Raw genomic sequence first — 55635 nt, forward strand, 5'->3', positions numbered from 1 at the left:
GAACAAATCGTCAATGCCTGCCAATTATTGGAGATCCGGGTGCTCGATCATCTGGTTATCGGCCGGGGCGAATGCGTCTCTTTTGCCGAGCGCGGCTGGCTTTAGGAAAAAATTTCGCGATCCTTGAGGGATCTTTAGCTGTTCGGGACTTGAGCACTTACGCTTCAGAGCGTATACTACGCCACCTTTGAGAATCTTGGGTTTGGCGTTAAGAGCCTATCTCAGCAGGTTTCTGACCTGATGTGTGGTTTCTGACCTGATGACGAGAGTCTCCTCAGTATGAAGTTTGCTGAGATGGGCTCTAAAGCCTGACGAGGCGGCCATACCCTATACGAAGCTCGAGCTGATTTGATTTTTGGAGAATAGACATGTCCCGAGTCTGCCAAGTTACTGGCAAGCGCCCGGTGAGCGGTAACAACCGTTCCCACGCAATGAACGCGACCAAACGCCGTTTTCTGCCAAACCTGCACTCACACCGTTTTTGGGTTGAGGCTGAGAAGCGCTTTGTAACTCTGCGTGTATCTGCTAAAGGTATGCGTATTATTGATAAGAAGGGTATTGAGACGGTTCTGGCCGATCTGCGTGCCCGTGGTGAGAAGTATTAAGGAAAGGAACTGAATCATGGCTAAAGGTGTTCGCGAGAAGATCAAGCTGGTTTCTTCTGCTGGTACTGGTCACTTCTATACCACCACGAAGAACAAGCGTACTAAGCCGGAAAAACTGGAACTGAAGAAATTCGATCCAGTTGTCCGTCAGCACGTAGTCTACAAAGAAGCTAAAATTAAGTAATTCTTAGTTTAGTGGATTAAGTAAAACCCGGCTTCGGCCGGGTTTTTTGCTTTTTGCCCTCCATATTTGGCCGTGCGTCAGCCGCTGTTCTGCTGCGGGGATTCACAGAGCCGCCGCCAGGCAGTAATCTGGACGTCGTAGGGCAACCGAATGCGAGAGGAGCGCGCCGTGCCAGAATTACCAGAAGTTGAAACCAGTCGCCGCGGTATTGAACCGTATCTTGTCGGGCACAGCATCCAGTATGCGGTGGTGCGCAATGCGCGTTTACGCTGGCCGGTCTCCGAGCAGATCCTGGCGTTAAGCGATCGGCCGGTGCGCAGCGTCCAGCGTCGCGCCAAATACCTGTTGATTGAACTGGATGCCGGCTGGATTATTGTGCACCTCGGCATGTCCGGCAGCCTGCGCGTGCTGGCGGAAGAGGTCGAAGCCGGCAAGCATGACCACGTCGATCTGGTGATGAGCAACGGTATGATTCTGCGCTATACCGACCCGCGTCGCTTTGGCGCCTGGTTGTGGTGTGAAGACCTGGCAACCAGTAACGTGTTGGCTCACCTGGGGCCGGAACCGCTTGGCGATGCCTTTGACGGCCAATACCTGTTTGATAAGTCACGCAATAAGCGCACGCTGATTAAACCCTGGCTGATGGACAACAAGCTGGTGGTAGGCGTTGGAAATATCTATGCCAGCGAGTCGCTGTTTACCGCCGGGATCCTTCCTGACCGTCCCGCAGGATCTTTGAGTTTGCCAGAGTCCGAACTGCTGGCGAAAACAATCAAGGCCGTGTTGCAGCGCTCGATTGAACAGGGCGGAACCACGCTGCGTGATTTTCTGCAATCGGACGGGAAACCGGGATATTTTGCACAGGAATTACAGGTTTACGGACGCACCGGCGAGCCTTGCCGCGTGTGCGGTACGCCGATTGAGAGCGCGAAGCACGGGCAGCGCAGCACCTTCTTTTGCCGCGGCTGCCAGCATTAAGGATTAGATGGACGCCAGCTTTTCCAGCAGCGCCTTGGTGACGATATCCGGCAGGAACGGAGAGATGTCGCCGCCGTGGCGCGCCACCTCTTTGACCAGCGAAGAGGAGATAAACGACCACTCTTCTGACGGCATCAGGAAGACGCTTTCCAGCTGGGGCATCAGGTGGCGGTTCATATTGGCCAGCTGTAATTCATATTCGAAATCCGATACCGCCCGCAGCCCGCGCACCAGAATATTGGCGTTTTGATGTTCGGCAAAATGCGCCATCAGCTCGCTGAAGCCCAAGACTTCCACGTTATCCAGATGCGCGGTTACCTGCGTCGCCAGTTCGACGCGCTCATCCAGCGTAAACAACGGTTTTTTGCTCGGACTGGCGGCAATGGCCAGAATCACGCGATCGAACATCATTGACGCCCGGGTCACCAGATCCAGGTGGCCGTTGGTCATGGGATCGAAAGTTCCGGGGTAGATGGCTTTACGGGTCATGATTTACTTCTCTGAGTAGTTGCGGCCCAACGCCCACAGTGCGGCGTACTTGTTGAAGGTATATTGCGCGTTAACCACGGCTAACAGCAACCCCTGTTTACCGTCAAGAAAGCCGGCGCGCAGCAGCCAGGTTTTGCAGAAGGCGCCAAGCGTATGGGTGAGTATGGAGAAGTAACCACAGCGTTTGCCGGCGGCGTGGCGCTGGTTGGCCCACTCCTGTGCGTAGTGCAGTTGTTTGCGCTGGAAGGTGAAGAAATCACGGCAGGTTAGGTGCAATAAATCGCCCTGTAACGGTACGATGCGCGCGCCGTGCGTATTGAGCGACTCGTGCACCAGGTCGTCGTTATAGCGGTAGCGTTCACGCGCATACAGACGATTGACGCGGTCCGGATACCAGCCGCTATGGCGCATGAAACGGCCAAGAAACAGATTACGCCGTCCTAGGCTGTAAATCTGGTCGTCATCCGCGGCGTTCAGCACCTGTTCGATGGCGCGGCGCAATTCTGGCGTAACACGTTCGTCGGCATCGATCATCAACACGTAATCGCAGCTGGCGTAGCTTTGCGCGAGCTGGCGCTGTTTGCCGAAGCCTTGCCAGTTACGGTTGATGAAGACTTTGGCGCCAAGGCTTTCGGCAATGGCCGCCGTATCATCCTGGCTGCCGGAGTCCAGTACGATAACCTCATCCGCCCAGCTGACCGACTGCAGACAATCCGGCAGCAGCGCGGCTTCATTTTTGGCGATCATCACGACCGACAGGCTTTTGCGGTTTTCCATCAGTGGCTCCGGGGCGGCAGATAAGGCTCCAGCAGATGCAGCAGGCGTTGCAGCGCGCCTTGGTTCTGATACAGCACTTCAACGGCGTGACGGCCGTAGTAGCGGCGATAATCCTCGTCGGTCAGCAGCGTATCCACTTCTTTAACCAGAGAATCGGTATCGGTGACGGTAATCAACCCTTCAGACTGGGAGAGCTTGCCGCAAATATCCTTAAAGTTAAAGGTATGCGGGCCCATCAGTACCGGAATGGCATGCGCTGCGGCTTCCAGCGGGTTATGCCCGCCACGCTCCACCAGGCTGCCGCCGACGAAGGCCAGATCGGCAATGCCGTACAGCAGCATCAGTTCGCCCATGGTGTCGCCGATCACCACCTGGGTGCTGCTGGAGGGAATTTCGCCGCTGCTGCGGGTGGTGTAGCTGAAGCCGGCCTTTTGCGTTAAATCTTTGGCGGTCTGGAAGCGTTCCGGGTGGCGCGGCACCAGAATCAGCAGCAGGTCGGGATGTTTTTCCAGCAGCTTACGGTGCGCCGCCAGCAAGATGGTCTCTTCCCCTTCATGCGTGCTGGTGGCTATCCATACCGGACGCCGCGGCGCCCATTGGCGGCGCAGCGTAACGGCCCGGGCAGCCAGCTCCGGGGTAACGGAAATATCAAACTTCAGGCTGCCGGTGACGGTTAATTGAGAGCGCTTCAGCCCTAGCTCGATAAAGCGGTCGCCGTCTTCCTGATTCTGCGCGGCGATAAGCGTAATGCGGCGCAGCATATCGCGCATAAAACCGCCGATCTTTTTATAGCCGGCGGCGGAACGGGCAGAAAGGCGCGCATTGGCGATCACCAGCGGGATCTGGCGCTGATGCAGCGCGTTGATCATGTTTGGCCACAGTTCGGTTTCCATGATGATGACCAGCTTCGGGTTAACCTGGTCGAGGAAACGGTGCATGGAACCGGGCAGATCGTAGGGGAGGTAGACGTGATGCACATCTTTGCCGAAGGCGGACTGGACACGCTCTGAACCTGTCGGGGTCATTGTGGTCACAGTAATCGGTAAAGAGGGGTAGCGGTGGCGCAGGGCGCGCACCAAAGGAATGGCGGCGAGCGTTTCGCCGACGGAAACGGAATGCAGCATGATGCCGTCGGGAACCACTTTTCCGGCGCAGAAACCATAGCGTTCGGCCCAGCGCTTGCGGTAGGCCGGCGCTTTGCGGCTGCGCAGCAATAAGCGAAGCCAGATCAGGGGCTGAATGAGGTAGAGGAGTACCTGATATAAACGCAGCAACATTCTATCAATTTCATTTTTATGGGTTATTCGGAATAGTACCATAATCGGCAGGGAAAGGCGCTAATTTGGTGGCTTCGGGCACCAGTTTCAGACAACAGACGGGTGGTTTCGTCGATAGGGTTGATATGAAAAATATTTTAATTATTCGCCGCGATAACATTGGCGATCTTGTTTGCACTCTCCCTTTGATTGAAGGCGTAAAAATTGCATATCCGGACGCAAAGCTCTATTTGCTAATTAACAAAATCAGCCAGGACGTTGTAAAAAATAACCCGCATATTGAAAAGGTTTTTGTCTATAAAAAGGCAAAGCACAAAGCGAAGAATGAAACAACGCTGGGGGTGTATTTCGAGCGCCTGCTGATATTCCTGAAATTGCGGAAGATAAAATTCGATGCGGTGATTCTGGCAAACCCCGTTCCCTGTAAATACAGCCTGCGCCTGGCGAAAATGGCGGGCGCCAAACATATTATCGGCGCCGATCTCGGCTCACCGGAGATAACCCGGCCGTTCAAGCGGGAAGATTTTAACGGTAAGCATCAGGTGGAACATACCTTTAGCTATTTGTCGGCGATCGCTGAACGGCAAATAGCCATTCCACCCGTGCGGGCTTATTTAAGCGCCCAAGAGCAGCAGCAGGCGCAGCAGCGTATACAGGCGCTATTACCGCAAGCGGAACGTATTTATGCGGTGCATATCAGCAGCCGGATGGCCAACCGGCGCTGGCCGCTGGAGCGCTATGCCGAGATTATTCGCCGTTTGACCGATGACCCGCGTAATTCGGTGCTGATATTCTGGTCGCCGCAGGGTACGCTGGCGCCGGATGATATCGGCGACCAGCAGCGCGCTCAGCAACTGCTGGCGCAGTGCGACAGTCAGCGCGTTGCGCTGTACCCGACGGCGTCGGTACGTGAGCTGCTGGCCGCGTTTGAGCGCTGTGACCTGGTGTTGTGCAGCGACGGCGGGCAGATGCATCTGGCGGCGGCGGTAAACAGCACGCAGGTGGTATTCTTCGGCGATACCGACAAGGATTCCTGGCACCCGTGGTCGGGTAAATACGCTATTTTGCAAACGGCATCGGGTGAGTGCGCCGACGTGACGGTCGATGAGGTGTGGGAGAAGATCGGCGCGCTGAGCGCGTAGATTGTTCTTGGCTGCCCGTGAGGCAGCCAGGCGTGCAGGCTACGGACGTTTTATTAACGAGAGATACTTGTCGATAATATGTTCGTAGTCGAATTTTCGATACATATCCGGGACGATCTCGGGGGGATTGTCCCACGCCAACCGTAGCTTTTCCGCAAGGGACTGCGCGTTCATCGCGGACATATAGGGGGCTAACTCACCGGTCATGATTTCAGCCACGCCGCCGGGGCTTTGCGTGCTGACAATCGGGGTATGACAAATCAACGCCTCGATCAGTACCGTCGGCAAACCTTCACTATCGGAACTGAGCGCCACGATTTTTGCTCCGCTGATTGCAGGCAACGGATTTTGCTGGAAGCCGGCAAGAATCACCTTATCCTGTAACTGCAATGCCGCTATTTTTTCCGTGATTGCTTTTGTCACAGACTCTTCACCCTGCCCGATCAGAACCAGTTTGCCCGGCAACTGGGCCAGCGCAAATGCCTCTAATAGCCGATCGTGGCGTTTTACCTGGTGAAAACGTCCTACGTGCAAGACGTAATCTTCACCGGAGAATGGGTTGGCAGCGGCGGCGCGCTGTTTGATTTCTGGAATATGGAAAGGGTTATAGATGGTGATAAGCTGCGTAGGCTTGATACCCACCTGCTGGACCACGTCCTCGCCTACCGCATCGGACACGGTGATGAGCTTGCGATGTTTATAGACATGCTGCATTTTCCGCTGTTTAAGCCAGCGGCTCAGGCCGGTTTTGTTTCCCAGATACGAACGTGAAAACATGCCGTGAATGCAATGCCAGACATTATTTGCGCGCAGAACTTTTGAGCGGACAACGATACGGTCGGTTTTGTGCAGGTTGGAGATAACCAGTTTTGGTTGCCCAACTTTCGCGAAGAGCTCGACGAGCAATGCATCGAGCGAGGCTGCCCGTCTGGAGAGTTCGGTCAGTTTGCGCAATGGGCCGCTTCCGCGGTCCGCATCAACGATATAATTAATGCCCGCAGGGATTTCATAATCGCGCTTATTGCTTAATGACAGCAGGGTGACGTGATAGCCACGCTGCTGAATGCCTTTGGCGAGGGCCAGAGTGACGTTTTCAGCGCCGCCACCCGGTAACCCGTCGATAATAAACAGAATATGTTCTTTCATGATGGCAGTACGCTCTGATATAGCGAAACCAGCTGCTCGGACAGGCGCGCCGGCGTTGCCGGCTTAATGCGCTGTCGGGCCGCTTCACTCATGGATGACCCCAGCGCCTGCCGCGGTAAATCGCGCACTGCGGCGGTTAATGCCGCGACGTCCAGCGCATCACACACAAAACCGTTTTGTCCGGCGGTGATAAACTCCGCACCGCCGCATGTGGTGCTGGTAATCACCGGCAGACCACATGACATGGCTTCCAGAATAACGTTGGGGAATGGGTCATACAGCGTGGGCAGCAGCAGGCCATCGGCGGCCTGATAGAAAGGCAGCGTCTGTTTCTGCACGCCCATAAAGCGGATGCGATCGCTGCAGCCTAACGATTGAGCCAGCGCGCGATAGCGTTTTTCCGCCTTGTCTTTGCCCACCACCAACAGATAACTGTCGGTAGCCGCCACGGCGCGGATCGCCGCCGCAAGGCCTTTGCGCTCGAAACCGGAGCCGACGAAGATCAGACAGTGCGCCTGTTGCGGAATCTGGTATTGCTGGCGCAGTAGCTGCCGTTGTGCATCGTCGGCAGGCAGGAACTTCTGGCTATCGATGGCATTGTAAATCACTCTGATTTTATCTGCGGGAACGCCAAAATCGTCGATGATTTCCTGTTTGATCATTTCTGCGTTGCAGATCACCGCCTTCAGTTCGGGCGCGGCGTACATCGCCCGTTCGGCGCACATCACGTAGCGGTGGTAACGGTTGGAGAACAGCCATTTACGGCGCCACTCCGGCAGCAGGCGCGCACGCTGCAGCAGCCAGCGGCGGTGCACGCCGTCGCCGGCCCGGTAAATATCGCAGCCGGCGATGCGTTCATGACTTTGCACCAGATCGAACCGTTCTTTTTGCCACAGCGCGCGCGCCGCTTCGGCAAAGCCGCGCTCCCGGCTGATGCGCCCGAGTTTGAACGGGTCACACAGGTGAATATGCCAGTTTGGGTTGGCGTCGCCCTGCCATTCGCGGGTGATGACGTTGAGTTCGAGGTCCTGCTGTTCCAACGCCTCTAAAGCACGGGAGACAAAACGCTCAGCCCCGCCGTCCGGGCGGTATTTTTGACGAACAATCGCCAAACGCAATGCGGTCATGAAAGCTGGCTCCGCGCGGCAGTAATCACCGCGTCTGTAGGAATAAGGTTAAGGTAACGCTCATCGGTACCGGTGTTAACCGCGTCCGGATCGGGCAATGGCCCGTAGTCGCCGGCCCAGATAACCTGGCCGATAACCTGCCATGGGCGCCAGAACGTCAGCTTGGACGGGCCAAACAGCGCGATGCAGGGCGTTTTCAGCGCGGCGGCCATATGCATGGGCACGGAGTCTACGCCAATAAACAGCCTGGCGTGATCGATGATTGCCGCCAGTTGCCGCAGGGTGAGCTGTCCTGCCAGCGACACAACGCCCTGTTTGGGGCAGTGTGCCAGAATGTTGTCCACCATTTTACGCTCTTTCTCATCGGGGCCGGAGGTAATGACCACCGTGCGGCCATCGGCCTGCAGAGCGGTGATGACCGCCGCCATTTTCTCTTCGCTCCAGCATTTAAAGAACCAACGCGAGGTGGGCTGCACGACGATATAGTCATGCGGTACATCGTGCTGCTGTAGCAACGCTTCGCCGGCCTGCCGGTCTTGTTCACCATAGCTCATGGTAACCTGCGTATCGCTGAGCGTCAGACCGAGCGGCTGCAGCAAAGAAAGGTTCTGCTCCACCGTATGCAAGGCGTCATGGGCTTCGACGGAGACGAGTTGCGTATGGCAATGCTGCCAGAGAAAACCACGGCGTTTGGGGAAAGCAAAGCCCAAACGGATGCGTGCGCCCGTCAGACGCGTAATCAGCGCGCTGCGCCATTGGTCGGCCAGGTTCACCACCAGATCGTAACGTTGCGCCTGCAACTGGCGGATCAGGCGCCATTCATGGCCCATATGAGCCTTGGCGCCCTGTTTTTTCCACTGGCGGTCAATGGCGAATATCCGTGATATTGCCGGATTGCTGGCTAACATATCCTGCGTTTCCTGGTACAGCAGCACGTCTATCTGCGCCTGCGGGTAGTTAGCTTTCAGCGTATTGATGACCGGCGTGGTCAGCAGCATATCGCCGTGGTGGCGCAGCTTAATAACTAAAATACGCTGTATCGATGTGGCTGGGATCGGTGCTGACGCGTCGTTCATCGTGATTCGCTATATGGGAAACCAGCGAATGATTCTAAATGACCCTCTCGCATGTGGCTACTGTTGCGGATTTTTCTTGTAGAACGTGGAAAAATAGAGCGATAAAAGTGACAAATCCGTTGCGCCGTTGTCCAAACCTGACGGCGAAGTCGTTTGCTCACGGCAGGCAGGCTGCGTAACATATTTGTATATTATTGATATCAGGCGCGATATTTATGACTAAACCGGCATTTCTCATCACGATAGATACTGAAGGCGATAACCTGTGGCAGAACCACGATCGTATTACGACTGACAATACCCGCTTTTTACCTCGCTTTCAGGCGCTGTGTGAGAAATATGCGTTTAAACCGGTTTATCTCACCAACTATGAAATGGCGGTTGATCCGCAATACGTCGAATTTGCCCGTGATGTGATTGCGCGCGACACCGGTGAAGTGGGCATGCATCTGCATGCCTGGAACAGCCCGCCGTTGACGCCGCTGACCGATGACGACTGGCGACATAAGCCTTATCTGATTGAGTATCCGGCCGATCAAATCCGCGCCAAGGTCGACCATATGACCAAGCTGCTGGAAGATGCCTTCCAGACTAAAATGCTGAGCCACCGCGCCGGGCGCTGGGCTTTCAACGAGTATTACGCCGAGCTGCTGCTGGAATATGGCTATCAGGTCGACTGTTCGGTCACACCGCGGATCAACTGGCAGTATTCGCCGGGCAACCCTCAGGGCAACGGCGGCACCGACTATCGGGCGTTTCCGGCGCACGCCTACTTCATCGATCCGCAAAATATTGCGCGGCCGGGTCAGTCCGGCCTGCTCGAAGTGCCGATGAGCATTCAATACAAGCATTCCGGGGCGATGAACGCGATTAAACAGGGCTACGATCGCCTGCGCGGCAAGCGGCGTTCACCGTCGGTGCACTGGCTGCGTCCTAGCGGCAATAATCTGGCGCAGATGAAGCGGGTTGCCGAGCTATCTTTGGCGGAAGGCAATGATTACGTTGAGTTTATGCTGCACTCATCTGAGTTTATGCCCGGCGGCAACCCGACGTTCAAAAATGAGCAGGATATTGAGGCGCTGTATCGTGATTTGGAGCAGTTCTTTAGTTGGATGCACGGCATTGCGGTAGGTAAAACCTTGGCTGAATATTATCAGGGTGTAGTCGGTAAAAAATGAGAGAGAAAAAGAAATTCAAAATTGGGCTGAGCGATTCTCTGCTCGGACTGTTGTTCCGTCAGGCGTTGGCGACACCGGAAAAAAAACGGGCGTTATCGACGACAAACTTTGACAGCATTCTGGTGTATTCAACAACGGCGTTAGGCGATTATATGTTCAACTCGCCAGCATTGCGGGCGATTCGTCAGCGTTACCCGTCTGCAAAGATTACGCTGGTGGTGCATCCGAAGTATAAGGATCTGATAACGACGCGCGATTTTTACGATGACGTATTGTTCTGGACCAACAAAGCCAGCGATATGTTTACATTGGTCAGCCAGGCTAAAAAGCGTAGGCCGCAGCTGGCGATTTTACTGCATTCCCATTTGCCGTATGACGTTGTCAGCGCCGCGATGGCCGGGTGCCAGTATATTGTGCGTGATAACTATGCCAAACCGGTCGGCAAGATGAACCGCTGGCTGACTTACGGCTTGGATGAATTCGATGAGCACGTCATTGCGCGTAAAATGAAGCTGGTTAGCGCGTTGGGATGTGAAACGGATAATGTGGCGATGGCGTTACCCTGTGCCTATGAGAAGCAGCCAAAGGCAGAAGGCGTGATACGCATCGGCTTCCAATTAGGCGCGTCAACGCTTGTTCGCTGCTGGCCGCCGGAATATTACGCTGAACTGGCGCAGCGGCTGATAGCCAGCGATAGCCGCATTGAAATTGTAATGATCGGCTCCGCGCCTGAAAAATGCCTGGCGGAAGCGTTGATGCAGCATGTTGAACCGACGCTGCGGGATAAGATCACCAGTCATGTGGGGAAAACGTCGCTGCCGCAGCTGTTGGGGGTTATCGCCTCGATGGATTTATTGGTGACGGGCGACACTGGGCCATTGCATCTGGCGATTGCCTTGCGGGTGCCGACCTTGAGTCTGTTTGTGACTGAAAATCCCTGTCGCAGCGGGCCTTATCAGGATAAAGGCCGACATGAGTATATTTACTTGCCGCTGGAGGATCCGCGGGTGGTTGATGAGCAGGCCCCGCTGAGAGCGATATCCGTCAGTGAAGTTTTTGAGTACGTTGAGCGCATGCTGACGCATTGAAAAAAGAGCGCTTATTGCGCTCTTTTTTTGTCTTGGGAGCCTCTTTAGGCTTTGTCTTCCTTTACGCCGCAAGAGGAGGGGTTATGCGAAGCTGGCTGCAGGGAAAGGTAGATCGCTAACATCAGCGTCAAGTTGGTGACGAAACGCTGATCGATAAATAATGTATCCACCATACCAATCAGAATTGTTGGTAATATAAGCAACAGTAGCATCGCGTTTGTATACATGTATCTGATGCTGGCCAGAAATACTAACGTGAAAAAGCATAATAATGCGATTATGCCCGCGATACCCTGCAGGGATCCCGCCTCAATAAAATCGTTATGGAGGTGATACGCGATGTTGCGCAGGGCTTCCGGATTACCTCCTTCGTGGCTGTCGATGTATTGGGTTGCGTTAGCAAACCTGACATCGGTGCTTTGCCCTCCAGGTGATTGAATTATCGTATGTATTCCTGCTTTCCACATACTGATGCGCGAGCCGAGTGATGTGTCGCCATTGCCTTTTTGATAGTTACTGATTTCATTGATGATGTCAGTGAGGCGTGCCGTCGCTGTTGAAAATAAATGGCTGGCCGCAGTTGCCATAACGATGGCAATCAGGGCGGATAGCAAAATGGTTTTTAGCGTCAGATGGTGGCGACGACAGAAAAAAATCAGTAGAAATATTGGATAACTCAACAGTGTCGCACGCGTTTCTGTCAGGAAAATAATCCAAAGACTTAATAAGATAACAATAGCTATCGCTATGTACTTATAGCGCCATGATGTCTTATGAATAACATATACAGTTAACAATGACTGTAGCGTATAAATATACGCGGTTATCGTGGAGACCGTATTAATTTGCAAACGTAGATCGGGCGTTTGTTCATGCAGGTAGAGTCCGATACCTGACGTATAAAAAAATCCGAAGATCAGTAATCCCTTGGCAAAAACTTTTACTTTATGGTTGATTTGGCTATGTAACGAGCCAAGCATCATGATGAGTACGGCGCCGCATAGCAAGCGTGTCGCGCTGGTTAGATATTCATTATGTGTTTCTAATACTTCGGAGGCAGGAAAGCGCCATAGCCAAACGGCTTGGCTTAATCCTATACAGAACACAGCGACGGAGATCAACGCCGCATCACGGGAAATAGCCCATGACTTACTGATAACAAAGGCCGCCGTAGCGAAGAAAACGGCCAGGTAAAATGCATTTCTCGTAATCGTGCTATCGGTCAAACTGGTTGATGCGGCAATAATGGTAAACAAAAAAGCAATGGCAGCCAGGTTGGCAGTGCTTAATTTACGAAGCATGCAAAACTCCGTTCTAACTCTTTGACGAAACGAGTATAGTCAAATTCCGCATTAGCATGATGCATCGCGTTATTACTGAGCGTCAGATAACGGTTCTGTGTAATGATGTTGATAATTTGTTGTGCGCAACATTCAGGATCCAACGCTAAAGGCGGCGCCATTTTCTGGGTTACCGTGTTGAAGACCCGGTGTGGGAAGTCAATGTCAATATCTGTTAGCGCATGGTATTGCTCAAAGGTTAGGGTTGGCGCAATGCCTATACCGCATTCGCCGTCGGGGATCACTTCGGGTTGCCCGTCAATAAGCGGGAAAATCACCGGTACGGCGTGATATAACGCTTCCATACAGGAGAGCCCGAAAGGTTCCGTCACCGGAGAGCTGATGTAAAAATCGATACGGTCAAAGAAGGATGTCAGATCCTGTTGGAATCCCAGAAAATGAACGTATTTCTCAACGCCCAGTTTTGTGACTAGTGCACGTAACTTTGCTTCATCCGGCCCTTTTCCGGCAATGTACAATTCAGCATCAATACCTTTTTGCCGCAGGGCATTGAGTGTCAGAATAGAAACGCCGATACCTTTCAGTGATACGAGACGGGAAGCTGTGCCTAACACCACACGCGTTGTCGGGGCCACGGTTTTGGGAGAGATAGTGGTGGGTGGCGGCACGCAGTTGCTGACGATTTCTATCGGGCAGGTCAGCTTAAAACGTTCCTCTAATACGCGTTTGGATGCGAAACTGACAGCAATGCAGCCGTCTACTTTTTCGAAAAACCCCAATGTTTTCGCATTCAGCGGGAAACGCCAAGAGCAGCCATGATCGTAATAAATCGTTTTGCTATTGCGTATCTTGCGCGCCAGATTTGGGACGAAATCCCAAAAGATCACCAGGTCGGCCCGCTGTTTTTCGATTTTTCGCAGTAAGGCGGACTTGCGAAGGAATACCGGATACTTCAGAGCACGATCGTTGATGACGCGGTTGGCGAACAACAGGGGGTGTCACCCAGTTCACTGGCTATTTCTGGCCCGATTTTATTACTGATGCAAAGTATGCTATCGCTGCCAACCGTCGCGTTATGTAAGAACTGCAGGAAAATCTTCTCGGCGCCGCCCATTTTTTCTAAATTGATTACGTGTAGCCGCTTCATGGCTGTGGCTCCTGCAGCAGGGTAAATACGTCATTCGCTGAAATAGTGCTCATCATGTTGTTTGACGATTTTTTTGCTATTTGGTTCTGCCCATAACCGCCGATTAATCCAGGATCTGTCGGGCCGAACAGCGTAATATTCGGCCGATCGAGGGCGGCGGCCAAGTGGCTGAGGCCGGTATCCACCGACACCACGCTTTTGGCGCCGGCCAGCACCTGTGCAACCTGCTCCAGGCTGAGTTTCGGCAGTACCTCGACATGCGGGAAGCCTTCCGCCAGACGTAGTGCGCGCTGGTGTTCGTGTTCGGCGCCCCATGGCAGCTTGATGCGCAGCCCGGTTGGCGCAACCAGCGAGATCAGCGCGCGCCAGTTTTCTTCCGGCCAGTGTTTCTCATCGCGGGTGGTGGCATGCAGGAACACCAGATATTGCCCGGCGTCCGCCGGCGGCTGAGTGAGAAAACGGGCGGCGATGGCGTAGTCGCCATCGGTGTCGGGCTTGGTGTAGCCGAGGCTTTTGGCGAACAGCTCGCGGGTACGCTCCACCGCGTGCTGTTGTTTATCGATGTGATGACGATGGGTGTAGAACCAGCTGGCAAACGGCTCGCGCGCGCTTTTACAGTCTTGCCCGTGCTTGCTGCCTTTGGCAACGCGGGTCACCAGCGCGGCGCTTTTGATCAGGCCTTGCGCATCGATCACCACATCATAATCGCGTTCTTGCAGCTGACGTTTAAAGTCGCAGCGCTGTTGACGGGTTTCACTGCCGAACCAGTTTTTGCGCCAGCGGCGAATAGCGACCGGAATCACCCGATCCACTGCCGGGTGCCAGGTGGGGATCTGGCGAAAACCTTCTTCCACCACCCAGTCGAAGCGAATACCTGGGATGGCGTTCATCGCATCCGTCAGCGCCGGCAGCGTATGCAGTACATCCCCCATGGATGAGGTTTTGACGATCAGCACCTGCATGGCTATTCCTCGCTGTCGGCCAGTAATGGCATTAACGCGTCTAACACCTGTTGCGGCTGAATATCAATCAGGCTTTGATGATAGCCTTGGTCGGCATCGCCTTTGCGTACCTTGTGGTAGCCGCTAATCAGGCGGATCACCTTGGCTTTATCCGACAGCGGCGGCGTGAAGTCCGGGCTGCTCGGCCCGTATAAGGCTATCAGCGGTTTGTTCAACGCCGCTGCAACGTGCATTAAACCGGAGTCATTGCTGACCACCGCCTGACAGGAGGCCAATAGAATAACCGCCTGTTCCAGCTGGGTTTCGCCGGCCAGGTTGATACAGTGGCCGCGTGACGCGTCCGCCAGGGCCGTGCGGATCTGCTCGCCGGCCTCGTGGTCTTTGGCGGAGCCGAACAGGGCGATCTGATAGCCCTGGTCGATCAGCATCTGTGCCAACCGGGCGTAATGGTAATGCGGCCAGCGCTTGGCCGGGCCGAATTCCGCGCCGGGGCAGAAACCAATCAACGGACGGGCGTCGGTCAGATTAAAGGAGGCGGTAGTCTCGGCTATCTCTTCATCGCTGACCTGCAGCTGCGGCCATAACAGCGGCTGCGGCAGATCTGTGGCGCTGTGAATGCGCTGTTTATCATAGGCCAGCGCCGCATAGCGCTGGACCATTAACGGGAAAGCGGCTTTATCCAATACGCGGATATCGTTCAGCAGGCCGTAGCGCATCTCGCCGCGCCAGCCGCAACGTAGCGGCACCTGGGCAAAGAACGGCACCAGGGCGGATTTAAACGAATTCGGCAGTACATAGGCGCGATCGTAGCGATTGGCGCGCAGCGTGTGGCCAAGGCGGCGGCGTTCGCCGATCGCCAGCGCGCCGTGTCCGAGAGGCATCGCCAGCGCCTGGTTGACTTCCGGCATCCGCGTCAGCAGCGGCCGACACCAGGCCGGAGCCATGACGTCGATCTCTGCTGACGGGTACTCGGCCTTCAGGGTGCGGTAAAGACTTTGCGACATCATCATATCGCCAACCCAGGAAGGGCCGATAACCAGTATTTTCATACCGTGCAGATTCCCTTCAGCTTAAGCGGTGCGGTTGAGCCAGGCCATGTACTCTTTGACGCCTTCGGCCACGGTTTTAAACGGTGCGTTGTAGCCCGCCGCGCGCAGATTGGTCAGATCGGCCTGGGTATAAGCCTGATAGCGGCCTTTCAACTTTTCCGGGAACTCAATGTATTCCACCGCGCCTTTCTGGTGGAAGTCCACCACCGCGTCAGCCACCGCCTGGAAGGTTTCCGCCCGGCCGGTGCCGCAGTTGAAGATGCCGGAGACGCCGTTCTGCCAGAACCACAGGTTGACCGCCGCCACGTCGCCGACGTAGATGAAGTCGCGCTTGAAGTTTTCACTGCCGGCGAACAGTTTCGGGTTCTCGCCGCGGCCGATCTGGCCGTTGAGGTGGAAGGCCACGCTCGCCATGCTGCCTTTGTGGCCTTCACGCGGGCCGTAGACGTTGAAATAGCGGAAGCCGCAGATTTGGGAGTCGGCTTCCGGCAGGATTTCACGCACGTACTGGTCGAACAGGAATTTGGAGTAGCCGTAAACGTTCAGCGGCTGCTCGTACTGACGCTCTTCGATAAAGTTTTCACTGCGGCCGCCGTAGGTGGCGGCGGAAGAGGCGTACAGGAAAGGAATCTGGCGATCCAGGCAGTAGTGCAGCAGATCTTTGGAGTACTGATAGTTGTTATCCATCATGTACTTGCCGTCCCACTCGGTGGTGGCGGAGCAGGCGCCTTCATGGAACACCGCCTCAACATCGCCGAAGTCGTCGCCGGCGACGATGCTGGCGATAAAATCTTCTTTATCCATATAGTCGGCAATATCAAGATCGACCAGATTGATGAATTTGGTGCCGTCTTTCAGGTTATCGATAACCAGAATGTCACGATACCCTTTGTCATTCAGTGCCTTAACGATGTTGCTGCCGATCATGCCGGCGCCGCCAGTGACGATAATCATTGGGCTTACCCCTGTTTATTCTGCCTGGTGGGGCACAATACCCCACGCTATATGACGCCTATAATAGCATTTCATGTCGTTGCAAACATCGGATGGGCTCCGATAATCCTTAGAAGGAACCACGGTGGCGGTTGCCCGGGCGCTGCCGTGATATCTGCTGCATTTTTCATATTCTCTCCGGCGTATTATCGTCAGTCCGGTTACAAATCAGTAAAATATGTTGAAAATGAGCCAATCCTGGAGATAACAGAATGTCTGCGTCGTTTTATCAGCAGTTGGAACAACAACTTGCCGCCACCCGTGCCGAAGGTTTGTTTAAGCAGGAACGTATTATCACCTCCGCGCAACAGGCCGATATCGCCGTGGCGGACGGCAGCCACGTTATCAATTTCTGCGCCAACAACTACCTTGGTTTGGCGAACCATCCTGCGTTGATCGAGGCCGCGAAAGCCGGCATGGACAGCCACGGCTTCGGTATGGCGTCGGTGCGCTTTATCTGCGGCACGCAAGACAGCCATAAGCAGCTGGAACAGAAGCTGGCTGACTTCCTCGGTATGGAAGATGCCATTCTTTACTCTTCCTGCTTTGATGCCAACGGCGGCCTGTTTGAAACCCTGCTGGGGCCGGAAGACGCCATTATTTCCGATGCCTTGAACCACGCTTCTATCATCGACGGCGTGCGCCTGTGTAAAGCCAAACGCTACCGCTATGCCAACAACGATATGAGCGAACTGGAAGCGCAGCTGAAGCAGGCGAAGGCCGACGGTGCGCGTCATATTCTGATCGCCACCGACGGCGTGTTCTCGATGGACGGCGTGATTGCCAACCTGAAAGGCGTGTGCGACCTGGCGGATGAATATCAGGCGCTGGTAATGGTGGACGACTCTCACGCGGTAGGCTTTGTCGGTGCCAATGGCCGCGGCACGCACGAGTATTGCGAGGTGATGGGGCGCGTCGACATTATCACCGGCACCCTGGGTAAAGCGCTGGGCGGCGCTTCCGGCGGCTACACCGCGGGGAAAAAAGAGCTGGTGGAGTGGCTGCGTCAGCGCTCGCGCCCGTACCTGTTCTCCAACTCGCTGGCGCCGGCGATCGTTTCCGCGTCGATTAAAGTGCTGGAACTGCTGGAAGAGGGCGATGCGCTGCGCGACCGCCTGTGGAGCAACGCCCGTCTGTTCCGCGAAAAAATGACCGCAGCCGGTTTTACCCTGGCCGGCGCCGATCACGCCATCATCCCGGTGATGCTGGGAGATGCGAAACTGGCGCAGGATTTCGCCAATGCGCTGCTCAAGGAAGGCATTTACGTAACAGGTTTCTTCTATCCGGTGGTGCCGAAAAATCAGGCGCGCATCCGTACCCAAATGTCCGCCGACCATTCACCGGAGCAAATTGAACGCGCCGTTGAGGCATTTACGCGTATCGGCAAAGATCTTGGCGTTATTGCATAAGGTAAAACCATGAAAGCACTGTCTAAACTGAAAGCGGAAGAAGGGATTTGGATGACCGATGTGCCACAGCCGGAGCTGGGGCATAACGACGTCATGATCAAAATTCGCAAAACCGCGATCTGCGGCACCGATGTGCATATCTATAACTGGGATGAGTGGTCACAGAACACCATTCCGGTACCGATGGTGGTTGGCCACGAATACGTGGGCGAAGTGGTGGCGATTGGCCAGGAAGTGAAAGGCTTTAATATCGGCGATCGCGTATCCGGCGAAGGACATATCACCTGCGGCCACTGCCGCAACTGCCGCGGCGGCCGTACGCACCTGTGCCGCAACACCGTGGGCGTGGGCGTCAACCGCCCCGGCTCGTTTGCCGAATATCTGGTGATCCCGGCGTTTAACGCCTTCAAGATCCCGGACAATATCTCCGATGAGCTGGCGTCAATTTTCGACCCGTTCGGCAATGCCGTGCATACCGCGCTCTCGTTCGATCTGGTGGGCGAGGACGTGCTGGTGTCCGGCGCCGGGCCGATCGGCATTATGGCGGCGGCGGTGTGTAAGCACGTGGGCGCCCGCAACGTGGTGATTACCGACGTGAATGAATATCGCCTGGAGCTGGCGCGCAAGATGGGCGTTACCCGCGCGGTGAACGTCAGTCAGGAAAACCTGAGCGACGTGATGAACGAGCTGGGTATGACCGAAGGGTTTGATGTCGGCCTGGAGATGTCCGGCGCGCCGCCGGCCTTCCGCACGCTGCTGAACGCCATGAATCACGGCGGCCGCATCGCCATGCTGGGGATCCCGCCTTCCGATATGTCGATCGATTGGAATCAGGTGATTTTCAAGGGGTTATTTATTAAAGGTATTTACGGCCGTGAAATGTTTGAAACCTGGTATAAGATGGCCGCGCTGATCCAGTCCGGGCTGGATTTGACGCCGATCATTACCCACCGTTTCTCGATTGACGAATTCCAGCAGGGCTTCGACGCCATGCGTTCCGGGCAATCCGGGAAAGTGGTGCTGAGCTGGGATTGATGTGCTGACAACAGGGCGGAGCACGCTCCGCCCTGGATTATGACTGCTTCTCTGACGCGCGCGGCCAGCTTGGCCAGTGCTGTTTGATAAAGGTCACCACCGGCGACTGGGCGATGCTTTCGCCAATCACGGCCAGCGCCGTGCCGGCATGTACTTTTTCCTGCTCCTTCGGCGCTTTCACCTTGCACTGCTTGATACCGTTGTTGAACGGGTTTTTCGGCTGTGTCGGACGCGGCGGTTTGCTCGGCGGCATAGCGCTGCCGCCCTGCGGCGCGTTCAGCAGTGAACTCGGCCTGACCAGCACGATATCGGCGGGCAGCGTCGCCAGCATTTGTTTGAGCACTTTTACCGTGGCCGGACGCGGGTGGCCGATGGCGATGGTGGAGCCGTTACGGCGCGCCAGTGCAATGGCGCGGTTGAACTGGTGGCGGATATCGCTTTCGCTGGCGGTGTCGTCGAGGAATACCCGCCGCTTGATCACCTTGACCCCGGTACCCGCTGCGGCGCGGGTGGCCTGGCTGTTGCCGATGGTCATGCTGTCGAGGAAGTACAGGTTATAGCTTTCCAGCGCCTGCATCACCTTCTGCATGGCCGGCAGGCTGGAGGTCATGGCGCTGCCCATATGGTTGTTCATCCCTACCGCATACGGCACGTTGTTCACCGCATTGCGGATGATGCGCTGCACCTCGTCGTTGCTCATGGACGGCCGCAGGGTATCGCGCTCCAGCGGCTGTTTGCTGAGCGGCTCCATCGGCATATGGATCAGCACCTCGCGGCCCTGCGCATGGGCGCGGGTCGCCATCAGATGGGCATGGGGGGCATTGGGCAGTACCGCCACCGAGATTGGCAGCGGCATTTGCAACACGGCGTTTTCTTCATGAGGCCGGTAGCCGACGTCATCGATCACAATCGCCAGTTTGCCAGCCTGCGCGGCTGCGGCCAGCAACAGGGAACCAACCAGTACGGCGCTTCGTGTTTTGAGGTAGCGCAAATCTATCTTCCCAACCACGGCAGTGGGTTAACGGCCTGACCCTGGCGACGAATTTCGAAATAGAGCGACGGCGTTCCCTGACCCCCGCTGGTACCCACCAAGGCGATAGGCTGGCCGGCGCGCACCTGCGCACCCACGTTCACCAACGCGCTCTGGTTATAGCCGTACAGGCTCATATCACCCTTACCGTGCTCGACCACGACTACCAAGCCATAGCCTTGCAGCCAGTCGGCCATCAGTACGCGACCGTCGGCGATCGCCTTGACTTCACTGCCTTCCGGCGCGGCGATGACCACCCCTTTCCAGCGTAACTCGCCCTGCAGCTGTTCGCCGAAGCGATGCAGGGTGCTGCCGCGCACCGGCCAGTAGGCCTGCCCGTTCGGACGTCCCAGGCCGCCGGTACGCGCCATCAGGGAGCGTTCGCTTTCGCTAGGCTTATAGCGAGTGCCGGTTTTCTTCGCCTGCTGCTCTTTCTTGCGCACTTTCTCGCGTACGCGGGCGGCCTCACGCGCTTCACGCTCGGCGCGGGCGCGGGCTTCGCGTTCGGCGCGGGCGATCTTGTCACGCAGGCGGCTTTCGTTCTGACGCAGTTCGCTCAGGCGCTGCTGATCTTTTTCCAGCGAGCTTTCCAGTGCGCTCAGGGTTTTCTTACGCGCGCTGCGCGCCTGCTCCAGTTTCTGCCGTTGGGCCTGCTGTTCGCTCAGCAGGGACTTTTGCTGCTTTTGCTTGGCGACCAGCGTGGTTTTTTGCTGCGCCAGCTCCGCGCGGGTTTGCTTCAGCTCTTCGATATTTTCCTGACGCGCATCGTTCAGATAGCCGAAGTAAGCCAGGATGCGCTCGCTGCGCTGGCTCTCTTCACCGCTCAGGATCAGCTGTACGGCGCTGTGCTGCCCTTGACGGAATGCGGCGTCCAGCTGTTTGGACAGGATATTTTGCTGTTGGGTCTGCTGCTTTTGCAGCTTGGCGATAGAGGCGTTAAGACCGGAGATGTCTTTGCCCAGAGAATTTAGCGTACTTTGGGTGCTACGTAGGGAACGGCTGGCCTGCGCAATGGTTTTTTCCTGCTGCTTGAGTTTGTCCTGCAGGCTGCTGCGCTGTTGTTGCTGTTGTTTAACCGCTTTTTCTTTCTCAGCGATGCTTTGCTGGATGTCTTTAAGCTGGCTTTTGTTGTCGTCGGCGGCATGGCCGGATAACGGCAACAGCAAGACGCCAGCGTACAACACGCTGGCGCACAGTGTGGTCAACTTCCGTGGTGCAACGCGTTGCGGCAGCAGCTGGCTGCCGGCTTTTGCGCCTCGGGTTACCCTTGATAGTGCAAAATACGCCTTCTCCCTCATGGAGTAGGATTATTCCACGATGAACAGCGGCTTACCAGTCATCTCTTGCGGGATTTTCATTCCCATCAGCGCCAACATGGTTGGCGCAATGTCGGAAAGCTTGCCGCCGTTGACCGCGTGCGCCGGTTTGCCGACGTAAATTAATGGCACCGGCAGGCTGGTATGCGCGGTGTGCGCCTGGCCGGTCTGCGGGTCGCGCATCTGTTCGGCGTTGCCGTGGTCGGCGGTGATCAGCAGCTGTCCGTCGACGCTTTCCACCGCTTTGACAATTTGTGCGATGCAGTTGTCCAGGGTTTCCACCGCCTTGACCGCGGCGTCATAGTCGCCGGTATGGCCGACCATATCGCCGTTGGGGTAATTGCAGATGATGGCGTCATATTTCCCGCTGTGAATGGCGCCCAGCAGTTTCTCGGTCAGCTCCGCCGAGCTCATTTCCGGCTGCAGGTCGTAGGTGGCTACCTGCGGCGAGTTAATCAGAATGCGATCTTCACCGGTGAAAGGCTGTTCCACGCCGCCGTTATAGAAGAAGGTTACGTGGGCGTATTTTTCGGTTTCGGAGATGCGCAGCTGGGTTTTGTCGTGCTTCATCAGCCATTCGCCGAAGGTGTTGGTCAGCGCTGTCGGCGGATAGGCGCAGGCGGCGTCGATATCGGCGGCGTATTCGGTCAGCATCACAAAATCGGCGAACTGCACCACTCTGGCGCGCGGGAAACCGTTAAAATCGGCGTCGACAAAGGCGCGGGCGATCTGGCGCGCGCGGTCGGCGCGGAAGTTCATGAAAATCAGCGCATCGCCGTCCTGCATGGCGGCGCTGGCTTCGCCGGCGGCCTGAATGACCGTGGGTTTGACGAACTCGTCGTTTTCATCGCGGGCGTAGGCGGCCTGCAGCGCGGCGCCGGCGTTGTCGGCGTTAAACTCGCCTTTGGCGTCGGTCAGCAGGTCGTAGGCCAGCTGCACGCGGTCCCAGCGGTTGTCGCGGTCCATGGCGAAGTAACGGCCGACGACGGAGGCAATGCGGCCGACGCCCAGCTGCTCGAACGCCGCGCTAAAACGCTGCAGGGAGGCGTCGGCGCTGCGCGGCGGCGTGTCGCGGCCGTCCAGGAATGCGTGCAGGTACACGGCGCTGGCGCCGCGTTGTGCGGCCAGCCTCACCATCGCCAGAATATGCTCTTCATGGCTGTGGACGCCGCCCGGCGACAGCAATCCCATAATATGCACCGCTTTGCCGGCCTGCGCCGCTTTATCCACCGCTGCGGTCAGCACCGGGTTGGCGTAGAACTCGCCGTCGGCGATCGCTTTGTCCAGCCGGGTCAGATCCTGGTAGACGATGCGGCCGGCGCCAAGGTTGACGTGGCCCACTTCCGAATTGCCCATCTGGCCGTCAGGCAGGCCGACATCCAGCCCGGAGGCGGCGATCAGCGTATGCGGCCGCCGTTGCCACAGTTGATCCATCACTGGCGTGCGGGCGTTGAGAATGGCATTGTCCTGCTGCTTTTCTCGATGGCCGTAACCATCCAGAATCACCAGCACCATGGGCTTTTTGTTGCTCGACATTGTATTAACCTCGTTGCTGTAAATATGTCAGCCTGAAAAGGGGGTGATAGTAGCGGATGGCTGCGCGTAAAGAGCCCAAAGAGATCAAACTTACGGCGAACAGTCGGTCGCTTTTTGCCGCAAGGCAGAAAATTTCCCGGCGTCGTCCGCAGTTTCTGCAATCGCGCATGCTAATTGGCTGTAATTGACGCATTCGGCAGGTATACTCTGGAGCCTTGACTTATTTTTCCCTTAACTAACGAGAGTTGTTACGCCCCATGCTGCAAGAAATTATGCCATTCGTTAGCAAGCATCCCATACTGAGCCTGGCTTGGATCGCCCTGCTGGTTGCGGTGATTGTGATGACCTTCAAAAGCCGTTTCTCCAAGGTTAAAGATATCACTCGTGGCGAAGCTACCCGTCTGATTAACAAAGAAAATGCTGTGGTTGTCGACACCCGCAGCCGTGAAGATTTCCGCAAGGGGCACATTGCCAACGCCATCAACCTGACGGCGAGCGAAATCAAAAGCGGCAGCCTGGGAGAGCTGGAAAAACACAAATCCCAGCCTATTATCGTAACCTGCGCCAACGGCACCACATCGCGCGCGCCGGCGGAAAGCCTGAGCGCCGCCGGTTTCGCCAACGTCAGCACGCTGAAAGACGGCGTCGCCGGCTGGAGCGGCGATAATTTGCCGCTGGTGCGCGGTAAATAATCACGTTTTAACGTCGTAGAGGTGGCTTCCATGGCTAATATCGACATCTACACCAAGGCGACTTGCCCGTTCTGCCATCGCGCCAAGGCGCTGCTGAACAGCAAAGGCGCCGCGTTCAACGAGATCGCCATCGACGGCGATAACGTAAAACGTGAAGAGATGATTGCGCGCAGTGGGCGAACCACCGTGCCGCAAATTTTCATCGACGGCCAGCATATCGGCGGCTGCGATGATTTATATGCACTTGATGCGCAAGGTGGTCTGGATCCGCTGCTTTAAGCGACCGGCCATAGTTCACATCAATATTGCTGAGTATCAATAAGGACGTTTAACCAAGGGTATTATCGACATGTCAGAACAAAACAGCACCGAGATGGCTTTCCAGATCCAACGTATCTACACCAAAGACATCTCTTTTGAAGCACCGAATGCACCGCAGGTTTTCCAGCAGGAATGGCAGCCGGAAGTTAAACTTGATCTTGATACCGCATCCAGCCAACTGGCGGACGACGTGTATGAAGTCGTGCTGCGTGTTACCGTGACGGCATCTCTGGGTGAAGAAACCGCGTTCCTGTGTGAAGTTCAGCAGGCGGGTATTTTCTCCGTTGCCGGCATTGACGGCACTCAGCTGGCGCATTGCCTGGGCGCATACTGCCCGAACATTCTGTTCCCGTATGCGCGCGAGTGCATCACCAGCCTGGTATCCCGCGGTACTTTCCCGCAGCTGAACCTGGCACCGGTCAACTTTGATGCGCTGTTCATGAACTATCTGCAGCAGCAGGCAGAAGGCGAAGGTGCCGAACCACATCAGGATGCCTGATGAAAACAGTCAATGCTTCAATGACCGTTATCGGTGCCGGCTCGTACGGCACCGCATTAGCCATTACGCTGGCGCGTAACGGCCATCCGGTTGTGCTGTGGGGGCATAACCCCGACACCATCGCCAAAATGCAGCGTGAACGCTGCAACCAGACATTTCTCCCCGATGTGCCTTTCCCTGATAATCTGCTGCTCGAGGCCGATCTGGCGCGCGCGCTGGCGGCCAGCCGCGATGTGCTGGTGGTGGTGCCGAGCCACGTCTTCGGCGACGTACTGCGCCAGCTGAAACCGCTGTTGCGGGCGGACGCACGTATTGTGTGGGCCACCAAGGGGCTGGAGGCGGAAACCGGACGCTTGCTGCAGGACGTGGCGCGCGATGCGCTGGGCGATGCGATGCCTTTGGCGGTGGTTTCCGGGCCGACATTCGCCAAAGAGCTGGCTGCGGGGTTGCCGACGGCTATTGCCTTGGCGGCGACCGACGAACAGTTTGCCGATGATTTGCAGCAGTTGCTGCACTGCGGCAAAAGCTTCCGCGTTTACAGCAACCCGGACTTTATCGGCGTGCAGCTGGGCGGAGCGGTAAAAAACGTGATAGCCATCGGCGCCGGCATGTCCGACGGCATCGGCTTTGGCGCCAATGCGCGCACCGCGCTGATTACCCGCGGCCTGGCGGAAATGAGCCGTCTGGGTGCGGCGTTGGGCGCCGATCCGGCCACCTTTATGGGCATGGCGGGGCTGGGCGATCTGGTGTTAACCTGCACGGATAATCAATCGCGCAATCGCCGCTTCGGTATTATGCTGGGGCAAGGTATGGACGTGAAAACCGCGCAGGACAGCATTGGCCAGGTGGTCGAAGGCTACCGCAATACCAAAGAGGTGCTGGCGCTGGCGCAGCGTCACGGCGTGGAAATGCCGATTACCGAACAGATTTACCAGGTGCTGTACTGCGATAAAAATGCCCGCGAAGCGGCGGTAAGCCTGCTGGGGCGTACGCGCAAGGACGAAAAGCACAACGCCTGATGTTAACGGCTCATGGCGTTGGGCCAGGGGACGTGTCCTGAAAGGGGCGTCCGTATTATCACGTATTACCTTGCCGCGTGCGGTGAGGCGGTTTGTTTTGCAAGTCAGAGCCAGAGAGGAAAACAATGTCGTCAGATGAGTTAGAGCAGGTTTGGAGCAACATTAAAGCGGAAGCGCGAGCGCTGGCTGATTGTGAACCGATGCTGGCTAGCTTTTTCCATGCGACGTTGCTGAAACATGAAAATCTGGGCAGCGCGCTCAGCTATATTCTGGCGAATAAACTGGCGAATCCTATCATGCCGGCGATTGCCGTGCGGGAAGTGGTGGAAGACGCCTACCGTTCCGACGCGCAGATGATCGCCTCGGCGGCGAGCGATATTCTGGCGGTGCGGCTGCGCGATGCGGCGGTGGACAAATATTCTACGCCGCTGCTGTATCTCAAAGGCTTCCATGCGCTGCAGTCTTACCGTATCGGCCACTGGCTGTGGAACGAAGGGCGCCAGGCGCTGGCGGTGTATCTGCAAAACCAGATCTCCGTCGCGTTCGGCGTTGATATTCACCCGGCGGCGAAAATTGGCTGCGGCATCATGCTCGACCATGCCACCGGCATCGTGATCGGTGAAACGGCGGTGGTGGAAAACGACGTCTCCATCCTGCAGTCGGTCACGCTGGGCGGTACCGGCAAAACCAGCGGCGACCGCCACCCGAAAATCCGTGAAGGGGTGATGATTGGCGCCGGCGCGAAAATCCTTGGCAACATCGAAGTGGGCAAAGGTGCGAAAATCGGCGCCGGCTCCGTCGTGCTGCGCCCGGTGCCGCCGCACACGACCGCTGCCGGCGTGCCGGCCCGTATCGTGGGGCGTCCGGAAAGCGACAAGCCGTCAATGGATATGGATCAATATTTCAACGGTACGAATCACGGCTTTGAATACGGCGACGGCATCTGATCGCTGCCGTACCCATTCCCGCCAGAGGCCGCCGACAGTGCGGCCTTTTTATTGCCCGCCGCGTTACTGCTTGAGCAGTGCGCCGGCATAATCCAGCTGCCGCCAGGCTTCATACACCACCACCGCCACCGCATTGGATAAATTCATGCTGCGGCTTTGCGCCTGCATGGGAATGCGGATTTTTTGCCCGGCGGGCAGGGCATCCAGAATATCGGCCGGCAGGCCGCGGGTTTCCGGGCCGAACAGCAGATAGTCGCCCGGCTGATAGCTGACCGCGCTGTGCGCCGGCGTGCCTTTGGTGGTCAACGCAAACAGCCGTTGAGGATTTTCGCTGGCGACGAATGCCGCGTAGTCGGCATGGCGCTTAATGCTGGTGAATTCATGGTAATCCAGCCCGGCGCGGCGCAGGCGTTTGTCGTCCCACGGGAAGCCCAGAGGTTCAATCAGGTGCAGCTGAAAGCCGGTGTTGGCGCACAGGCGAATGATATTGCCGGTGTTGGGTGGAATTTCGGGTTCGAATAAGACAATGTTCAACATGTAAAAAGCCCCTCATGACGAGGGGCGCAGAATAGCAAACATTGCGGGGTACTGTCGCTAGCGGGCGCGCTGCGGTTAATGCTCGCGTGCAGGTTTACGCTGGTGCAGCGGCAGCCACAGGATCAGGCGCAGACCGCCGAGCGGGCTGTCTTCCGCCTTGACCCAGCCGCGGTGCTGGGCGATGGCCGCCTCGACGATCGCCAGTCCCAGGCCGGTGCCGCCGGATTCGCGGTCTCGCGCTTCATCCGTGCGATAAAACGGACGGAAGATTTGCTCACGGTCTTCCGCACTGACGCCGGGGCCGTCATCGTCAACCACAATGGTGATGCCTTGATTATCGACGCTGAACGCCACCTCAATGCGCGTATGCGAATAGCGCAGGGCGTTACGTACGATGTTCTCCAGCGCGCTGTCCAGGGCGCCGGCGTTGCCGAATAGCGTCCAGGGGCCAGGCGGCGAGGTGACCGTCAACTGCTTGCCCATCTGTTCCGCTTCAAAGCCGGCATTGTCCAGCGCATCGGCCCACAGTTCGTTGGCCTTCAGCAACTCGTGCGCCAGCTCGGTTTTCTGTTGGCCGCGTGACAGCGCCAGCAGATCGTTGATCATCGAATCCAGCCGCTGCGCTTCGGTCTCAATGCGCGCCAGCTCATGCCCCTCGCCGTGGCGGCGGCGCATCAGCGCGGTCGCCAGCTGCAGACGGGTCAGCGGCGTGCGCAGTTCGTGAGAGATATCGGAGATCAGGCGCTGCTGCGCGGTCATCATGCGTTCCAGCGCGCTGACCATCTGGTTAAAGCTGGCGCCGGTCGCCAGAAACTCCTGCGGCCCCGATTCCAGCTCCGGGTGCTGTTTCAGATTGCCGCGCGCCACGTCATCGGCGGCGTTTTTCAGCTTGCGCGCCGGCTTCGCCAGGCTCCAGGCCAGCCACAGCAGCAGCGGGGCGCTGATCAGCATGGTGACGATCAGCAGCAGCAGCGGGCGGTCAAACATCAGGTTGATAAAGTCGGACTGCGGGCTGTTGGCCGGGCGGATCAGATAAAGCTGGTAGTTGTCTTCGCCATCGCGCACCGAGAAGGGGCCGACCAGCTCGACGCGACCATATTTTTTCTTCTTGGGGTGATCGGCATTGTCAGACTGGCCGATAAAATTACGCACGATTTGCATGTCGTTACGCTGCGCGCCGATCACCCGACCCTCGCTGGTCACCAGAATCAGACGCTGGCCCGGCGGCGCCCATTTGTCGATGGCGCGGAACAGGCGGCGCCACCACATCAGGTCGTTGGCCGGGTCCTGCTGCAGTTCGGCCTCGACGTGTTGCTCCAGCATCAGCCCCTGCCGCTGCTCGCTGTCCAGCAGCGAGGTCATTTGGCGGGAGTCTAGCTTGGGCACCATCAGCACCAACATCAGCACCAGCGCTAATGTGAACCAGAAAATGGCGAAGATGCGTGCCGTCAAACTGTTGATCATGTTGCAGATACCATTAAATAGCCCCGGCCGCGCAGGGTTTTGAACCATGGATGGCCGTCTTTACGGTCCGGCAGCTTGCGCCGCAGGTTGGAGATATGCATATCGATAGCGCGGTCGAACGGCGTCAGACGTTTGCCCAACACTTCCTGGCTCAGCAGTTCGCGCGAGACTACCTGGCCGAGATGCTGCGCCAGCAGGTACAGCAGGGTAAATTCGGTGCCGGTCAGCTCCAGCACCTGGCCGTCGAAACTGGCCTCCTGACGGCCCGGATTCAGCTGCAGGCCATCGACGTCCAGCGTCGGCGCGCCGCTGTCGACGCTTTGCTGCTGCTCGCTCCAGTTGGAGCGGCGTAAAATGGCACGGATGCGCGCAACCAGTTCGCGATCGTTGAACGGTTTCGGCAGGTAGTCGTCGGCGCCGAGCTCCAGGCCCAGCACCCGATCCAGCTCGCTGCCGCGGGCGGTCAGCATAATTACCGGGGTCTGATGGTGCTGGCGCAGCTCTTTCAGCGTATCGATGCCGTTTTTCTTCGGCATCATGATGTCCAGCAGCAAGAGATCGATGGAGCCGTCCAGCAGCGACAACGCCTGTTCGCCGTCATGGGCCACGACGATGTTAAAGCCTTCCATCTCAAGCAGTTCTTTCAGCAGCGAGGTCAGCTCGCGGTCGTCGTCAACTAACAGAATCTTGTTCATTATGATTTACCTCCTGACGCAAAATACGTCATCAACTGTTGGCATTCCATGACTTTACGTAGTTTTACATGCCCTGACGGATGTTTGCAGCTGCAGCGATACACTGCTCCTCGTTGACTTGCAAAGCGGAATGAACGAGGAGTGAAAATGCGTAAGGTGACCGCATTAGTCATGGCATCCATGTTGGCATCAGGTTCCGCCATCGCCGCTGACGCCCTATCGCCTTCCACGCATGATGCAGCAACCAGCAACCCCGGCCAGCATCATATGTTTGATGGCGTCAGGTTGACTGAAAAGCAACGTCAGCAAATGCGCGATTTAATGCGCCAGGCCCGTCACGACCTGCCTGGTGTCAATGTAGCTGAAATGGAAGCAATGCATAAGCTGGTGACGGCAAACAAATTTGATGAAGCCGCCGTGTATGCACAGGCGGAGAAGGTGGCTCAGGAACAAGTGAAGCGCCAGGTCGAAATGGCCCGGGTGCGCAACCAAATGTATAACTTACTGACGCCACAGCAAAAAAGTGTTTTAGACCAGAAACATCAGCAGCGTATGCAGCAGATGGAGCAACAACTTTCTGGTTTGCAGCAAGCTTCTGCCCAGAAGTGAGTGCGACTGAGTAGTACCCTGTTTTTCCTTGCCATAGACACCATCCCTGTCTTCCCCCTCATGATGAGGGGGTTTTTTTTGCCTAGAATTCACGAGGCGTTATATCAGGAACATTTTCGTTGTCCGGCAAGGTTCACCACCCTGACGGCGAGGATTTTTTTCCCGGCATTCCGTTATACTCACTCCACTGGATAGTGAATCGGGATAGGTTATGGAACAGCAATATGCGCGCCTGGTGAAGTCTGCCGCCGTGGCCGCGACCGTGATGGCATCAACCCTGCTGCTGATAAAGATCGTCGCCTGGTATATCACCGGGTCGGTGAGCCTGTTGGCGGCGCTGGTGGATTCCCTGGTCGATATTGCCGCTTCGCTGACTAACCTGCTGGTAGTGCGCTATGCGCTGCAGCCGGCGGATGAGGAACATACCTTTGGTCACGGCAAGGCCGAATCGCTTGCGGCGCTGGCGCAGAGCATGTTCGTTTCCGGTTCCGCGCTGTTTTTGTTCCTGACCGGCTTCCAACATCTCTACGCGCCCGAAACGCTGCGCGCGCCCGCCGTCGGCATTGTGGTGACGATCATCGCCTTACTGAGCACCTTGCTGCTGGTCACCTACCAGCGCTGGGTGGTGCGCAAAACCCGCAGTCAGGCGGTGCGTGCAGATATGCTGCATTATCAGTCAGATGTCATGATGAATGGTGCTATTCTTATAGCGCTTGGGCTAAGCTGGTACGGTTTTCAGCGGGCGGATGCATTATTCGCGCTGGGTATCGGTGTTTACATTCTTTATAGCGCGTTGCGGATGGGCTACGAAGCGGTGCAGTCGCTGCTGGATCGCGCATTGCCGGATGATGAACGGCGCGCCATTATCGAGGTGGTTTCCGCATGGCCGGGTATTAAAGGGGCACATGACTTACGTACCCGTCAGTCTGGGCCTACCCGGTTTATTCAGCTGCATCTGGAAATGGAAGATAATTTGCCGCTGATGCAGGCGCATATTTTGGCTGAACAAGTGGAAAAGGCGTTATTGCACCGTTTTCCCGGCGCGGATGTCATCATCCATCAGGATCCTTGTTCCGTGGTGCCTGCGGGGCGGCAGGGGCGTTGGGAGCTATAATTAACGTATCGCAATCGCGCCGGCGCTCATGAGGAAAATGTAAAATTAGCTCAGTGTGCGTAGTTAATTTTTTACCTGAATTTAGCGTGACCTGAATCAATTCAGCTTGGTGATTTTGTTATAATATTCGGCAATAAAATTCGTAGGCGGGGTTGCTGCAACCGGAAACGCGAAAGGCCAATCGGCAAAGACGACAAAGTTCTTAAGAAATTGCATCTACAAGTTCAGAGGTAGTCATGATCAAGAAAATCGGTGTACTGACGAGTGGCGGTGATGCGCCGGGTATGAACGCGGCAATCCGTGGCGTTGTACGCGCCGCGCTTACGGAAGGTCTGGAAGTTTTTGGCATTTACGACGGCTACCTTGGTTTGTACGAAGATCGCATGGAGCAGTTGGACCGTTACAGCGTGTCCGACATGATCAACCGTGGCGGCACCTTTCTCGGGTCGGCCCGCTTTCCGGAATTCAGAGATGAAAACGTACGCGCCAAGGCGATTGAAAACCTTAAGAAACACGGCATTGATGCGCTGGTGGTGATCGGCGGTGACGGCTCTTATATGGGGGCGAAACGCCTGACGGAAGAAGGTTTTCCATGCATCGGCCTGCCGGGCACCATCGATAACGACGTGGCCGGCACCGACTACACCATCGGTTATTTCACCGCGCTGGAAACCGTGGTGGAAGCGATTGACCGCCTGCGCGATACCTCAACCTCACATCAGCGTATTTCAATCGTGGAAGTGATGGGGCGCTATTGCGGCGACCTGACGCTGGCGGCGGCGATTGCCGGCGGCTGTGAGTTTATCGTCCTGCCGGAGATCGAATTTAACCGTGACGATCTGGTGTGTGAAATCAAGGCCGGTATCGCCAAAGGCAAAAAGCACGCGATCGTGGCGATTACCGAACACATCTGCGACATTGACGAACTGGCGGCCTACATTGAGCAGGAAACCAAGCGTGAAACCCGCGCTACCGTACTGGGCCATATTCAGCGCGGCGGCTCGCCGGTGGCCTATGACCGTATTCTGGCTTCGCGCATGGGGGCTTACTCCATCGAGCTGCTGCTGAAAGGGTATGGCGGCCGCTGCGTCGGTATTCAGAATGAGAAGATGGTGCACCATGACATCATCGACGCCATTGAGAACATGAAGCGTCCATTCAAGCGCGACTGGCTGGAAACGGCGAACAAGCTGTACTGATCCTGCCCGGCAGCGACGTCAAACAAGCCTCCGCACACGGGGGCTTTTTTTTGCGCTGTCGTTGCCATATTCCAGAATCGTCTAGGCCCAAATTTTTTATTCTTTAATTGCCGGCTCAGTTTCTGGCAGGCTTTGACGCTAAATCAGCCGTTTTGAGCTGGCGATTATTTATCTTGGGAGAGCGTGCGATGCGTAAATGGGGTGTAGGCCTGACATTAATGTTGCTGACAACCGGAGCGTTGGCAAAAGATATTCAATTGCTGAACGTTTCGTACGACCCGACGCGCGAGTTCTACCAGGAATACAATGCCGCCTTCAGCCAGCACTGGCAGCAACAGCATGGCGATAAGGTTACCGTGCGTCAGTCCCATGGCGGCTCCGGCAAGCAGGCCACGTCGGTGATCAACGGCATCGAGGCGGATGTGGTGACGCTGGCGCTGGCTTACGATGTGGATGCGATCGCCGCGCGCGGACGGATTGATAAGAACTGGATAAAACGCCTGCCGGACAACTCGGCGCCTTATGCTTCTACCATCGTGTTCCTGGTGCGTAAGGGGAATCCAAAACAGATCCACGACTGGCCGGATCTGATTAAACCGGGCGTTTCCGTGATCACGCCTAATCCGAAAACCTCCGGCGGCGCACGGTGGAACTATCTGGCGGCCTGGGGTTATGCGCTGCATCATAATAATAACGATCAGGCCAAGGCGCAGGCGTTTGTGAAGAGCCTCTACCAGAACGTGGAAGTGCTGGATTCCGGCGCACGCGGAGCGACCAACACCTTTGTGGAGCGTGGTATTGGCGACGTGCTGATCGCCTGGGAAAATGAAGCCTTACTGGCGAAAAAGGAGCTGGGTAAGGACAATTTTGAAATTGTCACTCCGAGCGAGTCGATTCTGGCGGAGCCGACCGTCTCCGTGGTGGATCGCGTGGTTGACAAGCGCGGCACCCGCGACGTGGCGAACGCTTACCTGAAGTATCTCTACTCCCCGGTAGGGCAGACGATTGCGGCGAAGAACTACTATCGTCCGCGTGATGCCGCCGTCGAGGCCAAATTTGCCGAGCAGTTCCCGAAACTGAAGCTGTTTACCGTTGATGATACCTTCGGTGGCTGGAGCAAGGCGCAGAAAGAACATTTCGCCAGCGGCGGCAAGTTTGACGAGATCAGCAGACGCTGAGGCGTAAAAAATAAAAAACCCCGGCATGCCGGGGTTTTTTTATGCTGAGCCGTACGCTATCAGGCTTTTTTCGCTGCGGCTGCGGCTTTCACAATCACGGCGAAGGCGTCGGCCTTCAGCGATGCGCCGCCTACCAGCGCGCCATCGATGTCCGGCTGAGCGAACAGTTCAGCGGCGTTTTTATCATTCACGGAACCGCCGTACTGAATGATGATGCCGGCAGCAACGTCGGCGTCGTGCTTGGCGATATGATCGCGGATAAATTTGTGTACCGCCTGAGCCTGTGCAGGGGTAGCGGATTTGCCGGTGCCGATGGCCCAAACTGGCTCATAAGCAATTACGGTGTCTTTCATTGCCGGTGCGCCCAGGGTTTTCAGTACGGCGTCAATCTGACGCGCGCAAACTTCCTCGGTCTGGCCCGCTTCGTTTTCCGCTTCGGTTTCACCGATGCACAGAACCGGGGTCAGGCCGGCTTCTTTCAGTACCGCGAATTTTTCGGCGATGACTTCGTCGCTCTCTTTGTGATAGGTGCGACGCTCAGAGTGGCCGATGATGATGTACTGTGCGCCGACGTCTTTCAGCATGTTGGCGGAAACTTCACCGGTAAAGGCGCCGGCCAGGTTCACGTCTACGTTCTGGGCGCCCAGTGCGATGCGGCTGCCGGCCAGCTGGTGCTTGGCCTGGTCCAGGTACATCACCGGCGGCGCGATGGCTACGCCGCAGCCTTCTACGCTGCTCAGTTCGTTGCGCAGGCCGGCGATCAGCTCGTTAACCATGTGCGTGCTGCCGTTCAGCTTCCAGTTACCCATCACTAATGGATGACGCATAATTTTTCCTCCAACAAGGGAACGTGAGAATCGATGCCCGACATCAGCGAAGCGGCAGCCTACAGCGCTGCAGCCTCAGGCAGGAAGGGCATAAATAACTACTGCCGGACCGGCAGTCAACCTGCCCAACAGTATAGAGATGAATGGATCGGATGGCTTTGCTTTTCGTCATTTAATCGCCGCGTGTTTCACGGCTCCGCCAGCGTCAGTTTCACCGGCTCGACGGCGAATGTCAGGCCCTGTTCGCCGTTATCGGCGACCACATAGCGAATGGCGCCGACCTGCTGGGTGTAAAAACGCGAGCCTTTGCCTTTTTCCAATAATGCGCTCACCTTGATGATGCTCTGCTCCACCGTCAACGCCGGTTCGAACTGGCGCATCAACGCTGCCATATAGTTGACGGTGACGGCGCGTGCGCTCTTTTCTTCATTGCCCTGCAGCGGCAGGTGGGTGATTTGCAGCGTTTTGATTTTACCGGTGCCTTTCTCCAGCGCGGTGGAGGCATACAGGTTTTCATTGAGTTTACTGGCGGCGCGGGTCAGCAACGGCGTGTCGTCGGCGCTGCTGTCAATGGCGCGGAACTCGCCAATCGGCAGCTTGGGGTTGTCGCGATTGTACTTGGCGCGAAATTTTGCCACGGTCAGATCGAACGTCGGCGCCCCGGCCAGCAGGTACGGCGCGGTGGGAGGCGCATCGTTGGCGGCCGGTGCTTGCTCAGCCCAGGCATGGCCCATGGCGGAGAGCAGACAGGCGACGAGAGGAAGTTTTCTCAGCATAGCTCGCGATGTTGATAGCAAATCGGACTCCGATTAAAGCGGTAATCGGGGGATATTGTCAAAGATCCGCCCGGATTATCTGTTTGCTGCCCCAAATGGCGTGCGGCATGGCGGCGCAAACGCCGTCTCTGCCGCCTCTATGTTACACTGCCGCACAGCATATGGGCAGATTAACAACGCAGGATTCCATGACAATACAGCAGTGGTGTTTTTCGTTTAAAGGACGTATAACGCGGCGCGATTTTTGGCTCTGGATGGGCATCTGGCTGGTGCTGATGGCCGTGGCGTTTACGCTGGCCAACTATCAGTGGGTCGCTATCCAGAGTATTGCGTTTTTTATTGTGGCGCTGCTGTGGCCGACGGCGGCGGTGCTGGTTAAGCGGCTGCACGATCGTAATAAGTCCGGCTGGTGGGCGCTGCTGCTGATTTTGGCGTGGATGCTGGCGGCGGGTAACTGGCAGATGCTGGCGCCGATCTGGCAGTGGGGCGTCGGGCGTTTTATCCCGACGCTGATTATCGTCATGATGATCATCGATCTGGGCGCCTTTGTCGGTACGCCCGGCGACAACCGTTTCGGGCCTGAAGCCGAACCGGTCAAATTCCACGGTTAATCACCAGTAATGTTCGCTGGTGATATGACCCGGCTTGCGGCGCAGGTGTTTGCGCATGCCGTGCAGTTCCTTCAGCGTTTGCTGGGTGTCGCGCACCATCTGCGGGTTGCCGCACAGCATCACATGGCTGGTTTCTGCATCTAGCGGCAGACCAATGGCGGCCTCCAGCCGTCCGTCTTCAATCAGCGCCGGCACCCGGCCGGTCAGCGAGCCGGCGACGTCCTCGCGGCTGACCACCGTCTGAATGCGCAGTTTGCCGTTGTAGCGCTGCTGAAGCTGCTGCATCAGCGGCAGGTAGCTCAGGTCGCGGGCGAAGCGGGCGGCGTGCACCAGCACCAGGTTTTTGAAGCGCTCGAGGCCTTTGCCTTCTTGCAGAATCGACAGGTAAGGGCCAATGGCGGTGCCGGTCGCCAGCATCCACAGGGTTTCGCACTCCGGCACTTCATCCAGCACGAAGAATCCGGCGGCCTCTTTGGTCACCATCACTTCCGCACCCGGCTGAAGCTGGTTCAGGCGTGGGCTGAGTTTGCCCTCCGGCACCGTAACCAGATAAAACTCCAGGTTGGGGTCGCAGGGCGCGTTGACGTAAGAGTAGGCGCGCTGCACGCGCTCGCCGTCAATCTCTAACGCCAGTTTGGCGAACTGGCCGGCGGTAAATGGGTCGATGGCGGCATCGACGGTGAGACTGAACAGCCCATCGGTCCACTGTTCCAGATGAGTAACCTTGCCTTTTACCCATTCAGCCATACTTCATGCTCCCATCATCAAATCAAATAAAATTAGCACTCTGCGCGGTCGGCGTCGTTATTGCTGTCTGATATTTATCTTATGGCAAGTTGATGTAAACAATTATCGATTAAATGCTAAAGCCTTGCCTGCCCGCGTTGCTCGCGGCCGCGTCATGCGCGACGTACCGTTTAATTTACGAGAATGGATGACTTTGCTGCCAGTGTGATCGGGATCAATATTTGGCGGGGACTCGCTAAAAAAAATAGATTTGTTAGTTTATGCGCCAACAAGAGGATGTCTGCGCAACGCTGGCCAAAATTGCCGCCATGCGCAGGGTTTTGGCGAGTTAAGACGTTAACAAAGAGAATGAGAAAACTAGAGAATTTTCACCTGTTGGTGATGTTGATCCTGCTGGTTGCCGTCGGTCAGATGGCACAAACCATTTATGTACCGACGATTGCAGATATTGCCCACGACTTGTCGGTGCGCACCGGCGCCGTACAGCAGGTGATGGCGGCTTATCTGTTGACCTACGGATTTTCACAGCTGATCTACGGCCCGCTGTCGGATCGCGTTGGCCGCCGTCCGGTGATTTTGGCCGGGATGGCTATTTTTATGGTCGGCGCTACCGGCGCGCTGCTGGCCCACAGCCTGACCATGCTGGTGGCCGCCAGCGCCATTCAGGGCATGGGCACCGGCGTGGCCGGCGTGATGGCGCGCACCATGCCGCGCGACCTGTATGCCGGCACCGCGCTGCGCTATGCCAACAGCCTGCTGAATATGGGCATTCTGGTCAGCCCGCTGCTGGCGCCGGTGATCGGCGGCGCGCTGGCGATGGTCTTCGGCTGGCGCGCCAGCTATGCGTTTCTGCTGGCGCTGTGCGTGGGCGTTGCTTTCGCCATGTTTCGCTGGCTGCCGGAAACCCGTCCAGAGCAAACTGAAAAACGGCGCATGCTGGCCAGCTTCCGTCAGCTGCTGGCGGACGGGTCGTTCAGCCGCTATCTGGTGATGCTGATCGGCGGTCTGGCGGGGATTGCGGTGTTTGAGGCCAGCTGCGGCGTACTGATGGGCGGCGTGCTGGGACTGAATGGACTGACCGTCAGCATCCTGTTTATTCTGCCGATCCCGGCGGCCTTTTTCGGCGCGTGGTATGCCGGCCGCGACGGCAAAAGTTTCCATCAGTTGATGTGGCATTCGGTGCTGAGCTGCCTGCTGGCGGGCCTGATGATGTGGATCCCCGGCTGGTTCGGCGTGATGAATATCTGGACGCTGATTGTTCCCGCTGCGCTGTTTTTCTTTGGCGCCGGGATGTTGTTCCCGCTGGCGACCACCGGGGCGATGGAGCCGTTCCCTTACCTGGCCGGCGCCGCCGGCGCGCTGGTGGGGGGGATGCAGAATATGGGCTCCGGCCTCGCCACCTGGTTGTCGTCCATGCTGCCGCAAACCGGGCAGTTCAGCCTGGGCCTGCTGATGTTCGCCATGGCGCTGCTGATTTTGCTGTGCTGGTGGCCGCTGTCCAACCGTATGCAGCAGGCGGGGCATACGGCTTAACGTGAGCGGCCAGAGGACTCTGGCCGCATAACGGATTACAGCAGGAACGGGTGTAGCGCCGGGTCCTTACGATCCAGATAGTGGGTTGAGCGGATGCGGCGGATGGTGCGTGATTTACCGCGGATCAGCAGCGTTTCCGTGGTCGCCATATTGCCCTTTCGGCTGATGCCTTCCAGTAGGTCGCCTTTGGTGATGCCGGTGGCGGCGAAGATGACGTTGTCGTTGCGCGCCATATCGCCCAGCAGCAACACCTTGCCCGCCTCAATGCCCATCTCTTTACAGCGCGCCAGTTCCTGTTCGCCGAGGCGGCGGTTGGCGTCGCTGTCTTCCTTCACCTGATGGCGCGGCAACAGACGCGCCTGCATATCGCCGTCCAATGCGCGAATCACCGCGGCTGAAATCACCCCTTCCGGCGCACCGCCGATGCCGTACATCACATCCACTTCGCTCTCCGGCATACAGGTCAGGATGGAGGCGGCGACGTCACCATCAGGAATGGCGAAGACTTTGACCCCCATCTGCTGCATTTGCGCGATAACGGCGTCGTGACGCGGTTTGGCCAGCGTAATCACCGTCAGCTGCGACAACGGCTTGTTCAGCCGCGTTGCGACGTTTTGCAGGTTGTCGGCAAGCGGCAGGTTAAGATCTATGGCGCCGTGTGCCTCCGGGCCTACCACCAGTTTTTCCATATACATATCCGGCGCGTGCAGGAAGGTGCCGCGATCGCCGACGGCCAGCACCGCCAGCGCGTTGGACTGCCCCATGGCGGTCATGCGGGTGCCTTCAATCGGATCGACGGCGATGTCTACCGCATCGCCCTGACCGGTGCCGACCTGCTCACCGATATACAGCATCGGCGCTTCATCGATCTCACCCTCGCCAATCACGATGCGGCCATCGATCGCTATCTTATTGAGCATAATGCGCATCGCGTGCACGGCGGCGCCGTCGGCGGCATTCTTGTCGCCGCGCCCCAGCCATTGGTAGCCGGCTAACGCCGCAGCTTCGGTGACGCGGGAAAATTCGATGGCTAATTCACGTTTCATGGCAAAACCTGTCAGTGCGTAGAGGGGAAGAGCGGGTAAGTTTACCACAGCGGCGGGGACGCGCGGCGCGGCAAAAAAAAGCGCCGCCTTGCGGCAGCGCATTGATAACGTGACTCCGGCGCGGAATTATTCGTGATCTTCCCACGCCTGCGCGCGGGCGACCGCTTTTTTCCAACCGCTGTAACGGTAGTTACGTTCGGTGGTTTCGATGCTCGGGCGGAATTCTCGCTCGATGACCGCCTTGCTCTTCACCTCATCCAGATCGTTCCAGTAGCCGATAGCCAGACCGGCGAGGAACGCCGCGCCCAGCGCGGTGGATTCGCGCACTTCAGGACGCTCTACGCGCGTGCCCAGAATGTCGGACTGGAACTGCATCAGGAAGTTGTTGGCGACGGCGCCGCCGTCAACGCGCAGCGACTGCAGACGGGTATTGGAATCGGCCTGCATGGCGTCCAGTACGTCGCGGGTCTGGTAGGCGATGGATTCCAGCGTCGCACGGATGATGTGGTTGCTGTTCGCGCCGCGGGTCAGGCCGAAGATGGCGCCGCGTGCATACGGATCCCAGTATGGCGCGCCCAAGCCGGTAAAGGCCGGCACCACGTAGACGCCGTTGCTGTCTTTCACCTTGCTGGCGAAGTATTCGGAGTCGGCCGCATCGCTGATCAGCTTCAGTTCGTCACGCAGCCACTGGATGGACGCGCCGCCGATAAATACCGCGCCTTCCAGCGCGTAGTTCACTTCGCCGCGCGGGCCGCAGGCGATGGTGGTCAACAGGCCGTGGCTGGAGCTGACCGCTTCTTCGCCGGTATTCATCAGCAGGAAACAGCCGGTGCCGTAGGTGTTTTTCGCCATTCCCGGCTGAACGCACAGCTGGCCGAACAGCGCCGCCTGCTGGTCACCGGCGATGCCGGCGATAGGGATACGCGTGCCGCCTTTGCCGCCGATGTTGGTCTGGCCGTAAATTTCGGAAGATGGGCGCACCTTCGGCAGCATGGCGCGTGGGATATCCAGCGCCTGCAGCATACGCTCATCCCAGTCGAGCTGGTGGATGTTGAACATCATGGTGCGCGAGGCGTTGGTGTAATCGGTAACGTGAACCCGCCCCTGCGTCATTTTCCACACCAGCCAGGTGTCTACGGTGCCGAACAGCAGTTCGCCGCGCTTGGCGCGTTCACGGGCGCCCTCGACGTGATCCAGGATCCATTTCACCTTGGTGCCGGAGAAATACGGATCGACCACCAGGCCGGTATTCTGGCGGATGTACTCTTCCATACCGTCGCGCTTGAGCTGCTCGCAAATATCCGCGGTGCGGCGGCACTGCCAGACGATAGCGTTGTAGATAGGCTTACCGGTCTCTTTTTCCCACACGATGGTGGTTTCACGCTGGTTGGTGATGCCAATCCCGGCGATTTGATCGGAGTTGATGTCGGCTTTCGCCAGCACTTCGACCAGCGTGGAGCTCTGGGAAGCCCAAATCTCCATCGGGTCATGCTCTACCCAGCCGGCCTTTGGATAAATTTGTTCAAATTCGCGCTGCGATACCGCAACGATATTGGCATCGTGATCCATGACGACGGCGCGTGAGCTGGTGGTTCCCTGGTCGAGAGCGACAATAAATTTTTTTTCTGTGGTCATGGTTGAGTCCTGCTGTTGTTAACCATTTTAAACTGCGCCAATTACGCTTTACGCTGCGGCGTTTTGGCGGCTGGCTGCTCTTGCTCTTCTTCGACGCAGTCGTCGCAAGGCAAGTGACGGCCAATCAAGGTACGGTAGCCGAATGCGCCCAGGATGGCCCCGAGAATCGGCCCGAAGATCGGTACCAGGAAGTACGGGATTTCACGTGCGCCGGTAAAGGCGACATTACCCCAGCCGGCGATGTAGGCGAACATTTTCGGTCCAAAATCACGCGCCGGGTTCAGGGCGAAGCCGGTCAAGGGTCCCATGGAGGCGCCGATAACGGCAATCAGAATACCGATCAATAACGGCGCCAGCGGACCGCGCGGTACGCCGTTGCCGTCGTCGGTCAGCGCCAGGATCAGGCACATCAGAATGGCGGTGATCACGGTTTCCACCAGGAACGCCTGCGCAACGGAGATATGCGGGTTTGGATAGGTGGAGAAAATCCCGGCCAGATCCAGACTTTCTGCGCTGCCGCGCACCATGTTGTGGGCGGTTTCGTAATCAAAGAACAGATTATAGTACAGGCCGTAGACCAGCGCGGCGGCGCAGAAGGCGCCGGCGACCTGGGCAATGATAAAGGGAACCACGCGGCGGCCGTTGAAGTTGGCGAACAGCCATAGCGCGAGGGTTACGGCCGGGTTGAGGTGGGCGCCGGAGATGCCGGCGGTCAGATAGATCGCCATGGCGACCCCGAAGCCCCAAATAACGCTGATTTCCCATTGGCCGAAGCTGGCGCCGGCCAGTTTTAGTGCGGCAACGCAACCTGCGCCAAAGAAGATCAGTAGGCCGGTGCCGAGAAATTCTGCGATACATTGGCCTTTTAATGTCGGACTGGTGTTTTGGCTCATAATGTTGTTGTCCTGCAGGGTTATAGGTTTTAGGCTCGGCGGATAGCCTGCCGGCCTTAAGGTACAGGTTTTTTTAATCTCATCCTCTTTTAAATTGAGGACGTGATGTAAATTTATCGTTAACGAACATAAACGAGAAATAGCGAAATCAAAATGTGTGTGCTTCGTCATAAAATTGAGCGAATTCGCGTCGTCAGGTGTTCTTTCTGAGCCATCGCGTGACGGATTTGGCCGGTTTTTTGTCTGACAATTGTTAACGCGCGTTTGTCGTTATACGCGCATTTTCAGTTTTGGCTGATGGCGGGGGCAGGAAAATTGCAACAGACTGCGCGTTGAGCCGGTATGTTGCTAGACAGTAAGAGGCGGGCTACTTACAATCGTTTTTATCGAAAGAGCGTTTTATCGAGACAGGCGCGTTTTTAACCAAAGCGCGTGTCACTTGGCGCGATGCATATTCGCAGCGGCTGCAGCCTGTGTTGCGGCCGCTGTTTAATAGATGTACGCCTTGCTATCATGAGGGGACTGAAGAATGTCATTTGAAGTATTTGAAAAACTGGAAGCAAAAGTTCAGCAGGCGATTGATACCATCACTCTGTTGCAGATGGAAATTGAAGAGCTGAAAGAGAAGAACAACACGCTGTCTCAGGAAGTGCAGAATGCTGCCGGCAACCATGAATCACTGGTGCGTGAGAATCAGCAGCTGAAAGAAGAACAGCACGTATGGCAAGATCGCCTGCGCGCGCTGCTGGGCAAAATGGAAGAGGTCTGATTCCGTTTGCCGCAGTAACGAAAAGGGCGCCGACGGCGCCCTTTTTCATGGTAACGGCTTATTCAATATCGAGCGGGTCTTCCGCGAGAATGATGCCGGTATTATCGGCATACAGATGATCGCCGGAGAAGAAGGTGACGCCGCCGAAGTTGACGCGGATATCGCTTTCGCCCACGCCTTCGCTGGTGGCGCCGACCGGGATGGCCGCCATGGCCTGAATGCCGATATCCAGCTCTTCCAGATCGTCCACCTGACGCACCGCGCCGTAAACCACAATGCCTTCCCACTCGTTCTGGGTCGCCAGACGCGCCAGTTCTGCGTTGATCAGCGCCCGGCGTACCGAACCGCCGCCGTCGACCAGCAGTACGCGGCCGCGGCCGTTTTCTTCAAGCAGGTCAAAAAGCAGGCCATTATCCTCGAAACACTTCACCGTGGTGATCTGTCCGCCAAATGAAGTACGCCCGCCAAAATTAGAGAACAGAGGCTCAACCACGTTGACCTCTTCATGATAGATATCGCAAAGTTCGGAAGTATCGTATTTCATAGGATTTTATGTCTGTTTGCCGCTGGAATAACCAGTATATCCCTTTCTGAGCCCTGTTGGCAAAATCATCAGTTTTTATCTAACTGAGCGCTACGCCGGCGGCAAACAAAATGTTCGCCAGCAGGGCGGCCTTGACCATGTGCTCCAACATCGGTCGCATGCCGGCCGGTGAAGGATCGCGCAGTACGCGCAGCGCATGGCGCCACAGCAGCGGCACCGCCAGCACAAACAGCCAGCCCCACGGACTGCTCAGATTGAACAGGGTGAACAGCGCAAAGCACAGCACCGCGCCAATCAGCAGCAAGGCATGGTAGCGCCGGGCGTTCTTCGGCCCCAGCCGTACCGCCAGGGTATTTTTGCCGTTGTCGCGATCGCTTTCGATATCCCGCAGGTTATTGATGTTCAGCACCGCCGCCGCCAGCAGGCCGCAGGCGGTGGCCGGCAGCATGACGATGCTGTCAAAATGCAGCGTCTGCAGGTAATAGGTGCCGGCCACGCTCAGCCAGCCGAAGAACGCCAGCACCGAGATATCCCCCAGCCCCAGATAGCCGTAAGGCTTGTTGCCGACGGTATAGGTAATGGCGGCGACAATCGCCAGCGCGCCGAGCGCCAGGAAACCGGCCACATCGCGCGGCGTCTCACAGGCCAGCGCAATCAGCGAACAGCCGGCGATAGCGATCAGCACCACGGTGACGATCAGCGCGCGTTTCATCTGCGCCTGGGTAATCAGGCCTTTTTGCATACCGCGCAGCGGCCCGATGCGGTCTTCTTTATCGCTGCCTTTGACGGCATCGCCGTAATCATTGGCCAGGTTGGAGAGGATCTGCAGCAGTCCGGCGGTCAACAACGCCAGCAGCGCGACGCCGGGCTTCAGGCTGCCTTGCCAGGCGGCAATGGCGGAACCGACAACGATGGAGGCGAAAGCCAGCGGCAGGGTGCGCGGACGTAAACTTTCCAGCCAGGCTCTGACTGGGGGAGTGGAAGTAGATGAGCTCATTTTTCGCTTCAGCAAGTCAAGTGGCTGTGTCCGCAGATAAAAAAATGGGAGGCAATGCCTCCCATTTTAATGACTGACAGGACAGTGATAGAGCGATTATAGGATAAAACGGCTCAAATCTTCATCCGCAACCAGCTCATCCAGGTGATTGCGCACGTATTCCGCATCAATTGTAATGGATTGACCATTAATCTCGCTCGCGTCGTAGGAAATTTCTTCCATCAGACGCTCCAACACGGTGTGCAGACGACGTGCGCCGATGTTCTCGGTGCTTTCGTTTACCTGCCATGCGGCTTCGGCGATACGGCTGATGCCGTCGGCGGTGAAGTCGATGGTAACGCCTTCGGTGGCCATCAGCGCCTTGTACTGCTCGGTCAGCGACGCGTTCGGTTCGGTCAGAATGCGCTCGAAGTCTTCGGTTGTCAGCGCCTGCAGTTCAACGCGGATCGGCAGACGACCCTGCAGTTCCGGGATCAGATCGGACGGGCTGGCAACCTGGAAAGCGCCGGAGGCGATAAACAGGATATGGTCGGTTTTCACCATGCCGTGCTTGGTCGAGATGGTGCTGCCTTCTACCAGCGGCAGCAGGTCACGCTGCACGCCTTCGCGGGAGACATCCGGGCCGGAGGAGTCGCCGCGCTTACAGATTTTATCGATCTCATCGATAAACACGATACCGTGCTGCTCAACGGCTTCAATCGCCTGCTCTTTTAGCTCTTCCGGGTTAACCAGCTTGGCTGCTTCTTCTTCCACCAGCAGTTTTAAGGCTTCTTTGATCTTCAGCTTGCGTGGTTTCTGTTTCTGGCCGCCGAGGTTCTGGAACATCGACTGCAGCTGGTTGGTCATCTCTTCCATACCCGGAGGCGCCATGATTTCGACGCCCATCGGCGCGGCGGCCAGGTCGATTTCAATCTCTTTATCGTCCAACTGGCCTTCGCGTAGTTTTTTACGGAACGACTGGCGCGCGGCAGACGGCTCCTGTTGCTCTTCAGCCTGGCCCCAGTTGTTCTTGGCCGGCGGGATCAGCACGTCAAGGATGCGCTCTTCCGCCATCTCTTCGGCGCGGGTGCGGTTTTTCTCGATTGACTGCAGACGCACCATTTTCACTGCGGCGTCGGTCAGGTCGCGGATAATGGAATCCACTTCTTTGCCGACGTAGCCCACTTCGGTGAATTTGGTGGCTTCGACTTTAATAAACGGCGCGTTGGCCAGTTTTGCCAGACGACGGGCGATTTCGGTTTTGCCGACGCCGGTCGGGCCGATCATCAAAATATTTTTCGGGGTCACTTCGTGACGCAGCATCTCGTTGAGCTGCATACGGCGCCAGCGGTTACGCAAGGCGATGGCAACGGCGCGTTTGGCTTTGCTTTGGCCGATGATATAACCGTCCAGTTCGCTGACGATCTCGCGCGGAGTCATTTCAGACATAGTATTCGATCCTTACGCTTTGGAAGGCAGTTCTTCAATAGTGAGATTGTGGTTGGTGTAAATACAGATGTCGCCGGCAATGCCGAGAGACTTCTCGACGATTTCACGGGCGCCCAATTCGGTATTTTCCAACAATGCGCGCGCGGCTGACTGGGCGTACGGGCCGCCAGAGCCGATCGCGATCAAATCATTTTCAGGCTGAACTACATCACCATTCCCGGTGATGATCAGCGAGGCGTTTTCATCGGCCACGGCCAGCAACGCTTCCAGCTTGCGCAGCATGCGGTCGGTACGCCAGTCTTTCGCCAGTTCGACGGCGGCTTTCACCAGATGACCCTGGTGCATTTCCAGTTTACGTTCGAAAAGTTCAAACAGCGTGAAGGCGTCAGCGGTGCCCCCGGCGAAACCGGCGATAACTTTATCGTTGTACAGGCGACGCACTTTTTTGACGTTGCCTTTCATCACCGTATTTCCCAATGTTGCCTGGCCATCGCCACCGATGACGACTTGGCCGTTGCGGCGTACGCTTACAATTGTTGTCACGAGCAGACCCTCGTTGCAGACTGAAAGAAGTCCCCGCAGCGCCTGCTTGCGCAGGTGCTACGAGGCATATTGAGAGTATAGATGGGGGAGGATTACGGCTTTTCAACCCCTGACGGAGAGGGGAATGCATCCTGACATGCCGATGCCCTTCAGACGGGAAAGGGTTTTGTCGGCGCCGGCGCGGCTGCTGAACGGCCCAAGCACTACGCGGTTCCAGCCGCCGCCGTTGGTGATACGGCTTTCAATCCCTTCAAACGCCAGGCGCGCGCGGACAGACTCGGCCTGATCGGCGGCGCGGAACGAGCCGCACTGCACCATCCAACGCTGTTTCTGCTCCGGCTTGCTTTCCGTCTTCGCTGTCGGCGGTGTTGCCGGTTTAGGCTGCTGCGCCGGCTGGCTGGCGCCGTTGCTGAACGGGTTGCGCGGCTGGCTTGCCGGCTGTTGTTGTTGCGCCTGCTGCTGCTGCTGCTGCTGCTGACGTTGCTGCTGCATTTGCTGCTGCGCGTTGTTGCGCGCCGCCTGGGCTGCATCGTTATACGGTACTTCATTGAGCTGGGTTGGCCGCTGCTGCATATCGGCCTGCATTTGCTCCAGCAACTGGCGCTGTTCCTGCGTCAGCTGGGTTTTGGACTTCACCTCGCCGCCGGCCGTCGGTTCGGTCGGGGTTTGTACGCCGGTCTGGCGGTTTTCCAGCTCTTTAATATAGCGCCAGCGCTCTTCCGGCTTCGGCGGCAGGCCGTTGCCTGGGCGGCTGCTGTGGGCCGGCGACAGCGGTTCGTCGTCCGGTTTGTTGTGGGTAATAAAGTAGAGACCGCCGGCAAAGATCACCAACAAGGCGACCGCAAGCGCTACCACGGTTTTGGACACCTTCGGAGAACTGCTTTTTTTACGGCTGGGGGTTTTGCGCCGCGCTCCAGAGCGCCCGCGGCTTACATAGTCTTTCTGTGCCACTATTCTTCCGCTGTATCTTTATAAGAAATTAAGTTCATCATGTTACTGAACACTAAAATATTTGACTAGCGTTTAGGGGCGGCGGTGCTGCCTCTGACGATCAGTTCGCTGTCCAATAAACGGGAGCCGCTGGCGACGTTTTGCCCGTGCAGCTGCTCCAGTAACAGTAACATGGCTTGCTGACCAATCTGAAAGCGCGGTTGCGCCACCGTGGTTAACGGCGGATCGCAATACTGCGTCATTTTCAGATCGTCAAAACCGACGATCGACAGATCGCCCGGGACGCTCAGGCCCATTTTACGCGCCTGCGACAATACGCCGATCGCCATGATATCGCTGTGGCAGAAGACCGCCGTCGGCGGTTTCGGCAGCGTCATCAAGGTTTTCAGCGCGGCTGCGCCCGCTTCATAAGTGAAATCACCCCGGGTAATATAGCCGCTTTCGACGGTAATGCCATTACGGCGTAGTGCCTGAATGTAACCCTGCAGGCGATATTCGCTGAGCGGCATCTGCTGCGGCCCGGCGACACAGGCGATTTGCGTATGTCCGAGCTGATGCAAATAATGCACGGCTTCGAAGGCGGCGGTCAGGTTGTCGATGTGCACCGTGGGCAGTTCCAGTTCCGGCGCAAACTCATTGGCCATCACCATCGGAGGCAGGTTGCGCTGCTCTTCCTTGCTGGCGTCAAAAGGCAGATTAGAGCCGAGCAGCAGCATGCCGTCGATCTGTTTGGTGATAATCAGATTAACGAAGGTGCGCTCCTGCTGATTTTGCTGCGCGCAGTCGCCGATCAGCACCAGGTAGCCTTGCTGCGCGGCAGTCTGCTCGATCCCTTGAATAATATCGGCAAAGAAGGGATCGCAGATATCCGGGACGATCACCAGGATGGTGCGGGATTCATTGCGTTTAACGTTGCGCGACAGCGCATGCGGAGAGTAACCCACGGCCAGTACGGCCTGTTCCACTTTCTGACGCGTTGGCGCTGAGACCTTCTCCGGATTCATCAGCGCACGTGATACGGTTGCCGTTGAAACGCCCGCCATTTCCGCAACGTCTTTCATGGTTGCCATGGATAACTCTTTCTTGTGTTCCAACGCCTTTCTCCTTGCGTCAGCCTTATGCCAACGCGATTACTGCCATACCTCAGGCTATGACGCCGTATCAGGGCGCATCTCCGCGTTGACGCCAGGTCCTGCGGATGTGCAACCCGCCAGCGGAAATCTCCACGGTATTCTAAACAGATTACGTACCGCTTTTGTTACCTAATTTGCATAAAAAATGTGATGAAGCGGGAGTTTTTCGCGTTCGCTCGCAAATTCAAGGGTAAACGTTTGCTTAACGCCAAAGAAATCAGACTTTTCCGTGTTCAGCCGTCGATAGGATCGACGTCCAGCGTCCATTTGACTTTACGGGCCTGCGGCAGGGTGCCGATCAGCGGCAGCGTGTGTTTCATGATCGCCTGCAGGACGCGGCGTGACGGGTGTTGCAGCAGCAGTTGCCAGCGGAAACGTCCCCCGCGTTTGGACTGCAGCGCCGGCACCGGCCCCATCACCCACAGAGAATCGTCTTTCAGCGGGCTGGCTTCCAGCAGGTTGCGCAGCTGCTGCAGGAACATCGGCGCCTGCTGATTATCGTGATCGTCGGCGCGCAGCATGATATGGCTGGTGTAGGGGGGCAGGAAGACGCTGTTGCGCTCGCTCAACGCCTGTTTGGCGAAGGCGTCGTAACCCTGCTGCAGCAGCGTCTGCAGCAGCGGATGCTCCGGATGGTGGGTCTGCAACAGCACCTCTCCCTGTTTGCCGGCGCGGCCGGCGCGGCCGGACACCTGGGTATACAGCTGGGCGAAGCGTTCGGCGGAGCGGAAGTCGGCGGAAAACAGCGCGCCGTCAACGTCCAGCAGCGCCACCAGCGTCACGTCCGGGAAGTGGTGGCCTTTGGCCAGCATTTGCGTGCCGATCAGGATGCGTGCGCCGCCACGGTGAATCTCGTTCAGGTGCTGTTCCAGCGAGCCTTTACGGCTGGTGGTGTCGCGATCGATGCGGGTAATCGGCGTGTCCGGGAACAGCGGCGCCAGCTCGTTTTCCAACTGTTCGGTACCGACGCCGACCGATACCAGATGGGTGGAGCCGCATTGCGGGCACTGGTGCGGCACCGGACGTTGGCTGTCGCAGTGGTGGCAGCGCAGCTGGCGGTAATTTTGGTGCAGAGTGTAGTAGCGATCGCAACGCTGACATTCGGCGATCCAGCCGCATTCGTGGCAGAGCAGCGCCGGCGCATAGCCGCGGCGATTGAGGAACAGCATCACCTGATTATCGTTTTTCAGGTGGTGGCGCATGCTGTTTAGCAGCGGCTGCGACAGGCCGACCTTCAGCGGCAGGCCTTTCAGATCGATCAGATGCTGGGCGGCCGGTTTGGCGTTGCCGGCGCGCTGCGTCAGTTTTAACTGCCGGTATTTGCCCAGCTGTACGTTATGCAGCGTCTCCAGAGCCGGCGTGGCCGAGCCCATCACCATCGGAATATTTTCCGCATGGGCGCGGAACACCGCCAGATCGCGCGCGTGGTAGCGCCAGCCTTCCTGCTGCTTATACGAGCTGTCGTGTTCTTCATCGATAATGATGACGCCCAGGCGGGCGAACGGGGTAAACAGCGCAGAGCGGGTACCGATGACAATCGCCGCTTCGCCGCTGCGGGCGCGCAGCCAGACGGCCAGACGCTCGCTGTCGTTCAGGCCGGAGTGCAGGACATCCACCGGCGCGTTGAAACGCTCGCGAAAGCGGGCGATGGTCTGCGGCGTCAGGCCGATTTCCGGCACCAGCACCAGCGCCTGTTTGCCTTTCGCCAGAATATTTTCCAGTACGCTGAGATAGACCTCGGTCTTGCCGGAGCCGGTGATCCCGGCCAGCAGCCAGGCGGCGAACTGTTCATCCTCACTGCGGATGGCGCCGACGGCGGTGGCCTGTTCGGTATTGAGCCGCAGCCGTTCGCCCTGCACGCTGAAGCCGGGCCGCCAGTCCTGCAGCGCTGCGGTCTGCGCGCGCAGGTCGGCCAGGCCTTTGGCACGCAGCGCCTGTAGCGCATTGTCGGTCAGATCGAGTTCGCTGACCTGGTGACGATACACCGGGCGCTGCAGCAGGGCGGCGAGCGCCTGCTGCTGTTTGGGCGCACGTTTCAGGCTTTCCGGCGGCGTGGCGCGGCCCGTTTCGGTCGCGAACCACTGCCACAGCGGCGTAGTTTCCGCCGGTTTACCCTGGCGCAGCAGGGTCGGCAGCGCATGAAACAGCACTTCGCCGAGCGGATAGTGATAATAGTCGCTGGCCCAGCGCAGGATGCGCCACATGCCGGCGGGAAACAGCGAATCACCGTCGATAATGCTGTCTATCGGTTTGAGTTTTTCCAGCGGCAGTTCGCTGCTTTCGCTACATCCGGTGACGATGCCGATGGCGCGCTGCTTTCCCCAGGGTACGCAAACGCGCGCGCCGACCACCGGCTGCAGCCCCTGGGGCAGCAGGTAATCAAAAGTGCGGGTCAGCGGAACCGGTAGAGCAACGTGAACAACGGGCATAGGGTCCATCCAAATGAGAAAGAGGGGGCTAGTTTACACGGCAGGCGGCCAAATGTACGGATCCGATTGCGTGGTGTATTTTATTCTGTATAATTTGCCGCCTTTGGTATAATTCGATACCAATAAATTATCATCAACCACGTGTGGTGTCTGGCGAAACAGGGCTGGATAGCGACACGGCCTTAACTGAGGTTTCCCCATGAAAGAAGGTATCCACCCTAAATACGATTTCGTTACTGCAAGCTGCTCTTGCGGTAATGTCATGAAGATCCGCTCCACCGTGGGCCACGATCTGAACCTGGACGTTTGTGGCGCATGCCACCCGTTCTACACTGGCAAGCAGCGTGACGTTGCTACCGGTGGCCGCGTTGACCGCTTCAACAAGCGCTTCAGCGTACCAGGCGTTAAGAAATAAGATTTCTTATCGACCGATAAAAAAGGCGCCTGCGGCGCCTTTTTTGTTTCTGTCACCGGCGTCCGCCGATGGCATCAATATTCCCAGGTATCGGGATCGACGCCCAGCTCACGCATCAGCACCTTCGCGGCTTCCGGGATTTCATCGCTGCGCTCTTTGCGCAGGTCTTCATCATTCGGCAGCGGCTGGCCGGTAAAAGCGTGCAGGAACGCTTCACACAGTAATTCACTGTTGGTGGCGTGACGCAGGTTATTGACCTGGCGACGGGTGCGTTCATCGGTGAGGATTTTCAGGACCTTCAACGGAATCGACACCGTGATTTTTTTTACTTGTTCGCTTTTTTTACCGTGTTCAGCGTAAGGGCTGACATACTCGCCGTTCCACTCAGCCATGGGACACCTTAAAATTGTCAGAAAGATTACAATATTCTAAAAACCGGCCAATTATGCCCGATTTTCACTGTTCTCACTAAATAAATGTCAATATTACGCGACCAGAGTCACTGATGGATGCGGCGTGAGCGTGATGGGCTATGCTTATCGCGCCAGCCTCTTACCCGACCAAACTGACATAATGTTAGCGGGTATTATGCCTTTGCTTAATCTATACGCAAAGAAGTTTAGATGTCCAGATGTATTGACGTCTATTCGTCATGCGATTAATCTTTAGGCCTCATTCATCCGCCTTTGAGAGCCGAGCGACTCCTATGACGCGTAAACCAGCCACGATTGCCGTGCGTAGCGGCCTGAACGATGACGAGCAGTACGGCTGCGTCGTCCCGCCCATTCATCTTTCCAGCACCTACAACTTCACCGACTTCAACCAGCCGCGTGCGCATGACTATTCCCGCCGCGGCAACCCGACGCGTGATGTGGTACAGCGCGCGCTGGCGGAACTGGAAGGCGGCGCCGGCGCGGTGATGACCGGCAGCGGCATGTCGGCGATCCATCTGGTGACCACCGTGCTGCTGCAGCCCGGCGACCTGCTGGTGGCGCCGCATGACTGCTACGGCGGCAGCTACCGGTTGTTCGACAGCCTGAGCAAGCGCGGCGCCTACCGGGTGCTGTTTGTCGATCAGGGCGATGAAGCGGCGCTGCAGCAGGCGCTGGCGCAGAAGCCGAAGCTGGTGCTGATCGAAACGCCGAGCAATCCGCTGCTGCGCGTGGTGGATATTGCCGCCATCTGCGACGCGGCGCATGCGGCCGGCGCGCTGACGGTGGTGGACAACACCTTCCTGAGCCCGGCATTGCAGCAGCCTATCGCCCTGGGGGCGGATCTGGTGGTGCACTCCTGCACCAAATACCTCAACGGCCACTCGGACGTTGTTGCCGGCGCGGTGATCGCCAAAGACGCCGACCTGGCGGTGGAGCTGGCATGGTGGGCGAACAATATCGGCGTCACCGGCGGCGCATTCGACAGCTACCTGCTGCTGCGCGGTATGCGCACGCTGGCGCCGCGTATCAGGGCGGCACAGGAGAATGCCACCGCCATTATTCGTTATTTACAGCAGCAACCCTTGGTGAAAAAGCTGTATCATCCTTCCCTGCCGGAAAACCCGGGTCATGATATTGCGCGCCGGCAGCAACGCGGCTTTGGCGCGATGCTCAGTTTTGAGCTGGATGGCGATGAGGCGGCGCTGCGTCGTTTCCTGTCGGCGCTGCGTTTGTTTACGCTGGCGGAATCGCTGGGCGGGGTGGAGAGCCTGATCTCGCATACGGCGACCATGACCCACGCCGGCATGGCGGCGGAGGCGCGGGCGGCTGCGGGGATTTCCGACAGCCTGCTGCGTATTTCCGTGGGTATTGAAGACAGTGACGATTTGATTGCCGATCTGGAACACGCCTTCCAGGCGGCGGCAACGAGGTAAGCATGAATGCAATTGCGGTAGCAGGACCGGTCAGCGGACGTCAACTGCACAAATTCGGCGGCAGCAGCCTGGCCGATGTGAAATGTTATTTGCGGGTGGCCGGGATTATGGCGGAGTACAGCCAACCGGGCGATCTGATGGTGGTCTCTGCGGCGGGCAGCACCACCAACCAACTGATTAGCTGGCTGAAGCTCAGCCAGAGCGATCGCCTTTCTGCACATCAGGTACAGCAAACGCTGCGCCGTTATCACAGCGAGCTGATCGGCGGTTTGCTGCCGCCTACGGCTGCTGACCCGCTGATTGCCGAGTTTACGCGCGATCTGGAGCGGCTGGCGGTATTGCTGGACGGTCAGGTTGATGACGTTACCTATGCCGAAGTGGTCGGCCACGGCGAGGTGTGGTCGGCGCGCCTGATGGCTGCAGTGCTTAATCAGCAGGATATTCAGGCGGCCTGGCTGGACGCGCGCGATTTCCTGCGCGCCGAGCGCGCCGCACAGCCGCAGGTGGATGAAGGCCGATCTTATCCGCTGTTGCAGCAGCTGATGGCGCAGCATCCGGGCAAACGGCTGGTGGTGACCGGCTTTATTTCGCGCAACGACGCGGGTGAAACCGTGCTGCTTGGGCGTAACGGCAGTGACTATTCGGCCACGCAGATCGGCGCCTTGGCCGGCGCGGAGCGCGTGACCATCTGGAGCGACGTCGCCGGGGTGTACAGCGCCGATCCGCGCAAGGTGAAAGACGCCTGCCTGCTGCCGCTGCTGCGGCTGGACGAAGCCAGCGAGCTGGCGCGCCTGGCGGCGCCGGTGCTGCATACCCGCACCCTGCAGCCGGTTTCCGGCAGCGATATCGATCTGCAACTGCGCTGCAGCTATCAGCCTGAGCAGGGGTCGACCCGGATTGAGCGGGTGCTGGCTTCCGGCACCGGCGCGAAGATTGTCACCAGCCATGATGACGTCTGTCTGGTTGAGCTGACGGTAGCGCCGCAGCATGATTTCAAGCTGGCGCAAAAAGAACTGGAATTGGTGCTGAAGCGCGCGCAGGTCAAGCCGCTGTCTACCGGCCTGCACCCGGATCGCAACCTGATTCAGCTGTGTTACACCTCGGAGGTGGCCGACAGCGCGCTGCGCATGCTGCAGGACGCCGGTCTGCCGGGAGATGTACAGTTGCGACAGGGGCTGGCGCTGGTGGCGCTGGTCGGCGCCGGCGTGTGCAAGAATCCGTTGCACAGCCATCGTTTCTATCAGCAGCTGAAGGACCAGCCGGTCGAGTTTATCTGGCAGGCGGAAGACGGCATCAGCCTGGTGGCGGTACTGCGTCAGGGGCCGACCGCGTCGCTGATCCAGGGGCTGCACCAAAGTCTGTTCCGGGCGGAAAAGCGCATTGGTCTGGTGCTGTTCGGCAAAGGCAATATCGGCTCCCGCTGGCTGGAGCTGTTCGCCCGCGAGCAGAAGAACCTGTCCGCCCGCAGCGGTTTCGAGTTCACGTTGGCCGGAGTGGTGGACAGCCGCCGCAGCCTGCTGAATTACGACGGCCTCGATGCCAGCCGGGCGCTGGCCTTCTTTGAAGAAGAGGCGCAGGAGCTGGATGAAGAATCGCTGTTCCTGTGGATGCGCGCGCATCCGTTCGACGATCTGGTGGTGCTGGACGTGACCGCCAGCGAAGATCTGGCGCAGCAGTATCTGGATTTCGCCAGCTACGGTTTCCACGTGATCAGCGCCAATAAACTGGCGGGCGCCTCCTGCGGCAGTAATTACCGCCAGATTCGCGACGCCTTCGCCAAAACCGGCCGTCACTGGCTGTACAATGCCACCGTCGGCGCCGGCCTGCCGGTCAACCATGCGGTGCGCGATCTGCGTGACAGCGGCGACGGTATTCTGGCGATCAGCGGTATCTTCTCCGGCACGTTGTCGTGGCTGTTCCTGCAGTTTGACGGCACCGTTCCCTTCACCGAGCTGGTGGATCAGGCGTGGCAGCAGGGGCTGACCGAACCGGACCCGCGCGTTGATCTATCCGGACAGGACGTGATGCGCAAGCTGGTGATTCTGGCGCGTGAAGCCGGCTACGATCTCGAACCGAATCAGGTACGGGTGGAGTCGCTGGTGCCGAGCGGCACTGAGCAAGACTCGGTCGATCAGTTCTTCGAGAACGGCGAGGCGCTGAATCAGCAGATGCTGCAGCGCTTTGAGGCCGCCAGCGAGATGGGACTGGTGCTGCGTCACGTGGCGCGTTTCGATGCCAACGGTAAGGCGCGCGTCGGCGTGGAGGCCGTGCGTCCGGAGCATCCGCTGGCCGCGCTGCTGCCGTGCGATAACGTCTTTGCGATTGAAAGCCGCTGGTACCGCGATAATCCGCTGGTGATTCGCGGGCCGGGCGCAGGGCGCGATGTGACCGCCGGTGCGATCCAGTCCGATCTCAACCGGCTGGCGCAGCTGCTGTAATTTTTTCAGGTTACTGAATGCCGACGGGGCGCTGCTTGCAGCGCCCCGTTTGTTTTTTTAGCCGCGGCTAACATGAAATTCTCGCCGGTGGCGATGAGGATTAATCATCGTATTACCCTCACTTTTCTGTTGACTCTTTCACCAACATCCGGCATTTTCAATCTAGACGTCTAAACGTATAGACGCTTATTAAAATGAGATAACACCGCGATCGACAAGAGGCAGACAGGTATGAGTTTTTTTCACGCAAACCAGCGGGAAGCGCTGAACCAGAGCCTGGCCGAATTAAACGGTCAGATTAACGTATCGTTTGAGTTCTTTCCGCCGCGCACCAGCGAAATGGAAGAGACTCTGTGGCAGTCGATCGATCGTCTGAGCAGCCTGAAACCTCAATTCGTCTCGGTCACCTACGGCGCCAATTCTGGCGAACGCGATCGCACCCACGGCATCATCAAGGGGATTAAGGACCGCACCGGCCTCGATGCCGCACCACACCTGACCTGTATTGACGCCTCACGTGAACAGCTGAGCGCGATCGCCAGCGATTACTGGAACAACGGTATCCGTCATATCGTGGCGCTGCGCGGCGATCTGCCGCCGGGCAGCGGCAAGCCGGAGATGTACGCAACCGATCTGGTGGCGCTGCTGAAGGATGTCGGCGATTTCGATATTTCGGTGGCGGCTTATCCGGAAGTGCACCCGGAGGCGAAAAGCGCGCAGGCCGACCTGATCAACCTGAAGCGTAAGATTGACGCCGGCGCCAACCGTGCGATTACCCAATTCTTCTTTGACGTGGAAAGTTACCTGCGTTTTCGCGACCGCTGCGTCGCCACCGGCATTGACGTTGAAATCGTGCCGGGCATCCTGCCGGTGTCCAACTTCAAGCAGCTGCAGCGCTTCGCCACCATGACCAACGTGCGGGTGCCGAGCTGGA

Annotated in this window: 56 protein-coding genes (2 of these 56 only partly in view); 25 read left to right on the plus strand and 31 right to left on the minus strand. The window is 57.4% G+C overall.

The window, feature by feature from the left end; genetic code table 11:
- The 4 genes from radC to mutM all read left to right on the plus strand — a co-directional run.
- Nucleotides 1–105, plus strand: the final stretch of a protein-coding gene (gene radC / locus FO014_RS10380) for a RadC family protein (protein WP_111737964.1). It extends 579 nt beyond the left edge of the window; the window shows 105 of its 684 coding nt (coding positions 580–684); the start codon falls outside the window, past its left edge; its stop codon occupies nucleotides 103–105.
- A 263-nt stretch (nucleotides 106–368) separates the two neighbouring features.
- Entirely contained in the window at nucleotides 369–605 is a 237-nt protein-coding gene (gene rpmB / locus FO014_RS10385) for a 50S ribosomal protein L28 (RefSeq protein ID WP_015962363.1), read from the plus strand.
- A gap of 16 nt (nucleotides 606–621) precedes the next feature.
- The gene (gene rpmG, locus FO014_RS10390; protein ID WP_002442576.1) at nucleotides 622–789 is read left to right on the plus strand and encodes a 50S ribosomal protein L33; all 168 of its coding nucleotides are present in this window, start codon (nucleotides 622–624) and stop codon (nucleotides 787–789) included.
- Nucleotides 790–957: 168 nt separating this feature from the next.
- On the plus strand, nucleotides 958–1767 hold the full coding sequence (gene mutM / locus FO014_RS10395; protein WP_160029428.1) for a bifunctional DNA-formamidopyrimidine glycosylase/DNA-(apurinic or apyrimidinic site) lyase: 810 nt from the start codon (nucleotides 958–960) through the stop codon (nucleotides 1765–1767).
- Between the two features lie 3 nt (nucleotides 1768–1770).
- On the opposite strand, the gene coaD is transcribed toward mutM, so the two are convergent.
- From coaD to waaA, 3 genes are read right to left on the minus strand one after another with little or no spacing between them, the layout of a single operon-like run.
- Nucleotides 1771–2256, minus strand: coding sequence for a pantetheine-phosphate adenylyltransferase (gene coaD / locus FO014_RS10400; RefSeq protein ID WP_160029430.1), 486 nt, complete (start codon nucleotides 2254–2256; stop codon nucleotides 1771–1773).
- Nucleotides 2257–2259: 3 nt separating this feature from the next.
- Nucleotides 2260–3033 carry a glycosyltransferase family 2 protein gene (locus FO014_RS10405; RefSeq protein WP_160029432.1) on the minus strand — a complete coding sequence of 258 codons (774 nt, stop codon included), beginning with the start codon at nucleotides 3031–3033 and terminating at the stop codon, nucleotides 2260–2262.
- Nucleotides 3033–4310: a lipid IV(A) 3-deoxy-D-manno-octulosonic acid transferase gene (gene waaA, locus FO014_RS10410; RefSeq protein WP_105233085.1), complete on the minus strand. Its 1278-nt coding sequence runs from the start codon at nucleotides 4308–4310 to the stop codon at nucleotides 3033–3035. The genes FO014_RS10405 and waaA overlap by 1 nt, the downstream gene beginning before the upstream one ends.
- A gap of 125 nt (nucleotides 4311–4435) precedes the next feature.
- Between waaA and FO014_RS10415 the strand changes: the two genes are divergently transcribed.
- On the plus strand, nucleotides 4436–5452 hold the full coding sequence (locus tag FO014_RS10415; RefSeq protein WP_160029434.1) for a glycosyltransferase family 9 protein: 1017 nt from the start codon (nucleotides 4436–4438) through the stop codon (nucleotides 5450–5452).
- 39 nt (nucleotides 5453–5491) lie between these two features.
- Here the strand turns inward: FO014_RS10415 and FO014_RS10420 are convergent, their stop codons facing one another.
- Genes FO014_RS10420 through rfaQ form a run of 3 tightly spaced genes read right to left on the minus strand, consistent with a single transcriptional unit; the run spans nucleotide 5492 to nucleotide 8801 of the window.
- A complete protein-coding gene (locus tag FO014_RS10420) occupies nucleotides 5492–6598 on the minus strand; it encodes a glycosyltransferase (RefSeq protein ID WP_160029436.1) in 1107 nt (368 codons plus the stop codon).
- Nucleotides 6595–7725 (minus strand): glycosyltransferase family 4 protein, encoded by a 1131-nt coding sequence (locus tag FO014_RS10425; RefSeq protein WP_160029438.1) that lies wholly within the window; start codon nucleotides 7723–7725, stop codon nucleotides 6595–6597. Before FO014_RS10425 ends, FO014_RS10420 begins: the two co-directional genes overlap by 4 nt.
- Nucleotides 7722–8801, minus strand: coding sequence for a putative lipopolysaccharide heptosyltransferase III (gene rfaQ / locus FO014_RS10430; protein WP_160029440.1), 1080 nt, complete (start codon nucleotides 8799–8801; stop codon nucleotides 7722–7724). The genes FO014_RS10425 and rfaQ overlap by 4 nt, the downstream gene beginning before the upstream one ends.
- Before the next feature lie 215 nt (nucleotides 8802–9016).
- Between rfaQ and FO014_RS10435 the strand changes: the two genes are divergently transcribed.
- Both FO014_RS10435 and FO014_RS10440 read left to right on the plus strand, forming a co-directional pair.
- Entirely contained in the window at nucleotides 9017–9979 is a 963-nt protein-coding gene (locus FO014_RS10435; RefSeq protein ID WP_160029442.1) for a polysaccharide deacetylase family protein, read from the plus strand.
- The gene (locus tag FO014_RS10440; RefSeq protein WP_160029444.1) at nucleotides 9976–11067 is read left to right on the plus strand and encodes a glycosyltransferase family 9 protein; all 1092 of its coding nucleotides are present in this window, start codon (nucleotides 9976–9978) and stop codon (nucleotides 11065–11067) included. Before FO014_RS10435 ends, FO014_RS10440 begins: the two co-directional genes overlap by 4 nt.
- 44 nt (nucleotides 11068–11111) lie before the next feature.
- On the opposite strand, the gene FO014_RS10445 is transcribed toward FO014_RS10440, so the two are convergent.
- From FO014_RS10445 to rfaD, 5 genes are all read right to left on the minus strand, one after another.
- Nucleotides 11112–12368 (minus strand): O-antigen ligase family protein, encoded by a 1257-nt coding sequence (locus FO014_RS10445; protein ID WP_160029446.1) that lies wholly within the window; start codon nucleotides 12366–12368, stop codon nucleotides 11112–11114.
- A complete protein-coding gene (locus FO014_RS10450; protein WP_160029448.1) occupies nucleotides 12353–13357 on the minus strand; it encodes a glycosyltransferase family 4 protein in 1005 nt (334 codons plus the stop codon). Before FO014_RS10450 ends, FO014_RS10445 begins: the two co-directional genes overlap by 16 nt.
- Nucleotides 13358–13511: 154 nt before the next feature.
- Nucleotides 13512–14477, minus strand: coding sequence for a lipopolysaccharide heptosyltransferase RfaC (gene rfaC / locus FO014_RS10455; protein ID WP_160029450.1), 966 nt, complete (start codon nucleotides 14475–14477; stop codon nucleotides 13512–13514).
- Nucleotides 14478–14479: 2 nt separating this feature from the next.
- Nucleotides 14480–15526: an ADP-heptose--LPS heptosyltransferase RfaF gene (rfaF, locus tag FO014_RS10460; RefSeq protein WP_160029452.1), complete on the minus strand. Its 1047-nt coding sequence runs from the start codon at nucleotides 15524–15526 to the stop codon at nucleotides 14480–14482.
- Between the two features lie 21 nt (nucleotides 15527–15547).
- Nucleotides 15548–16480: an ADP-glyceromanno-heptose 6-epimerase gene (gene rfaD, locus FO014_RS10465; protein ID WP_160029454.1), complete on the minus strand. Its 933-nt coding sequence runs from the start codon at nucleotides 16478–16480 to the stop codon at nucleotides 15548–15550.
- A gap of 251 nt (nucleotides 16481–16731) precedes the next feature.
- Here rfaD and kbl point away from each other — a divergent pair, with 251 nt between their 5' ends.
- Together kbl and tdh are read left to right on the plus strand one after the other, a co-directional pair.
- Nucleotides 16732–17928 carry a glycine C-acetyltransferase gene (kbl, locus tag FO014_RS10470; protein ID WP_105233072.1) on the plus strand — a complete coding sequence of 399 codons (1197 nt, stop codon included), beginning with the start codon at nucleotides 16732–16734 and terminating at the stop codon, nucleotides 17926–17928.
- Between the two features lie 9 nt (nucleotides 17929–17937).
- Nucleotides 17938–18963, plus strand: a complete 1026-nt coding sequence (gene tdh, locus FO014_RS10475) for an L-threonine 3-dehydrogenase (protein ID WP_105233071.1) — start codon at nucleotides 17938–17940, stop codon at nucleotides 18961–18963.
- A gap of 37 nt (nucleotides 18964–19000) precedes the next feature.
- On the opposite strand, the gene FO014_RS10480 is transcribed toward tdh, so the two are convergent.
- From FO014_RS10480 to gpmM, 3 genes are read right to left on the minus strand one after another with little or no spacing between them, the layout of a single operon-like run.
- The gene (locus tag FO014_RS10480; protein WP_160029455.1) at nucleotides 19001–19954 is read right to left on the minus strand and encodes a divergent polysaccharide deacetylase family protein; all 954 of its coding nucleotides are present in this window, start codon (nucleotides 19952–19954) and stop codon (nucleotides 19001–19003) included.
- A 2-nt stretch (nucleotides 19955–19956) separates the two neighbouring features.
- A complete protein-coding gene (gene envC, locus FO014_RS10485) occupies nucleotides 19957–21291 on the minus strand; it encodes a murein hydrolase activator EnvC (protein ID WP_160029457.1) in 1335 nt (444 codons plus the stop codon).
- Nucleotides 21292–21300: 9 nt separating this feature from the next.
- Entirely contained in the window at nucleotides 21301–22845 is a 1545-nt protein-coding gene (gene gpmM / locus FO014_RS10490) for a 2,3-bisphosphoglycerate-independent phosphoglycerate mutase (RefSeq protein ID WP_160029459.1), read from the minus strand.
- Nucleotides 22846–23102: 257 nt separating this feature from the next.
- On the opposite strand from gpmM, the gene FO014_RS10495 reads away from it, so the two are divergent.
- The 5 genes from FO014_RS10495 to cysE all read left to right on the plus strand — a co-directional run bounded on the left by FO014_RS10495 (nucleotide 23103) and on the right by cysE (nucleotide 26323).
- Nucleotides 23103–23537 (plus strand): rhodanese-like domain-containing protein, encoded by a 435-nt coding sequence (locus FO014_RS10495; RefSeq protein ID WP_105233552.1) that lies wholly within the window; start codon nucleotides 23103–23105, stop codon nucleotides 23535–23537.
- Between the two features lie 30 nt (nucleotides 23538–23567).
- Nucleotides 23568–23816 carry a glutaredoxin 3 gene (gene grxC, locus FO014_RS10500; RefSeq protein ID WP_015962341.1) on the plus strand — a complete coding sequence of 83 codons (249 nt, stop codon included), beginning with the start codon at nucleotides 23568–23570 and terminating at the stop codon, nucleotides 23814–23816.
- Nucleotides 23817–23886: 70 nt separating this feature from the next.
- On the plus strand, nucleotides 23887–24357 hold the full coding sequence (secB, locus tag FO014_RS10505) for a protein-export chaperone SecB (RefSeq protein WP_105233067.1): 471 nt from the start codon (nucleotides 23887–23889) through the stop codon (nucleotides 24355–24357).
- Nucleotides 24357–25376 (plus strand): NAD(P)H-dependent glycerol-3-phosphate dehydrogenase, encoded by a 1020-nt coding sequence (gene gpsA / locus FO014_RS10510; protein WP_160029461.1) that lies wholly within the window; start codon nucleotides 24357–24359, stop codon nucleotides 25374–25376. The genes secB and gpsA overlap by 1 nt, the downstream gene beginning before the upstream one ends.
- A gap of 125 nt (nucleotides 25377–25501) precedes the next feature.
- Entirely contained in the window at nucleotides 25502–26323 is an 822-nt protein-coding gene (gene cysE / locus FO014_RS10515) for a serine O-acetyltransferase (protein ID WP_105233065.1), read from the plus strand.
- A 63-nt stretch (nucleotides 26324–26386) separates the two neighbouring features.
- On the opposite strand, the gene trmL is transcribed toward cysE, so the two are convergent.
- The 3 genes from trmL to cpxR form a co-directional block, all read right to left on the minus strand.
- Nucleotides 26387–26860: a tRNA (uridine(34)/cytosine(34)/5-carboxymethylaminomethyluridine(34)-2'-O)-methyltransferase TrmL gene (trmL, locus tag FO014_RS10520; RefSeq protein ID WP_160029463.1), complete on the minus strand. Its 474-nt coding sequence runs from the start codon at nucleotides 26858–26860 to the stop codon at nucleotides 26387–26389.
- Nucleotides 26861–26935: 75 nt separating this feature from the next.
- Nucleotides 26936–28324, minus strand: a complete 1389-nt coding sequence (gene cpxA, locus FO014_RS10525) for an envelope stress sensor histidine kinase CpxA (RefSeq protein ID WP_160029465.1) — start codon at nucleotides 28322–28324, stop codon at nucleotides 26936–26938.
- A complete protein-coding gene (gene cpxR, locus FO014_RS10530; protein ID WP_015962335.1) occupies nucleotides 28321–29019 on the minus strand; it encodes an envelope stress response regulator transcription factor CpxR in 699 nt (232 codons plus the stop codon). Before cpxR ends, cpxA begins: the two co-directional genes overlap by 4 nt.
- A gap of 147 nt (nucleotides 29020–29166) precedes the next feature.
- Between cpxR and cpxP the strand changes: the two genes are divergently transcribed.
- The 4 genes from cpxP to FO014_RS10550 all read left to right on the plus strand — a co-directional run bounded on the left by cpxP (nucleotide 29167) and on the right by FO014_RS10550 (nucleotide 33119).
- Nucleotides 29167–29628: a cell-envelope stress modulator CpxP gene (gene cpxP / locus FO014_RS10535; RefSeq protein ID WP_160029467.1), complete on the plus strand. Its 462-nt coding sequence runs from the start codon at nucleotides 29167–29169 to the stop codon at nucleotides 29626–29628.
- 211 nt (nucleotides 29629–29839) lie between these two features.
- Nucleotides 29840–30742 carry a CDF family cation-efflux transporter FieF gene (fieF, locus tag FO014_RS10540; RefSeq protein WP_105233061.1) on the plus strand — a complete coding sequence of 301 codons (903 nt, stop codon included), beginning with the start codon at nucleotides 29840–29842 and terminating at the stop codon, nucleotides 30740–30742.
- 236 nt (nucleotides 30743–30978) lie between these two features.
- Nucleotides 30979–31941 carry a 6-phosphofructokinase gene (gene pfkA / locus FO014_RS10545; protein ID WP_160029469.1) on the plus strand — a complete coding sequence of 321 codons (963 nt, stop codon included), beginning with the start codon at nucleotides 30979–30981 and terminating at the stop codon, nucleotides 31939–31941.
- A gap of 188 nt (nucleotides 31942–32129) precedes the next feature.
- Nucleotides 32130–33119 carry a sulfate ABC transporter substrate-binding protein gene (locus FO014_RS10550; protein WP_160029471.1) on the plus strand — a complete coding sequence of 330 codons (990 nt, stop codon included), beginning with the start codon at nucleotides 32130–32132 and terminating at the stop codon, nucleotides 33117–33119.
- 59 nt (nucleotides 33120–33178) lie between these two features.
- Here FO014_RS10550 and tpiA read toward each other — a convergent pair whose 3' ends face one another.
- Both tpiA and FO014_RS10560 read right to left on the minus strand, forming a co-directional pair.
- On the minus strand, nucleotides 33179–33946 hold the full coding sequence (gene tpiA, locus FO014_RS10555) for a triose-phosphate isomerase (protein ID WP_015962330.1): 768 nt from the start codon (nucleotides 33944–33946) through the stop codon (nucleotides 33179–33181).
- A 188-nt stretch (nucleotides 33947–34134) separates the two neighbouring features.
- Nucleotides 34135–34722 carry a DUF1454 family protein gene (locus FO014_RS10560; protein ID WP_105233058.1) on the minus strand — a complete coding sequence of 196 codons (588 nt, stop codon included), beginning with the start codon at nucleotides 34720–34722 and terminating at the stop codon, nucleotides 34135–34137.
- A gap of 188 nt (nucleotides 34723–34910) precedes the next feature.
- Between FO014_RS10560 and FO014_RS10565 the strand changes: the two genes are divergently transcribed.
- Nucleotides 34911–35333, plus strand: coding sequence for a DUF805 domain-containing protein (locus tag FO014_RS10565; protein ID WP_160029473.1), 423 nt, complete (start codon nucleotides 34911–34913; stop codon nucleotides 35331–35333).
- Here the strand turns inward: FO014_RS10565 and fpr are convergent, their stop codons facing one another.
- Nucleotides 35334–36080 (minus strand): ferredoxin--NADP(+) reductase, encoded by a 747-nt coding sequence (gene fpr, locus FO014_RS10570; RefSeq protein WP_105233056.1) that lies wholly within the window; start codon nucleotides 36078–36080, stop codon nucleotides 35334–35336.
- 348 nt (nucleotides 36081–36428) lie between these two features.
- Between fpr and emrD the strand changes: the two genes are divergently transcribed.
- Nucleotides 36429–37613 (plus strand): multidrug efflux MFS transporter EmrD, encoded by a 1185-nt coding sequence (gene emrD, locus FO014_RS10575; protein ID WP_160029475.1) that lies wholly within the window; start codon nucleotides 36429–36431, stop codon nucleotides 37611–37613.
- Between the two features lie 35 nt (nucleotides 37614–37648).
- On the opposite strand, the gene glpX is transcribed toward emrD, so the two are convergent.
- The 3 genes from glpX to FO014_RS10590 form a co-directional block, all read right to left on the minus strand.
- Nucleotides 37649–38659, minus strand: coding sequence for a class II fructose-bisphosphatase (gene glpX, locus FO014_RS10580; RefSeq protein WP_160029477.1), 1011 nt, complete (start codon nucleotides 38657–38659; stop codon nucleotides 37649–37651).
- A 126-nt stretch (nucleotides 38660–38785) separates the two neighbouring features.
- Entirely contained in the window at nucleotides 38786–40294 is a 1509-nt protein-coding gene (gene glpK / locus FO014_RS10585) for a glycerol kinase GlpK (protein WP_105233053.1), read from the minus strand.
- A 41-nt stretch (nucleotides 40295–40335) separates the two neighbouring features.
- Nucleotides 40336–41187 (minus strand): MIP/aquaporin family protein, encoded by an 852-nt coding sequence (locus FO014_RS10590; RefSeq protein ID WP_160029479.1) that lies wholly within the window; start codon nucleotides 41185–41187, stop codon nucleotides 40336–40338.
- A 529-nt stretch (nucleotides 41188–41716) separates the two neighbouring features.
- On the opposite strand from FO014_RS10590, the gene zapB reads away from it, so the two are divergent.
- On the plus strand, nucleotides 41717–41956 hold the full coding sequence (zapB, locus tag FO014_RS10595; protein WP_015962322.1) for a septal ring assembly protein ZapB: 240 nt from the start codon (nucleotides 41717–41719) through the stop codon (nucleotides 41954–41956).
- 58 nt (nucleotides 41957–42014) lie between these two features.
- On the opposite strand, the gene rraA is transcribed toward zapB, so the two are convergent.
- From rraA to priA, 7 genes are all read right to left on the minus strand, one after another.
- The gene (gene rraA / locus FO014_RS10600; RefSeq protein WP_015962321.1) at nucleotides 42015–42500 is read right to left on the minus strand and encodes a ribonuclease E activity regulator RraA; all 486 of its coding nucleotides are present in this window, start codon (nucleotides 42498–42500) and stop codon (nucleotides 42015–42017) included.
- 79 nt (nucleotides 42501–42579) lie between these two features.
- The gene (locus tag FO014_RS10605) at nucleotides 42580–43497 is read right to left on the minus strand and encodes a 1,4-dihydroxy-2-naphthoate polyprenyltransferase (protein WP_160029481.1); all 918 of its coding nucleotides are present in this window, start codon (nucleotides 43495–43497) and stop codon (nucleotides 42580–42582) included.
- A gap of 96 nt (nucleotides 43498–43593) precedes the next feature.
- A complete protein-coding gene (gene hslU, locus FO014_RS10610) occupies nucleotides 43594–44925 on the minus strand; it encodes an ATP-dependent protease ATPase subunit HslU (RefSeq protein WP_160029483.1) in 1332 nt (443 codons plus the stop codon).
- 12 nt (nucleotides 44926–44937) lie between these two features.
- A complete protein-coding gene (gene hslV, locus FO014_RS10615; RefSeq protein WP_015962318.1) occupies nucleotides 44938–45468 on the minus strand; it encodes an ATP-dependent protease subunit HslV in 531 nt (176 codons plus the stop codon).
- Between the two features lie 102 nt (nucleotides 45469–45570).
- A complete protein-coding gene (ftsN, locus tag FO014_RS10620; protein WP_160029485.1) occupies nucleotides 45571–46419 on the minus strand; it encodes a cell division protein FtsN in 849 nt (282 codons plus the stop codon).
- A 65-nt stretch (nucleotides 46420–46484) separates the two neighbouring features.
- Nucleotides 46485–47513 carry a DNA-binding transcriptional regulator CytR gene (cytR, locus tag FO014_RS10625; protein ID WP_160029487.1) on the minus strand — a complete coding sequence of 343 codons (1029 nt, stop codon included), beginning with the start codon at nucleotides 47511–47513 and terminating at the stop codon, nucleotides 46485–46487.
- A 272-nt stretch (nucleotides 47514–47785) separates the two neighbouring features.
- Nucleotides 47786–49981 carry a primosomal protein N' gene (priA, locus tag FO014_RS10630; protein WP_160029489.1) on the minus strand — a complete coding sequence of 732 codons (2196 nt, stop codon included), beginning with the start codon at nucleotides 49979–49981 and terminating at the stop codon, nucleotides 47786–47788.
- A gap of 199 nt (nucleotides 49982–50180) precedes the next feature.
- Here priA and rpmE point away from each other — a divergent pair, with 199 nt between their 5' ends.
- On the plus strand, nucleotides 50181–50396 hold the full coding sequence (gene rpmE, locus FO014_RS10635; protein ID WP_015962314.1) for a 50S ribosomal protein L31: 216 nt from the start codon (nucleotides 50181–50183) through the stop codon (nucleotides 50394–50396).
- A 74-nt stretch (nucleotides 50397–50470) separates the two neighbouring features.
- On the opposite strand, the gene metJ is transcribed toward rpmE, so the two are convergent.
- Entirely contained in the window at nucleotides 50471–50788 is a 318-nt protein-coding gene (gene metJ / locus FO014_RS10640) for a met regulon transcriptional regulator MetJ (protein ID WP_006317756.1), read from the minus strand.
- Between the two features lie 314 nt (nucleotides 50789–51102).
- Here metJ and metB point away from each other — a divergent pair, with 314 nt between their 5' ends.
- The 3 genes from metB to metF form a co-directional block, all read left to right on the plus strand.
- Nucleotides 51103–52263: a cystathionine gamma-synthase gene (metB, locus tag FO014_RS10645; RefSeq protein ID WP_105233045.1), complete on the plus strand. Its 1161-nt coding sequence runs from the start codon at nucleotides 51103–51105 to the stop codon at nucleotides 52261–52263.
- Nucleotides 52264–52265: 2 nt separating this feature from the next.
- Nucleotides 52266–54701, plus strand: coding sequence for a bifunctional aspartate kinase/homoserine dehydrogenase II (locus tag FO014_RS10650; protein WP_105233044.1), 2436 nt, complete (start codon nucleotides 52266–52268; stop codon nucleotides 54699–54701).
- A gap of 231 nt (nucleotides 54702–54932) precedes the next feature.
- A protein-coding gene (gene metF / locus FO014_RS10655) for a methylenetetrahydrofolate reductase (protein ID WP_160029491.1) crosses the window boundary here: on the plus strand, nucleotides 54933–55635 show its 5' portion. Its footprint extends 194 nt past the window's final position; the window shows 703 of its 897 coding nt (coding positions 1–703); the start codon lies at nucleotides 54933–54935; its stop codon lies off the right edge, out of view.

It is taken from the genome of Serratia rhizosphaerae, assembly GCF_009817885.1.
Classification (GTDB): Bacteria; Pseudomonadota; Gammaproteobacteria; order Enterobacterales; family Enterobacteriaceae; genus Serratia_B; species Serratia_B rhizosphaerae.

Excerpts from the sequence above, each read along its gene's own strand:
- FO014_RS10550 (WP_160029471.1), top strand. The coding sequence starts at position 32,130 with ATGCGTAAATGGGGTGTAGGCCTGACATTAATGTTGCTGACAACCGGA.
- FO014_RS10440 (WP_160029444.1), top strand. The coding sequence starts at position 9,976 with ATGAGAGAGAAAAAGAAATTCAAAATTGGGCTGAGCGATTCTCTGCTC.
- rfaC (WP_160029450.1), bottom strand. The coding sequence starts at position 14,477 with ATGCAGGTGCTGATCGTCAAAACCTCATCCATGGGGGATGTACTGCAT.
- kbl (WP_105233072.1), top strand. The coding sequence starts at position 16,732 with ATGTCTGCGTCGTTTTATCAGCAGTTGGAACAACAACTTGCCGCCACC.
- rfaQ (WP_160029440.1), bottom strand. The coding sequence starts at position 8,801 with ATGAACGACGCGTCAGCACCGATCCCAGCCACATCGATACAGCGTATT.
- rfaF (WP_160029452.1), bottom strand. The coding sequence starts at position 15,526 with ATGAAAATACTGGTTATCGGCCCTTCCTGGGTTGGCGATATGATGATG.
- glpX (WP_160029477.1), bottom strand. The coding sequence starts at position 38,659 with ATGAAACGTGAATTAGCCATCGAATTTTCCCGCGTCACCGAAGCTGCG.
- gpmM (WP_160029459.1), bottom strand. The coding sequence starts at position 22,845 with ATGTCGAGCAACAAAAAGCCCATGGTGCTGGTGATTCTGGATGGTTAC.
- rraA (WP_015962321.1), bottom strand. The coding sequence starts at position 42,500 with ATGAAATACGATACTTCCGAACTTTGCGATATCTATCATGAAGAGGTC.
- envC (WP_160029457.1), bottom strand. The coding sequence starts at position 21,291 with ATGAGGGAGAAGGCGTATTTTGCACTATCAAGGGTAACCCGAGGCGCA.
- FO014_RS10445 (WP_160029446.1), bottom strand. The coding sequence starts at position 12,368 with ATGCTTCGTAAATTAAGCACTGCCAACCTGGCTGCCATTGCTTTTTTG.
- metJ (WP_006317756.1), bottom strand. The coding sequence starts at position 50,788 with ATGGCTGAGTGGAACGGCGAGTATGTCAGCCCTTACGCTGAACACGGT.
- secB (WP_105233067.1), top strand. The coding sequence starts at position 23,887 with ATGTCAGAACAAAACAGCACCGAGATGGCTTTCCAGATCCAACGTATC.
- emrD (WP_160029475.1), top strand. The coding sequence starts at position 36,429 with ATGAGAAAACTAGAGAATTTTCACCTGTTGGTGATGTTGATCCTGCTG.
- FO014_RS10605 (WP_160029481.1), bottom strand. The coding sequence starts at position 43,497 with ATGAGCTCATCTACTTCCACTCCCCCAGTCAGAGCCTGGCTGGAAAGT.
- rpmG (WP_002442576.1), top strand. The coding sequence starts at position 622 with ATGGCTAAAGGTGTTCGCGAGAAGATCAAGCTGGTTTCTTCTGCTGGT.
- fpr (WP_105233056.1), bottom strand. The coding sequence starts at position 36,080 with ATGGCTGAATGGGTAAAAGGCAAGGTTACTCATCTGGAACAGTGGACC.
- pfkA (WP_160029469.1), top strand. The coding sequence starts at position 30,979 with ATGATCAAGAAAATCGGTGTACTGACGAGTGGCGGTGATGCGCCGGGT.
- FO014_RS10415 (WP_160029434.1), top strand. The coding sequence starts at position 4,436 with ATGAAAAATATTTTAATTATTCGCCGCGATAACATTGGCGATCTTGTT.
- fieF (WP_105233061.1), top strand. The coding sequence starts at position 29,840 with ATGGAACAGCAATATGCGCGCCTGGTGAAGTCTGCCGCCGTGGCCGCG.
- FO014_RS10405 (WP_160029432.1), bottom strand. The coding sequence starts at position 3,033 with ATGGAAAACCGCAAAAGCCTGTCGGTCGTGATGATCGCCAAAAATGAA.
- cpxP (WP_160029467.1), top strand. The coding sequence starts at position 29,167 with ATGCGTAAGGTGACCGCATTAGTCATGGCATCCATGTTGGCATCAGGT.
- cysE (WP_105233065.1), top strand. The coding sequence starts at position 25,502 with ATGTCGTCAGATGAGTTAGAGCAGGTTTGGAGCAACATTAAAGCGGAA.
- gpsA (WP_160029461.1), top strand. The coding sequence starts at position 24,357 with ATGAAAACAGTCAATGCTTCAATGACCGTTATCGGTGCCGGCTCGTAC.
- glpK (WP_105233053.1), bottom strand. The coding sequence starts at position 40,294 with ATGACCACAGAAAAAAAATTTATTGTCGCTCTCGACCAGGGAACCACC.
- zapB (WP_015962322.1), top strand. The coding sequence starts at position 41,717 with ATGTCATTTGAAGTATTTGAAAAACTGGAAGCAAAAGTTCAGCAGGCG.
- rfaD (WP_160029454.1), bottom strand. The coding sequence starts at position 16,480 with ATGATTATCGTCACTGGCGGCGCCGGCATGATCGGCAGCAACATCGTT.
- FO014_RS10435 (WP_160029442.1), top strand. The coding sequence starts at position 9,017 with ATGACTAAACCGGCATTTCTCATCACGATAGATACTGAAGGCGATAAC.
- hslU (WP_160029483.1), bottom strand. The coding sequence starts at position 44,925 with ATGTCTGAAATGACTCCGCGCGAGATCGTCAGCGAACTGGACGGTTAT.
- cpxR (WP_015962335.1), bottom strand. The coding sequence starts at position 29,019 with ATGAACAAGATTCTGTTAGTTGACGACGACCGCGAGCTGACCTCGCTG.
- grxC (WP_015962341.1), top strand. The coding sequence starts at position 23,568 with ATGGCTAATATCGACATCTACACCAAGGCGACTTGCCCGTTCTGCCAT.
- FO014_RS10565 (WP_160029473.1), top strand. The coding sequence starts at position 34,911 with ATGACAATACAGCAGTGGTGTTTTTCGTTTAAAGGACGTATAACGCGG.
- waaA (WP_105233085.1), bottom strand. The coding sequence starts at position 4,310 with ATGTTGCTGCGTTTATATCAGGTACTCCTCTACCTCATTCAGCCCCTG.
- rpmB (WP_015962363.1), top strand. The coding sequence starts at position 369 with ATGTCCCGAGTCTGCCAAGTTACTGGCAAGCGCCCGGTGAGCGGTAAC.
- FO014_RS10495 (WP_105233552.1), top strand. The coding sequence starts at position 23,103 with ATGCTGCAAGAAATTATGCCATTCGTTAGCAAGCATCCCATACTGAGC.
- priA (WP_160029489.1), bottom strand. The coding sequence starts at position 49,981 with ATGCCCGTTGTTCACGTTGCTCTACCGGTTCCGCTGACCCGCACTTTT.
- tpiA (WP_015962330.1), bottom strand. The coding sequence starts at position 33,946 with ATGCGTCATCCATTAGTGATGGGTAACTGGAAGCTGAACGGCAGCACG.
- rpmE (WP_015962314.1), top strand. The coding sequence starts at position 50,181 with ATGAAAGAAGGTATCCACCCTAAATACGATTTCGTTACTGCAAGCTGC.
- tdh (WP_105233071.1), top strand. The coding sequence starts at position 17,938 with ATGAAAGCACTGTCTAAACTGAAAGCGGAAGAAGGGATTTGGATGACC.
- cpxA (WP_160029465.1), bottom strand. The coding sequence starts at position 28,324 with ATGATCAACAGTTTGACGGCACGCATCTTCGCCATTTTCTGGTTCACA.
- coaD (WP_160029430.1), bottom strand. The coding sequence starts at position 2,256 with ATGACCCGTAAAGCCATCTACCCCGGAACTTTCGATCCCATGACCAAC.
- trmL (WP_160029463.1), bottom strand. The coding sequence starts at position 26,860 with ATGTTGAACATTGTCTTATTCGAACCCGAAATTCCACCCAACACCGGC.
- FO014_RS10425 (WP_160029438.1), bottom strand. The coding sequence starts at position 7,725 with ATGACCGCATTGCGTTTGGCGATTGTTCGTCAAAAATACCGCCCGGAC.
- FO014_RS10590 (WP_160029479.1), bottom strand. The coding sequence starts at position 41,187 with ATGAGCCAAAACACCAGTCCGACATTAAAAGGCCAATGTATCGCAGAA.
- FO014_RS10560 (WP_105233058.1), bottom strand. The coding sequence starts at position 34,722 with ATGCTGAGAAAACTTCCTCTCGTCGCCTGTCTGCTCTCCGCCATGGGC.
- metB (WP_105233045.1), top strand. The coding sequence starts at position 51,103 with ATGACGCGTAAACCAGCCACGATTGCCGTGCGTAGCGGCCTGAACGAT.
- FO014_RS10420 (WP_160029436.1), bottom strand. The coding sequence starts at position 6,598 with ATGAAAGAACATATTCTGTTTATTATCGACGGGTTACCGGGTGGCGGC.
- FO014_RS10650 (WP_105233044.1), top strand. The coding sequence starts at position 52,266 with ATGAATGCAATTGCGGTAGCAGGACCGGTCAGCGGACGTCAACTGCAC.